This is a genomic window from Shewanella sp. MF05960 (genome assembly GCF_050849305.1).
Classification (GTDB): domain Bacteria; phylum Pseudomonadota; class Gammaproteobacteria; order Enterobacterales; family Shewanellaceae; genus Shewanella.
Map to the genome: position 1 here is coordinate 1 of NZ_JBOZPS010000023.1, position 57,671 is coordinate 57,671.

General features: G+C 41.1%; 51 protein-coding genes (1 of these 51 running past the window's edge). 24 read left to right on the forward strand and 27 right to left on the reverse strand.

What is annotated here, in order from left to right; translation table 11 throughout:
* Positions 1–317: 317 nt before the first annotated feature.
* The gene (locus ACROAE_RS18195) at positions 318–1,604 is read right to left on the reverse strand and encodes a citrate synthase (protein WP_432404740.1); all 1,287 of its coding nucleotides are present in this window, start codon (positions 1,602–1,604) and stop codon (positions 318–320) included.
* Between the two features lie 409 nt (positions 1,605–2,013).
* On the opposite strand from ACROAE_RS18195, the gene sdhC reads away from it, so the two are divergent.
* The 9 genes from sdhC (at position 2,014) to ACROAE_RS18240 (ending at position 12,599) form a co-directional block, all read left to right on the forward strand.
* Positions 2,014–2,409, forward strand: coding sequence for a succinate dehydrogenase cytochrome b556 subunit (gene sdhC, locus ACROAE_RS18200; protein ID WP_432404743.1), 396 nt, complete (start codon positions 2,014–2,016; stop codon positions 2,407–2,409).
* On the forward strand, positions 2,403–2,750 hold the full coding sequence (gene sdhD / locus ACROAE_RS18205; protein ID WP_432404746.1) for a succinate dehydrogenase, hydrophobic membrane anchor protein: 348 nt from the start codon (positions 2,403–2,405) through the stop codon (positions 2,748–2,750). The genes sdhC and sdhD overlap by 7 nt, the downstream gene beginning before the upstream one ends.
* Positions 2,751–4,517 carry a succinate dehydrogenase flavoprotein subunit gene (sdhA, locus tag ACROAE_RS18210; RefSeq protein WP_432404749.1) on the forward strand — a complete coding sequence of 589 codons (1,767 nt, stop codon included), beginning with the start codon at positions 2,751–2,753 and terminating at the stop codon, positions 4,515–4,517.
* A 16-nt stretch (positions 4,518–4,533) separates the two neighbouring features.
* A complete protein-coding gene (locus ACROAE_RS18215; RefSeq protein ID WP_011637799.1) occupies positions 4,534–5,241 on the forward strand; it encodes a succinate dehydrogenase iron-sulfur subunit in 708 nt (235 codons plus the stop codon).
* Between the two features lie 211 nt (positions 5,242–5,452).
* Entirely contained in the window at positions 5,453–8,275 is a 2,823-nt protein-coding gene (gene sucA / locus ACROAE_RS18220; RefSeq protein ID WP_432404752.1) for a 2-oxoglutarate dehydrogenase E1 component, read from the forward strand.
* Between the two features lie 29 nt (positions 8,276–8,304).
* Entirely contained in the window at positions 8,305–9,492 is a 1,188-nt protein-coding gene (gene odhB / locus ACROAE_RS18225; protein WP_432404755.1) for a 2-oxoglutarate dehydrogenase complex dihydrolipoyllysine-residue succinyltransferase, read from the forward strand.
* A 75-nt stretch (positions 9,493–9,567) separates the two neighbouring features.
* A complete protein-coding gene (gene sucC, locus ACROAE_RS18230) occupies positions 9,568–10,734 on the forward strand; it encodes an ADP-forming succinate--CoA ligase subunit beta (protein ID WP_011637796.1) in 1,167 nt (388 codons plus the stop codon).
* Entirely contained in the window at positions 10,734–11,606 is an 873-nt protein-coding gene (sucD, locus tag ACROAE_RS18235; protein WP_432404758.1) for a succinate--CoA ligase subunit alpha, read from the forward strand. The genes sucC and sucD overlap by 1 nt, the downstream gene beginning before the upstream one ends.
* Positions 11,607–11,672: 66 nt before the next feature.
* Positions 11,673–12,599, forward strand: a complete 927-nt coding sequence (locus ACROAE_RS18240) for an AEC family transporter (protein WP_432404761.1) — start codon at positions 11,673–11,675, stop codon at positions 12,597–12,599.
* Positions 12,600–12,676: 77 nt separating this feature from the next.
* On the opposite strand, the gene fur is transcribed toward ACROAE_RS18240, so the two are convergent.
* Positions 12,677–13,108 (reverse strand): ferric iron uptake transcriptional regulator, encoded by a 432-nt coding sequence (gene fur / locus ACROAE_RS18245; protein ID WP_432404764.1) that lies wholly within the window; start codon positions 13,106–13,108, stop codon positions 12,677–12,679.
* Positions 13,109–13,475: 367 nt separating this feature from the next.
* Between fur and cobB the strand changes: the two genes are divergently transcribed.
* Both cobB and ACROAE_RS18255 read left to right on the forward strand, forming a co-directional pair.
* Positions 13,476–14,210 carry a Sir2 family NAD+-dependent deacetylase gene (gene cobB, locus ACROAE_RS18250; RefSeq protein WP_432404767.1) on the forward strand — a complete coding sequence of 245 codons (735 nt, stop codon included), beginning with the start codon at positions 13,476–13,478 and terminating at the stop codon, positions 14,208–14,210.
* Positions 14,211–14,223: 13 nt separating this feature from the next.
* Entirely contained in the window at positions 14,224–14,676 is a 453-nt protein-coding gene (locus ACROAE_RS18255) for an ATP-binding protein (RefSeq protein ID WP_432404776.1), read from the forward strand.
* A 59-nt stretch (positions 14,677–14,735) separates the two neighbouring features.
* Here the strand turns inward: ACROAE_RS18255 and ACROAE_RS18260 are convergent, their stop codons facing one another.
* The 6 genes from ACROAE_RS18260 to ggt all read right to left on the reverse strand — a co-directional run bounded on the left by ACROAE_RS18260 (position 14,736) and on the right by ggt (position 25,081).
* Positions 14,736–16,832 (reverse strand): bifunctional 2',3'-cyclic-nucleotide 2'-phosphodiesterase/3'-nucleotidase, encoded by a 2,097-nt coding sequence (locus ACROAE_RS18260; protein ID WP_432385692.1) that lies wholly within the window; start codon positions 16,830–16,832, stop codon positions 14,736–14,738.
* A 410-nt stretch (positions 16,833–17,242) separates the two neighbouring features.
* The gene (locus ACROAE_RS18265) at positions 17,243–19,414 is read right to left on the reverse strand and encodes a M3 family metallopeptidase (protein WP_432385691.1); all 2,172 of its coding nucleotides are present in this window, start codon (positions 19,412–19,414) and stop codon (positions 17,243–17,245) included.
* Positions 19,415–19,634: 220 nt separating this feature from the next.
* Positions 19,635–20,030 (reverse strand): phosphate ABC transporter substrate-binding protein, encoded by a 396-nt coding sequence (locus tag ACROAE_RS18270; protein WP_432385690.1) that lies wholly within the window; start codon positions 20,028–20,030, stop codon positions 19,635–19,637.
* An 11-nt stretch (positions 20,031–20,041) separates the two neighbouring features.
* Positions 20,042–21,223, reverse strand: a complete 1,182-nt coding sequence (locus ACROAE_RS18275) for a hypothetical protein (RefSeq protein WP_099458570.1) — start codon at positions 21,221–21,223, stop codon at positions 20,042–20,044.
* Positions 21,224–21,299: 76 nt separating this feature from the next.
* On the reverse strand, positions 21,300–22,916 hold the full coding sequence (locus ACROAE_RS18280) for a methyl-accepting chemotaxis protein (protein ID WP_099458571.1): 1,617 nt from the start codon (positions 22,914–22,916) through the stop codon (positions 21,300–21,302).
* A 470-nt stretch (positions 22,917–23,386) separates the two neighbouring features.
* Positions 23,387–25,081 carry a gamma-glutamyltransferase gene (ggt, locus tag ACROAE_RS18285; protein ID WP_432385699.1) on the reverse strand — a complete coding sequence of 565 codons (1,695 nt, stop codon included), beginning with the start codon at positions 25,079–25,081 and terminating at the stop codon, positions 23,387–23,389.
* Between the two features lie 170 nt (positions 25,082–25,251).
* Between ggt and ACROAE_RS18290 the strand changes: the two genes are divergently transcribed.
* Positions 25,252–26,427, forward strand: a complete 1,176-nt coding sequence (locus tag ACROAE_RS18290) for a GNAT family N-acetyltransferase (protein WP_432385689.1) — start codon at positions 25,252–25,254, stop codon at positions 26,425–26,427.
* Positions 26,428–26,446: 19 nt separating this feature from the next.
* On the opposite strand, the gene ACROAE_RS18295 is transcribed toward ACROAE_RS18290, so the two are convergent.
* The 3 genes from ACROAE_RS18295 to ACROAE_RS18305 form a co-directional block, all read right to left on the reverse strand.
* Positions 26,447–27,064, reverse strand: a complete 618-nt coding sequence (locus ACROAE_RS18295; RefSeq protein ID WP_188952352.1) for a LysE family translocator — start codon at positions 27,062–27,064, stop codon at positions 26,447–26,449.
* A gap of 103 nt (positions 27,065–27,167) precedes the next feature.
* Positions 27,168–28,208 carry a 4-hydroxyphenylpyruvate dioxygenase gene (gene hppD, locus ACROAE_RS18300; protein ID WP_432404787.1) on the reverse strand — a complete coding sequence of 347 codons (1,041 nt, stop codon included), beginning with the start codon at positions 28,206–28,208 and terminating at the stop codon, positions 27,168–27,170.
* Positions 28,209–28,277: 69 nt separating this feature from the next.
* Positions 28,278–29,438: a homogentisate 1,2-dioxygenase gene (locus tag ACROAE_RS18305; RefSeq protein ID WP_432404790.1), complete on the reverse strand. Its 1,161-nt coding sequence runs from the start codon at positions 29,436–29,438 to the stop codon at positions 28,278–28,280.
* A gap of 218 nt (positions 29,439–29,656) precedes the next feature.
* Here ACROAE_RS18305 and ACROAE_RS18310 point away from each other — a divergent pair, with 218 nt between their 5' ends.
* Entirely contained in the window at positions 29,657–30,583 is a 927-nt protein-coding gene (locus ACROAE_RS18310) for a LysR family transcriptional regulator (protein ID WP_188952356.1), read from the forward strand.
* A gap of 125 nt (positions 30,584–30,708) precedes the next feature.
* On the forward strand, positions 30,709–31,497 hold the full coding sequence (locus ACROAE_RS18315) for a TIGR00266 family protein (RefSeq protein ID WP_188952358.1): 789 nt from the start codon (positions 30,709–30,711) through the stop codon (positions 31,495–31,497).
* A gap of 82 nt (positions 31,498–31,579) precedes the next feature.
* Here ACROAE_RS18315 and ACROAE_RS18320 read toward each other — a convergent pair whose 3' ends face one another.
* Together ACROAE_RS18320 and ACROAE_RS18325 are read right to left on the reverse strand one after the other, a co-directional pair.
* Positions 31,580–32,050, reverse strand: a complete 471-nt coding sequence (locus ACROAE_RS18320) for an EVE domain-containing protein (protein ID WP_432404795.1) — start codon at positions 32,048–32,050, stop codon at positions 31,580–31,582.
* A gap of 98 nt (positions 32,051–32,148) precedes the next feature.
* Positions 32,149–32,559: a YccF domain-containing protein gene (locus tag ACROAE_RS18325; protein WP_432404798.1), complete on the reverse strand. Its 411-nt coding sequence runs from the start codon at positions 32,557–32,559 to the stop codon at positions 32,149–32,151.
* Between the two features lie 213 nt (positions 32,560–32,772).
* Here ACROAE_RS18325 and ACROAE_RS18330 point away from each other — a divergent pair, with 213 nt between their 5' ends.
* On the forward strand, positions 32,773–33,729 hold the full coding sequence (locus ACROAE_RS18330; RefSeq protein ID WP_432404801.1) for a 1-aminocyclopropane-1-carboxylate deaminase/D-cysteine desulfhydrase: 957 nt from the start codon (positions 32,773–32,775) through the stop codon (positions 33,727–33,729).
* Positions 33,730–34,648: 919 nt separating this feature from the next.
* Here ACROAE_RS18330 and ACROAE_RS18335 read toward each other — a convergent pair.
* From ACROAE_RS18335 to ACROAE_RS18350, 4 genes are all read right to left on the reverse strand, one after another.
* Positions 34,649–35,359, reverse strand: coding sequence for a ChrR family anti-sigma-E factor (locus ACROAE_RS18335; RefSeq protein ID WP_432404805.1), 711 nt, complete (start codon positions 35,357–35,359; stop codon positions 34,649–34,651).
* Positions 35,352–36,014, reverse strand: coding sequence for a sigma-70 family RNA polymerase sigma factor (locus tag ACROAE_RS18340; protein WP_432404888.1), 663 nt, complete (start codon positions 36,012–36,014; stop codon positions 35,352–35,354). Before ACROAE_RS18340 ends, ACROAE_RS18335 begins: the two co-directional genes overlap by 8 nt.
* Before the next feature lie 144 nt (positions 36,015–36,158).
* A complete protein-coding gene (locus ACROAE_RS18345) occupies positions 36,159–36,749 on the reverse strand; it encodes an LON peptidase substrate-binding domain-containing protein (protein WP_432404808.1) in 591 nt (196 codons plus the stop codon).
* Between the two features lie 55 nt (positions 36,750–36,804).
* Entirely contained in the window at positions 36,805–37,359 is a 555-nt protein-coding gene (locus ACROAE_RS18350) for a lipocalin family protein (RefSeq protein WP_432404811.1), read from the reverse strand.
* A gap of 183 nt (positions 37,360–37,542) precedes the next feature.
* Between ACROAE_RS18350 and ACROAE_RS18355 the strand changes: the two genes are divergently transcribed.
* Positions 37,543–38,487, forward strand: a complete 945-nt coding sequence (locus ACROAE_RS18355; RefSeq protein ID WP_432404814.1) for a chemotaxis protein CheV — start codon at positions 37,543–37,545, stop codon at positions 38,485–38,487.
* 72 nt (positions 38,488–38,559) lie between these two features.
* Here the strand turns inward: ACROAE_RS18355 and ACROAE_RS18360 are convergent, their stop codons facing one another.
* Together ACROAE_RS18360 and ACROAE_RS18365 are read right to left on the reverse strand one after the other, a co-directional pair.
* Positions 38,560–39,204, reverse strand: a complete 645-nt coding sequence (locus ACROAE_RS18360) for a hypothetical protein (RefSeq protein WP_432404817.1) — start codon at positions 39,202–39,204, stop codon at positions 38,560–38,562.
* Between the two features lie 89 nt (positions 39,205–39,293).
* Complete coding sequence (locus ACROAE_RS18365; RefSeq protein ID WP_160052944.1) at positions 39,294–39,653, reverse strand: DUF2750 domain-containing protein; 360 nt, start codon at positions 39,651–39,653, stop codon at positions 39,294–39,296.
* Positions 39,654–39,880: 227 nt separating this feature from the next.
* On the opposite strand from ACROAE_RS18365, the gene ACROAE_RS18370 reads away from it, so the two are divergent.
* The 5 genes from ACROAE_RS18370 to ushA all read left to right on the forward strand — a co-directional run bounded on the left by ACROAE_RS18370 (position 39,881) and on the right by ushA (position 44,905).
* A complete protein-coding gene (locus ACROAE_RS18370) occupies positions 39,881–41,128 on the forward strand; it encodes a lytic murein transglycosylase (RefSeq protein WP_432404822.1) in 1,248 nt (415 codons plus the stop codon).
* 73 nt (positions 41,129–41,201) lie between these two features.
* A complete protein-coding gene (locus ACROAE_RS18375) occupies positions 41,202–41,684 on the forward strand; it encodes an FKBP-type peptidyl-prolyl cis-trans isomerase (protein ID WP_432404826.1) in 483 nt (160 codons plus the stop codon).
* Positions 41,685–41,791: 107 nt separating this feature from the next.
* Positions 41,792–42,019 (forward strand): DUF3389 family protein, encoded by a 228-nt coding sequence (locus tag ACROAE_RS18380; RefSeq protein ID WP_160052941.1) that lies wholly within the window; start codon positions 41,792–41,794, stop codon positions 42,017–42,019.
* Between the two features lie 184 nt (positions 42,020–42,203).
* Entirely contained in the window at positions 42,204–42,869 is a 666-nt protein-coding gene (locus tag ACROAE_RS18385; protein ID WP_432404830.1) for an alpha/beta hydrolase, read from the forward strand.
* Between the two features lie 308 nt (positions 42,870–43,177).
* A complete protein-coding gene (gene ushA, locus ACROAE_RS18390; protein ID WP_432404833.1) occupies positions 43,178–44,905 on the forward strand; it encodes a bifunctional UDP-sugar hydrolase/5'-nucleotidase UshA in 1,728 nt (575 codons plus the stop codon).
* Between the two features lie 147 nt (positions 44,906–45,052).
* Here ushA and ACROAE_RS18395 read toward each other — a convergent pair whose 3' ends face one another.
* The 6 genes from ACROAE_RS18395 to ACROAE_RS18420 form a co-directional block, all read right to left on the reverse strand.
* Positions 45,053–45,898, reverse strand: coding sequence for a D-hexose-6-phosphate mutarotase (locus ACROAE_RS18395; RefSeq protein WP_432404836.1), 846 nt, complete (start codon positions 45,896–45,898; stop codon positions 45,053–45,055).
* A 176-nt stretch (positions 45,899–46,074) separates the two neighbouring features.
* Positions 46,075–46,692 carry a DUF938 domain-containing protein gene (locus ACROAE_RS18400; protein WP_432404839.1) on the reverse strand — a complete coding sequence of 206 codons (618 nt, stop codon included), beginning with the start codon at positions 46,690–46,692 and terminating at the stop codon, positions 46,075–46,077.
* Complete coding sequence (locus ACROAE_RS18405) at positions 46,692–47,354, reverse strand: response regulator transcription factor (RefSeq protein WP_432404842.1); 663 nt, start codon at positions 47,352–47,354, stop codon at positions 46,692–46,694. Before ACROAE_RS18405 ends, ACROAE_RS18400 begins: the two co-directional genes overlap by 1 nt.
* Positions 47,355–47,813: 459 nt before the next feature.
* Positions 47,814–48,251 (reverse strand): acyl-CoA thioesterase, encoded by a 438-nt coding sequence (locus ACROAE_RS18410; protein WP_432404845.1) that lies wholly within the window; start codon positions 48,249–48,251, stop codon positions 47,814–47,816.
* 105 nt (positions 48,252–48,356) lie between these two features.
* Entirely contained in the window at positions 48,357–48,620 is a 264-nt protein-coding gene (locus ACROAE_RS18415; RefSeq protein ID WP_432404848.1) for a Rho-binding antiterminator, read from the reverse strand.
* A 180-nt stretch (positions 48,621–48,800) separates the two neighbouring features.
* Positions 48,801–49,334, reverse strand: a complete 534-nt coding sequence (locus ACROAE_RS18420) for a SixA phosphatase family protein (protein WP_432404851.1) — start codon at positions 49,332–49,334, stop codon at positions 48,801–48,803.
* 331 nt (positions 49,335–49,665) lie between these two features.
* Here ACROAE_RS18420 and ACROAE_RS18425 point away from each other — a divergent pair, with 331 nt between their 5' ends.
* On the forward strand, positions 49,666–50,904 hold the full coding sequence (locus ACROAE_RS18425) for an HD-GYP domain-containing protein (protein WP_432404854.1): 1,239 nt from the start codon (positions 49,666–49,668) through the stop codon (positions 50,902–50,904).
* Positions 50,905–51,081: 177 nt separating this feature from the next.
* Here the strand turns inward: ACROAE_RS18425 and ACROAE_RS18430 are convergent, their stop codons facing one another.
* Positions 51,082–52,146 (reverse strand): 3-deoxy-7-phosphoheptulonate synthase, encoded by a 1,065-nt coding sequence (locus ACROAE_RS18430; RefSeq protein WP_432404858.1) that lies wholly within the window; start codon positions 52,144–52,146, stop codon positions 51,082–51,084.
* Positions 52,147–52,352: 206 nt separating this feature from the next.
* On the reverse strand, positions 52,353–53,165 hold the full coding sequence (gene ppsR, locus ACROAE_RS18435; RefSeq protein WP_188952407.1) for a posphoenolpyruvate synthetase regulatory kinase/phosphorylase PpsR: 813 nt from the start codon (positions 53,163–53,165) through the stop codon (positions 52,353–52,355).
* 127 nt (positions 53,166–53,292) lie between these two features.
* Between ppsR and ppsA the strand changes: the two genes are divergently transcribed.
* Positions 53,293–55,662, forward strand: a complete 2,370-nt coding sequence (gene ppsA / locus ACROAE_RS18440; RefSeq protein WP_432404863.1) for a phosphoenolpyruvate synthase — start codon at positions 53,293–53,295, stop codon at positions 55,660–55,662.
* Positions 55,663–55,790: 128 nt separating this feature from the next.
* On the forward strand, positions 55,791–57,671 hold the 5' portion of the coding sequence (gene ydiJ, locus ACROAE_RS18445) for a D-2-hydroxyglutarate dehydrogenase YdiJ (protein WP_432404868.1). 1,167 nt of this gene lie beyond the right edge of the window; only the first 1,881 of its 3,048 coding nucleotides appear in the window; it begins with the start codon at positions 55,791–55,793; its stop codon lies off the right edge, out of view.

The window sequence follows — 57,671 nt, forward strand, 5'->3', positions numbered from 1 at the left end:
GTTAATGGACTCATCCCATTTGATTACATCATGGCTTGCCTTAATGACCTGTGCCAACCAGCACCGGATATCGATAGCTTGTTACCCTGGAATTTTAAAAAATAGGTGTGGTTCGCTAGACGCTTACTCTTTATCAAGTGATACTGTTGTTTTAGATTAACTGAGAGCAATTTAGAGGGGAGTTATTCTGAATTAGGTTAGCAATCATTAGAGGTATTTAACGTTGATTTATTCACTACGATAATAATCAGTCACATCCAAACTTAGATAACAAAAAAGCGCCTTTCGGCGCTTTTTTAGTTTGGTTAATCAGGTGATTAACGCTTATCAACGCTCACAAAATCACGCGCAGACTCGCCAGTGTATAACTGACGTGGACGGCTGATTTTATGGCCTGGTTGATCTAACATTTCTTTCCAATGTGAAATCCAACCAACAGTACGTGACAGTGCAAATAACACTGTGAACATATCGTTAGGGATACCAATGGCTTTCATGATGATACCAGAGTAGAAATCAACGTTCGGGTATAGCTTCTTAGAGATGAAGTATTCATCTTCAAGGGCAATACGCTCAAGTTCCATTGCTACGTCTAATAATGGGTCAACCACTTTAAGTTCTTTAAGGACTTCATGACAGGTTTCACGCATCACTTTAGCGCGAGGGTCGAAGTTCTTATAAACACGGTGGCCAAAGCCCATTAGACGGAATGGATCGTTTTTGTCTTTCGCTTTCGCGATAAACTCAGGAATGCGATCAACACTGCCGATTTCTTCTAACATTTCTAAGCAAGCTTCGTTAGCACCACCATGAGCGGGCCCCCACAACGAAGCAATACCAGCTGCGATACATGCAAATGGATTCGCACCAGAAGAACCAGCTAAGCGGACTGTAGATGTAGAGGCATTTTGCTCATGATCAGCATGCAATACAAAAATACGTTCCATTGCTTTTTCAACGACTGGATTAACTTTGTACTCTTCACATGGAGTAGCAAACATCATCGACAGGAAGTTACCCGCATAACTTAAATCGTTACGTGGATAAACAAAAGGTTGTCCCATTGAGTACTTGTAGCACATCGCTGCGATTGTCGGCATTTTCGACACTAGGCGGTAAGCTGCAATTTCACGATGCTTTGGATTGTTCACATCAAGAGAGTCTTGATAGAAAGCAGATAATGCACCGGTTACACCACATAGCATAGCCATTGGGTGTGCGTCACGACGGAAGCCTCTGAAGAAGAATGCAATTTGCTCATGTACCATAGTGTGTTCTTTCACTGTGGCAACAAATTGTTCGTAATCAACTTTCGACGGTAATTCACCGTAAAGGAGCAGGTAGCATAAATCTAAATAGGTCGATTCGGTTGCTAGCTGTTCAATTGGGTATCCACGATGCAACAAAATACCTTTATCACCATCGATATAGGTAATTGCTGACTCACAAGATGCAGTAGCTAAAAAGCCTGGATCGAAGGTGAAATAACCTTTCTTCCCAAGTGTGCTAATATCGATTACATCAAAACCTTCAGTACCTTTTTTAATCGGTAGGTCGATTGAATCGTTTCCTGGTAACTCTAATTTGGCTATATTATCAGCCATACCCCGTTCTCCTTACGTCATTCTTATCTATGAGTGCGGCATGTTAAGCGGACATTACTGTACAGTGAATGTGGATCACAGATCAATTTAAATAAGCGTTTAAATTTGTTAGACCATGGTATATATCAGCTGAAAACCGCTCTGCGCTTGCATTAGAATAAAAAATCAATAAAAAAACTTATTTTGCATAATGTGAGGTTTGTATTTGACAATTCCCACGAGTATACTTGCCTGCGTCCCTAAGGGAGACCAACGTCACAGTTTAGGAATGATGAATTTACGAACTAAATAGTGATTTCTCAACTGATTAAGATGTGTGAGTAGTCTGTTTTTTGTTTAATACTGTTATGCCGAATGTCGACATTGTCCATTAAGCAAAAAAATAGACACATAACAAAAACAATGCTCAATGGAGCTGAGTGAGCAGAACGTGAAAAAGCAAAGACCTGTCCATCTAGACCTGCAGACGATAAGCTTTCCTGCGACAGCTATCGCGTCAATCCTACACCGCATTTCCGGTGTCATCATGCTATTTGCTATTGGTATCCTTCTTTGGTTGTTAAATTCAACTTTAACATCAGCAGAAGGTTTCGCTAGCGTACAATCCTTGTTCGATGGTTTCGTGATGAAGTTCATCCTCTGGGGAATTCTTACCGCGTTGGGTTATCACTTATTAGGTGGCATTCGCCATTTAGTGATGGATACCGGTCGTTGGGAAGAGTTAACTTCGGGTGTCGCATCAGCTAAAGCTACTTTTGCTTTAGCAGCGGTTTTATCAGTAATAGCGGGGATTTGGGTATGGTAACAAACGCAGCAAGTTTTGGACGCAGTGGTGTTCATGACTATATTCTATTACGCGCAAGCGCAGTGATTCTCGCTTGTTATACTGTCTTCTTAGTTGGCTTTATCGCGTGTAGTGCCCCGTTAACATTCGAGATTTGGAATGGCTTATTTAGTTCACTTCCAATGAAAGTATTTACCCTTATAACGTTAGTTGCTTTGCTTATCCATGCGTGGATTGGTGTATGGCAAGTATTGACAGATTATGTCAAAAATACAGCGTTACGTGGTGTATTACAGTTTACCTTTGTATTGATTGCTTTTAGTTATTTAGCGTCAGGCATAGTAATAGTGTGGGGTGTTTAAGTGAGTATTCCAGTACGCGAATTTGATGTAATCGTAATCGGTGCCGGCGGCGCGGGTATGCGTGCGGCATTACAGATTTCTAAAGAAGGTAAGAGCTGTGCGCTTTTATCTAAAGTGTTCCCGACTCGTTCTCATACCGTTTCTGCTCAAGGTGGTATCACCGTAGCATTAGGTAATGCACACGAAGACCATTGGGAACAACACATGTACGACACGGTTAAAGGTTCTGATTTTATCGGTGACCAAGAAGCCATTGAGTTTATGTGTCAAACCGGTCCAGAAGCAATTATCGAACTTGAGCAAATGGGTCTACCGTTTTCTCGTTTCGAAAATGGCACAATTTATCAGCGTCCTTTCGGCGGCCAGTCGCGTAACTTCGGTGGTGAGCAAGCAGCTCGTACTGCTGCAGCAGCAGACCGTACTGGTCATGCGTTGCTTCATTGCCTTTATCAACAAAACGTCAAGCATAAAACAGATGTGTATTCTGAATGGTATGCATTAGATCTCGTTAAAAACGAAGATGGCGTTATTGTGGGTTGTACTGCGATTGAAATTGAAACGGGCGAGATTGTTTATTTCAAAGCCAAAGCAACTATTTTAGCCACTGGCGGTGCAGGGCGTATTTACGCTTCAACCACTAATGCGCACATTAACACTGGCGACGGTGTTGGTATGGCTGCTCGTGCAGGCGTTCAGTTACAAGACATGGAAATGTGGCAGTTCCACCCTACGGGTATTGCTGGTGCAGGTGTTTTGGTTACTGAAGGTTGTCGTGGTGAAGGTGGATATCTTCTAAACAAAGATGGCGAGCGTTTCATGGAACGTTATGCGCCAAACGCGAAAGATTTAGCATCACGTGACGTGGTTGCACGTTCAATGATGACTGAAATTCGTGAAGGCCGTGGTTTAGACGGTCCTTTAGGTCCACATTGTTTACTAAAGCTTGATCATTTAGGTAAAGAAACCCTTGAAGCTCGTCTTCCTGGTGTATGTGAATTGTCTCGTACCTTTGCTCATATTGATCCAGCCGATGGTCCAATTCCAGTGTTGCCAACTTGTCACTATATGATGGGCGGTTTACCGACTAAAGTGAGTGGTCAAGTTATTCGTATGAATGATGATGGCACTGAACAAGATGTATTAGGTTTATTTGCTGTGGGTGAGATTGCTTGTGTATCTGTACACGGTGCAAACCGCTTAGGTGGTAACTCACTGCTGGATTTAGTGGTATTTGGTCGTGCTGCTGGTCAGCATTTAGGTAAAGCATTAGATGCGACACCTGATCCAAAACCGGCTTCAGACGTAGAAATTAATGCATCACTTGCTCGTCTTAATCGTTGGGAAAGCAACAAAGACGGTGAAGAGCCTGCGGTTATCCGTAAAGACCTTCAATTGTGTATGCAGTTAAATTTCTCTGTTTTCCGCAGTGGAGATGCCATGGCTGAAGGTTTAGAACAGCTACAAGCAATTCAAAAGCGTCTTGAAAATGCTAAGTTATCTGATAATTCGACAGAATTTAATACTCAACGTATTGAATGTTTAGAGTTAGATAATTTAATGGCTACAGCGCTAGCAACGGCTTATGCAGCTAACTTCCGTACTGAAAGCCGTGGTGCGCATTCTCGTGAAGATTACTTAGATCGTGATGATGATAATTGGTTATGTCATAGTTTGTATAACCCAGTCACTCAAGGTATGAGCAAACGTGATGTCAACATGACACCTAAATTACGTGAAGCGTTTCCACCCGTAAAACGTACCTATTAGGCAGGAGTTGCAAAAGATGAAATTAACATTTGCATTGTATCGTTATAATCCTGATGTAGATACCAAGCCTTATATGAAGGATTACACCCTTGAAGTGCCTGATGGCACTGACATGATGGTGTTAGATGCGTTAATTAAACTGAAAGAACAAGACTCAACGCTTGCGTTCCGTCGCTCATGCCGTGAAGGTGTGTGTGGTTCTGACGGTGTAAACATGAATGGTAAAAACGGATTAGCGTGTATCACGCCATTATCGACCTTTAAAGGGAAGAAAATTGAAATCCGTCCTTTACCAGGCATGCCAGTAGTTCGTGATTTGGTTGTTGACCTTACTCAGTTCTACAAGCAATACGAAAAAATTAAGCCTTATCTGATTAATGACGAACAGGCTCCAGCTCGTGAACATTTACAATCACCTGAAGAGCGTGCTCATTTAGATGGTTTATATGAATGTATCATGTGTGCATGTTGTTCAACTGCTTGTCCATCTTTCTGGTGGAATCCTGATAAGTTTATCGGACCAAGCGGTTTATTACATGCTTATCGTTTCTTAATTGACAGTCGTGATACGGCCACAGAAGAGCGTTTATCTGAACTAGATGATGCTTACAGTGTGTTCCGTTGTCATGGCATCATGAACTGTGTTGATGTTTGTCCAAAAGGATTAAACCCAACTAAAGCGATTGGTCACATTAAGTCAATGCTGCTTAAGCGAGCTGTTTAATGCACGAAGTTGAGCAAAATAATGTAGATTATTAAGCTCTAATAAGAGTCATCTTCAATCTTGGGGATGGCTCTTTTGTGCGTTATAAGTAAGACCTTCTGCTATTATCTTTTAGCTTATTGAAGATAATGTCAGTCTACGTGTGAAGTAACTTCGTTACTCACTGTTATGTTTATGGCTAGCACGTGTATCAAGTTTGAAAGGAATAACAATGCACCAAGGCATCATGAAAGCCTGGCTCGAGTCGTCACATTTAAATGGTTCGAACTCGTCCTACGTAGAAGAGATGTATGAATCCTATCAAGAAGATCCGCAATCAGTTTCGTCTGATTGGCAGCTTGTTTTTGATAATCTTCCTCCCGTTGAAGGTGCCTCTGTCGAAGTACCGGAAACTGCCCACTCTAAAGTTCGTGACTATTTCCGCAGTTTAGCACTAGAAAGTCGCTCTAAAGGCGCTGCTCGCGTCAGCGACCCTGAGCTGGATGCGAAGCAAGTTAAAGTTCTGCAGTTAATTAACGCTCACCGTTTTCGTGGCCATCAAAATGCCAATCTAGACCCATTAGGGTTATGGAAGCGTGAAGCTGTTCAAGAATTAGATCCTGCTTATCACGGGTTAAATGCTGAAGATATGCAACGTGAGTTTAATACGGGTTCATTCGCTTTAGGCGGTGAAACCATGAAACTTGCTGATATCATTCATGCCCTTAAAAGTACTTATTGTGCTTCTATCGGTGCTGAATACATGCATATTACTGACACCGATGAAAAGCGTTGGATACAACAACGTCTTGAACCGACATTAGGTAAAGCCAAATACGATAATGCAGTTAAAAAACGTATTCTTGAAGGCTTGAATGCGGCTGAAGGTATTGAAAAATATCTTGGTGCTAAGTTCCCTGGTGCTAAACGTTTCTCGTTAGAAGGTGGTGATGCGCTCGTTCCGATGATGCGTGAAATCATTTATCGCGCAGGTGAAGCTGGCACGAAAGAAATCGTAGTGGGTATGGCTCACCGCGGTCGCTTGAATTTGCTTATTAACGTGCTAGGTAAGCGTCCTGCTGAATTGTTTGACGAGTTTGCCGGTAAGCATGCTGATACTCATGGCTCAGGTGACGTTAAATATCACCAAGGTTTCTCATCAGATTTTGAAACGCCAGGTGGCAATGTCCATTTAGCGTTAGCCTTTAACCCATCTCACTTAGAGATCGTTAATCCAGTGGTTATTGGTTCTGTTCGTGCTCGTCAAGATCGTCGTGGTTGTAAAGACGGCCTGCAAGTGATGCCTATTACCATTCATGGTGACTCAGCCATTACCGGTCAAGGCATTGTGCAAGAGACATTTAACATGTCTCAAACACGTGGCTTTACGGTTGGCGGTAGTATTCGTATCGTCGTCAACAACCAGGTGGGCTTTACCACATCTAACCATGCTGACGTGCGCTCTACAGAATACTGTACCGATATCGCGAAGATGGTTCAGGCGCCCATTTTCCATGTGAATTCAGATGATCCAGAAGCTGTAGCGTTTATTTCTCAGTTGGCTGTAGATTATCGTAATGAGTTTAAACGGGATGTGGTGATTGATTTAGTTTGTTATCGCCGCCATGGCCATAACGAAGCGGATGAGCCTAGTGCAACGCAGCCGCTAATGTATGCCAAAATCAAAAAACACCCAACACCACGTAAAATATACGCTGACAAATTAATTGCTGAAAACAGCATTCCTGCTGATGAAGTGACCGGGCTGATTAACCATTACCGTGATGCGTTAGATGCGGGTGATTGTGTGGTTAAAGAATGGCGTCCTATGACGTTGCATACTGTTGACTGGACACCGTATTTAAATCGCGAATGGGATGAAGATTACGCCGGTTCAATGTCGATGGAACGCTTGCAGAATTTAGCCAACAAGTTGGTTGATATTCCACAAAGCCATACATTACAGTCTCGCGTTGCTAAAATTTGTGCCGATCGTGCTTCAATGGCCTCAGGTGAGAAATTATTAGACTGGGGTTTCGCTGAAACCTTAGCTTATGCTTCTATCCTTGAAGACAAAAAGCGCGTTCGCATTACCGGTCAAGACTCTGGTCGCGGCACGTTCTTCCATCGTCATGCGGTTTTGCATAACCAAAACGACGGAACGACCTATTTACCTTTGCGTAATGTGGCTGACGAACAAGGGCCAATTGATATTACAGACTCAGTGTTGTCTGAAGCATCAGTACTTGCATTTGAATACGGTTACGCAACAGCAGAACCTGGTGGATTAACCATTTGGGAAGCGCAGTTTGGCGACTTTGTTAACTGTGCCCAAGTGGTTATTGACCAATTCTTATCATCTGGTGAGCAAAAGTGGGGCCGTTTATGCGGTCTAACAATGTTACTGCCTCATGGTTATGAAGGTCAGGGTCCAGAGCATTCAAGTGCGCGTTTAGAGCGTTTCTTACAACTTTGTGCTAACCACAATATGCAGGTATGTGTGCCATCAACACCGGCACAGGTTTACCACATGTTGCGTCGCCAAGTTGTACGTCCTATGCGTCGTCCATTGGTTGTGATGTCACCTAAATCTTTATTGCGTCACCCGTTAGCGGTATCAAGTTTAGAAGAACTTGCTGAAGGCACTTTCCAAAATATTATTGGCGAGATTGATACTTTAGACGCAAGCAAGGTTGATCGCGTTGTATTTTGTAGTGGTAAAGTGTATTTCGAGCTTCTTGAAAAACGTCGTAAAGAAAACATCACTAACGTTGCCATTATTCGTGTTGAGCAGCTATACCCATTCCCTGATGTGGAAATGCGTGCAGCATTAGAAACATATCAACATGTTAAAGATTTTGTATGGTGTCAGGAAGAGCCGCAAAACCAAGGTGCATGGTACTGTAGCCAGCATCACTTCTGGGCTAACATTCCTGCAGGTGCTCAACTAACTTATGCCGGTCGTGAAGCGTCAGCTGCACCAGCATGTGGTTATCCATCACTGCATGTACACCAGCAAGAATCATTAGTTAATAGCGCATTAAAACTGTCGTAATAGATAATTTATATAAAGGGAAGCTTTCCATGAGTATCGAAATTAAGGTACCCGTATTACCAGAATCAGTTGCTGATGCAACAATTGCTACTTGGCATGTAAAACCTGGTGAGGCGGTCACTCGCGATCAAAACTTAGTTGATATCGAGACTGATAAAGTTGTGTTAGAAGTGGTAGCACCAGAAGACGGTTCGATTTCTGAGTTGTTATTCCAAGAAGGCGACACAGTTTTAGGCGAGCAAGTGATTGCTAAGTTTGTTGCTGGTGTTGTGTCTGGTCAAGAAGTGACTAAAGCTGAAGCTCAAGCTCCTGCTAGTGACGCGGCAAGTGATGAGTCTAGCGACGCATTAAGCCCATCTGTACGTCGTTTAATTGCGGAGCATAATCTTGATGCTGCAAAGATTAAAGGCACTGGTGTTGGTGGGCGTATCACTAAAGAAGACGTTGAAGCATTTGCTAAATCAGCACCTGCTAGCAAACCTGCTGCTGTAGCGGCACCGGTTGCACCGTTAGAAGGTCGTAGCGAGAAACGTGTTCCAATGTCACGTCTTCGTAAAACGATTGCAAAACGTCTTTTAGAAGCGAAAAATTCAACGGCTATGCTAACTACGTTTAACGAAGTTAACATGAAGCCAATCATGGATATTCGTAAGCAGTACCAAGACATTTTCGAAAAACGCCATGGTATTCGTTTAGGCTTTATGTCTTTCTATATCAAAGCTGTGACAGAAGCGCTAAAACGTTTCCCAGAAGTGAATGCCTCTATTGATGGTGATGACATTGTTTATCACAACTATTTTGACATCAGCATTGCCGTATCAACACCTCGCGGATTGGTAACACCAGTTCTGCGTGATACCGATACCATGAACTTAGCTGAAATCGAAAAAGCGGTACGTGAATTAGCCATTAAAGGCCGTGACGGAAAACTTTCTGTTGCAGACATGACTGGCGGTAACTTCACTGTGACTAACGGTGGTGTTTTCGGCTCACTAATGTCTACACCAATTTTGAACCTGCCACAAAGCGCAATCTTAGGCATGCATGCCATTAAAGATCGCCCAATGGCAGTCAATGGTCAGGTTGAAATCCTGCCTATGATGTACCTAGCACTCTCTTACGACCACCGTATTGTTGATGGTCGTGAGTCAGTTGGCTTCTTAGTCGCAATTAAAGACTTCTTAGAAGATCCAACTCGTCTGCTACTTGATCTATAAGTTAGTAGATAAACCCTCGTCGCTGGCTCATGGTGAGCCAGTTGGATTTGATTAGAAGTATATGGATAGATCATCATGAATTTGCATGAGTATCAGGCAAAATCTTTATTTGCCGAATATGGTTTACCAGTCTCTGAAGGCTTTGCATGTGATACTGCTCAAGAAGCAGTAGAAGCGGCTGGCCACATTGGCGGAAACTTATGGGTTGTTAAGTGTCAAGTACACGCAGGCGGCCGTGGTAAAGCGGGTGGCGTTAAAGTGACCGGCAATAAAGACGAAATCAGAGCATTCGCTGAAAACTGGTTAGGTAAGAACTTAGTAACGTACCAGACTGACGCTAAAGGTCAGCCAGTTGCTAAAATTCTAGTTGAAAGCTGTACTGACATCGCTAACGAATTGTACCTAGGTGCAGTGGTTGACCGTAGCACACGTCGCGTTGTGTTTATGGCATCAACAGAAGGTGGTGTTGATATTGAAACTGTGGCTGAACATACGCCAGAGCTTATCCACACAGCTATCATTGATCCGTTAACTGGTCCTCAAGCTTTCCAAGCTCGTGATCTTGGCTTTAAGTTAGGTTTAAACCCAACTCAAATGAAGCAGTTCACTAAGATCTTTATGGGTCTTGCGAACATGTTTAACGACCATGATTTTGCGTTATTAGAAATCAACCCACTTGTTATCACAACTGAAGGCAATCTTCACTGTTTAGATGGCAAAATTGGTATTGATGGCAACGCATTATTCCGTCAGCCAAAAATCAAAGCGATGCACGATCCATCACAAGATGACGCTCGTGAAGCGCACGCTGCTAAATTTGAATTAAACTATGTTGCTTTAGACGGTAACGTAGGTTGTATGGTTAACGGTGCTGGCCTAGCAATGGGCACAATGGACATCGTAAACCTACACGGCGGCAAGCCTGCTAACTTCTTAGACGTTGGCGGTGGAGCAACGAAAGAACGTGTAGCTGAAGCCTTTAAGATCATTCTTTCTGACAGCAATGTTAAAGCGGTATTGGTTAACATCTTCGGTGGTATCGTACGTTGCGATATGATCGCTGAAGGTATTATCGGTGCGGTTAAAGAAGTTGGCGTTAAAGTGCCAGTCGTTGTACGTCTTGAAGGTACTAACGCCGAATTAGGTCGTGAAGTATTGGCAAAATCTGGTCTTGATATCATCGCGGCTACAAGTCTAACTGACGCGGCTGAGCAAGTTGTTAAAGCTGCGGAGGGCAAATAATGTCTGTTTTAATTAACAAAGATACCAAGGTAATCTGTCAAGGTTTCACTGGTGGTCAGGGTACTTTCCACTCTGAACAGGCGATTGCTTACGGCACGCAAATGGTTGGTGGTGTTTCTCCTGGTAAAGGTGGTCAAACTCACCTAGGTCTTCCAGTGTTTAACACTGTTAAAGACGCTGTAGCAGCAACAGGTGCAACTGCAACTGTTATCTACGTACCAGCACCATTTTGTAAAGACGCTATCCTTGAAGCAATCGATGCTGGCCTAGAGCTAATCGTTTGTATCACTGAAGGCATCCCTACACTTGATATGCTACAAGTGAAAGTGAAGCTAGAAGAAACTGGCGTTCGCATGATCGGTCCAAACTGCCCAGGTGTTATCACTCCTGGTGAATGTAAGATTGGTATTATGCCTGGTCACATTCACTTACCTGGAAAAGTCGGTATTGTTTCTCGTTCTGGTACATTAACGTACGAAGCGGTTAAGCAAACGACTGATGAAGGTTTCGGCCAATCTACTTGTGTAGGTATCGGTGGCGACCCAATTCCTGGTACTAACTTCATCGACGTATTGGAAATGTTCCAAAACGATCCACAGACTGAAGCGATTGTTATGATCGGTGAAATCGGTGGTAATGCTGAAGAAGAAGCGGCTGCTTATATCAAAGCACACGTAACTAAGCCTGTTGTATCTTACATTGCTGGTGTTACAGCACCAGAAGGTAAGCGCATGGGCCATGCTGGCGCAATTATCGCTGGCGGTAAAGGTACTGCTGAAGACAAGTTTGCTGCTCTTGAAGCTGCAGGCGTGACCACTGTTCGCTCTTTAGCTGACATTGGTAAAGCTTTACGTACTCGTACTGGTTGGTAATTTATTCTCCAGTTTAAAAAGGCGCCTCGGCGCCTTTTTTATTGCCTTTGAGATAGGTTTTTATCGATGCCCATCATCAGTATTATTTTTCCGATTATGTTTATGGTTGCACTAGGTTATGGACTCACTCGAGCCGGCTTTTTTAGCAAAGAACATATTGCAGGGATCAGTAAATTTACTTTTTATGTCAGCATACCCGCTTTTCTATTTATTAATATGTTTGCCGCACCATTAGCACAAAGTATTGATCCATTTTCTTTATTCGCTTTTTATATCCCCGTGTTGGCAGTGTTTGCCATTGGTTACCTTATTAATCGATATTTGGCGGCTAAAACACTGCAACGCAGCGATGCCAGTGCCGTTTTTGCTTTAGGCTGCAGTTATTCTAATACTGTGATTGTCGGTTTGCCGGTGATTACCGCGGCATTAGGTAAAGCAATGATTGGGTCAATATTTATGATCATTACTTTCCACAGTGCATTTCTATTTGCGTTAACATTTGCTTTGGCCGCTCGTGCTCAGCAGCAAGGTTTTTCGTGGCGCCATTTTATACGCTCCATGGTATTAAATCCGGTTGTGCTAAGTATTAGTCTTGGTATTGTAGCCAATGGCTTGAGCCTTAATTTAGGCGAACAACTTAATGATGGGCTCGTATTATTAGCCAAGCCTGCATTGGCCTGCGCATTATTTGTTTTAGGCGCTAATCTGAGTTTTTATCGGATAGGCGACAACTGGCGTTTTGCCTTGATAGCGAGTGGGTTAAAAGTACTATTATTACCCGCTTTAGTTTATGTGATGGCGGCTATCGTGTTTGAGTTACCTGCGCAAAACACCATGATGTTAGTCTTATTAAGTGCTTCACCGTTAGGCGTCAATGCCTACCTTATTGCGACTGAGATTAAGCAACATCAAGCAACATTAGGCAGCACGGTAGTGTTATCGACTTTGTTATCAGTATTAAGCTTTAGCTTATGGTTAACGTGGTTGGTTTAGCAGAAGTAATACCAATACATGAATTTCAGATAATAAAAAACCAGCAACAATGCTGGTTCTTTTACAACACAAACCGACTATTCGTCAGCGTGATCACATGTGTCGTTAGTGCAGTGACCATAAAGATACAAACTATGGTGCGTCAGCTTAATATTATGTCTCATTGCGATTTCATCTTGACGGCGTTCAATGACATCGTCAGAAAACTCAATCACTTTATCACAGGTTAAACAAACCAAATGGTCGTGATGTTGCTGTGTCGACATTTCAAACACGGCTTTACCATTTTCAAAATGATGACGATTTAAAATACCGGCATCATCAAACTGGTTTAAGACTCGGTATACTGTAGCTAGGCCAATTTCTTCGCCAATTTCGAGGAGTTTTTTATATAAATCTTCAGCACTGATATGTTGGTTACCTGGGTCTTGCATCAGTTCTAGAATTTTAACTCGCGGCAGGGTTATTTTTAATCCGGCTTTTTTGAGCGCTTGATTTCCATCTGTCATTGCTAATCTCTTGATTGCAGAACCCATCGGTTCATCGGTGGATAATCTGACCATTATATGTCTTGAAGATAAAAACATAAACCTCTTAACACGGTTAATCAACTTATATGCAGATTATTTAGTAAAACAGCCACAAATGTTGATAATATTTGCGTTAAATCACTAAAAACTATTTAATAAACTTACTTATACTAAGGGATTATTGCACTCTATAAGCGATAAGATAAGCTATAAGATAAGATGGCGTTAACAGATAAAAACATCACTTAAGTGGAATTATTGTTAGCTGTTTATCATGATAAGATGCCATAAAGTGTTACTGTTACATTAGCAATAATAGTGTCATAACAATAATAAGGGACTTAACATGTACCGGCAAATTGTGGTACTGACCGGCGCGGGGATTTCAGCTGAGTCAGGGATTAAAACCTTTAGAGATCAACATGGCTTGTGGGAGGAACACCATATTGAAGATGTTGCCACTCCAGAGGGTTATGCTCGTGACATTGATTTAGTCGAGCGTTTTTATAATACTCGCTGGCAGCAACTGCATGGTGGAGATGTTGAGCCCAATGCTGCCCATGCTGCGCTGGCAAAACTTGAAGATGAATTTGATGGTGAGCTCCTAGTTATCACCCAAAATGTCGACGATCTGCATGAACGTGCCGGTTCACGCCGCTTGTTACACATGCATGGTGAGCTATCAAAAGGACGATGCCCGCAATCTTTACAAACGTTTATATTGCGTGAGCCTTTTGGTGTCGATAATTGCTGTACTTGTTGTATTCCTGCGCGGCGATTACGTCCACATATTGTGTGGTTTGGTGAAATGCCATTTGGCATGGATAGAATTCACGATGCCTTAGACCGTTGCGATTTGTTTATTGCCATCGGGACTTCGGGAACCGTTTATCCGGCAGCGGGTTTTGTTGATTCAGCCAACCATCATGGTGCTCAAACGGTTGAAGTAAACCTTATTGCTGCAGACAGACATAGCCAATTTCAATATCATTTAACGGGTAATGCAGGCGAAATTGTACCGCAATTAGTTGAACAGATTTTAGCGGGTAAGGTGATTGGTAGTGACACCGCCGATGAATAAGGTGACAGCCGTTATGAATCATCCTAACGTAGCCATTATTATGCGAGGATTGCCAGGCAGCGGTAAATCTTATTGGGTGGAGCAATACATTAGCGCGTTAGGCATTGAACAGTCTTTTCACATTAGGCAATATGGCTATTTTTCAACCGATGATTATTTTATGCATAATGGCGAATACACGTTCAATCCGCACAAATTGGCGCAATATCATCAAGCTAATTTAACGGCATTTATAAATGCGATGTACCATGGTGAACCTGTGGTTATCTGCGATAATACTAATGTCGCTAAATGGGAGTTTATGGCTTACGAAGCAGCGGCAAGGGCATTAGGGTATCAGGTGAGGGTCGTCTTAGTCGGTCAACCCAAAGATGCACAGCATCAACAATTATGTGCCGAGCGAAATCGTCATCAGGTGCCGTTAGCTCATATTCAGAAAATGGGGCACTTATTTGAAATAGAATAAGGTTTCTGAGGCAATAAAAAAGGCGCTGTTAGCGCCTTTTTTGGGTTTTAGCGTCAGGATTACTGAGCGACAGGGGTTGTTAAGTCAATGCTATAGATAGCAAAGCCTGCAACAACATCAGTTGTTAATGGCAATTTAACCATTTTACGTTGTTGTTTTTCAGCAACAAACTTATCAGCAACTTCACTGTCTTGGGTTTCAAAACGAATATCTAATGCAACAGTGGCATTGTCGATTGTTTTAAAGTCCCAGTTATAATCTGCAGATGGGTCAACCATTGCATCATAACCGCCAGTGGCATTAGGTTGTGATTGTTCAGTGATATAAGCAGATAATGCATCACGGTTAGTATCAGGCAGTTCAAGCACGACATGATCTGAGCCTGTACCTGCAAATGATCCCCCAAATGCACGATAGTTATTTGATGCGACAACAAATGACATTGCTGCTAATTCATCACCTGTAATAACTGTGCCGTCTGGTGCTGTATATGCTAAGTCAACAATACGATTTGCTTCAGCATTCACGACTGCACAGCTACGGTCAAACTTACTTGGTTGTGTCACGTCAATTTTATACGTCAAGCCATCGATCACATCGAAGTTATACGTAGGGTGACCGGCACGGTTAATTAAGTTTTGTGGCGTGCTTATCGTTGGATCAATTTGGTTAAATTGATTAGCAGAACATTCAAGCCAATCTTTTAACTCTGCCCCAGTCGCTTTAACAGCAACCATAGTATTTGGGTATAAATACAAGTCGGCAGCGTTTTTGTAAGATAGGTCGCCAGCATCAACTTGAACATATTGGCTTGCATCGCCTTCAGCATAACGTCCACCGGCTTTAAACGGTGCAGATGCAGATAAGATAGGTAAGTCTTTTAAATCATCTGTAATTAATGCTTTAACACGGGCAATTTGTGCATTTGATACAATTTGAACAGTTGGATCATCTTGTACTAAAGTTAAGAAGCTATACATGTCAGAAGCTGCAACGCCGATAGGTTGGCTTACATATTCGATAGTACCGTTATGTTCAACTTCAATAGCATCTCGTAAGTTTGCTTCACCAGTAACTAATTCAACTTTATTGGTATTGTCGTAGATAGGACGAGCTTTGGCTGTTGATTCATCATGGATTACTGTCCATTTTCCTTCTACTTGACGAACGACTAAATCAACCACACCGAGGTTATCTCCCCAACGGCCAGGCATAACAGCAGGTACGCCATTTAATAAACCTTTGTCTACGTCAGTGTTAGGTAAATCACTATAAGTTGCAGACGGGAATACAGAGTGGCTGTGACCAAAGAAAATAGCATCGATACCATCTACGTTAGTCAATGCATATGTTGCGTTTTCTGCCCATGGGTCACCAGGATTTTCGCTTGAGCCTATGCCAGAATGCGGAATAGCTAAAATAATATCCGCGCCTTCTGCTTTCATTTGTGGCACAAATTTATTCGCCGCTTGAACAATACCTAAGACTTCAACTTTACCGTCTAAATTTGCTTTGTCCCATTGTAAAATCTGTGGTGGAACAAAACCAATATAACCAATTTTAATTGTGTGTTCATTACCCTCTACGTCCGTAACGACTTTATCTTTGATAATATATGGCGTGAACATGTTTTCATTAAATAATACATCATCCCAACACCCATCTTTGTCAGCACAAATAACGTTAGCATTAATGTAAGGGAAGTTTGCACCGTCTAACGATTGCTCTAGGAATGATAAGCCATAGTTAAATTCATGGTTACCAATATTACCAACTTCATAGTCAAGCGTATTCATCGCTTTGTAAACTGGGTGAGTATCGGTAAGCATGTTGCTTTCAGTTTTGAATTTATTGGCAATATAGTCTCCCATAGGGCTACCTTGTAATAAATCACCGTTATCAACCAATACTGAGTTTGTTACTTCTGCACGAGCCGCATTAATTAAGCTAGCAGTACGCACTAGACCAATGGTTTTGTCTTCTCTACCAGAATAATAGTTATAATCCATCATATTGGTATGTAAATCAGTGGTTTCCATTACACGCAGTTTAATGTCTGCTGCCACTGTCTCTTTATTATCGTCATTATCTGAACCGCAACCGCCTAGTCCCAGTGCGCCAGCGATAACAACAGCAAGTATTTTTTTATTTAACATAATTATCTCTCTGTTTATTTGACCCCGGGGCATATTGTTTGCCCCTAACGTAGCGTTAACATTATTTACCTATTTTGATAATAAAATGAAAACACGGTCGTGATTATAAGCATAATAAGTGAATGAATTGTGATGAAACACTAAGTTTATTTGTTCAATAAGTGAGTTTGCGCAATAATTAAGCGTATTTACCGCTAAATAATACTTATAACTGAGTTTGTGCTACGAAGTGAAATATTAGTAAGGTGAAAGGTATGTTTAATATTCATAGTTTTATATGAATGTGGTTTGTTATTCTTGCATTAACCAGTATTTTAAAAGGTTGAATATATATTCAGTTTATTTGTTATTATATTCGCAATGATATTATCTCCATTGCGAATATAATTATGGCTTTTTTGATGATCCTATTATTTTAAAAAACCTCTACTACGTAACAAGGGTTCTATTTCTGGCTCTTTGCCTCTAAATTGTCGATATAATGTCATAGGGTCGTTACTTCCTCCTTTTGAGAGTATATTGTCGCGAAAACTTTGAGCTGTCTTTGGATCGAAAATGCCGTTTTCTTTAAAGGCTTCAAAAGCATCAACCCCTAAAATATCAGCCCAAAGATAGCTGTAATATCCAGCCGAATATCTACCTGCAAAAATATGAGAGAAATATGAGCTGCGATATCGTGGGGCGATTTCATTAATTAAATCCATTTTATTCAATGACGCCGCTTCAAATTCAGCGGCATCGCGAATAGTACTGTCTTCAAGTGAGTGCCAGTCAAGATCTAGGTAGGTTGCCGCCATGTATTCAACGGTATAAAAGCCTTGGTTGAACTTACTTGCATCTTGAATTTTTTCAATTAACGAGTGTGGGATCACTTCACCTGTTTGATAATGCCGTGCAAACTGAGCGAGCACTTCTGGTTGTGTCATCCAGTTTTCCATTACTTGTGAGGGAAACTCGACATAGTCACGAGGTACAGCCGTACCCGACTGTGAACGATAAGTCACATCCGACAACATACCATGTAAAGCGTGGCCAAACTCATGGAATAGGGTTTTCGCTTGTTCAAAAGTGAGTAGTGCGGGTTCGTTACCAGCTGGGCGTGGATAATTGAGGACATTAACAACAATGGGCATCGATTTTACGCCATTCATATTATATTGTTGTCGATATACATTCATCCAAGCTCCGCTACGTTTACTTTGACGGACAAAATAATCTCCCATAAACACGGCCAATAAACTGCCGTCTTTATCGTAGACTTCCCAGGTGCGAACATCAGGATGGTATTTGGGTAGATCATCTCGTTCTTTTAATGAGATGCCGTAAAGACGATTAGCAGTATAAAATACGCCTTTTAAGGTACTTTCTAAGGAGAAATATGGTTTAGTTTGTTCTTCATTGAAACTATATTTAGTGACGCGGATCTTGTCTGAGTAATACCACCAATCCCATGGTTGTATAGTGATATCAGCTCCTTGAGCATCGACTAGTGCTTGCATATCGCTCACTTCACTTTTAGCTTTACTCAATGCAGCAGGCCAGATTTTATTAAGTAATTTATACACATTTTCTGGGGTTTGCGCTGTCCGTTCTTCTAGAACAAAATGCGCATAACTTTGGTAACCCATTAGTTTAGCCAGGTCTGCACGTAATGCGGCAATCTCAGCTAAAATGACTTTGTTATCATACTTATTATCATGATTTGCTTTTGAAATATAAGCGTTGAAAATCGTTTCACGTAACTGCCGGTTATCTGCATAGGTTAAAAATGGTGTAATAGAAGGACGATTAGTTGTGAAAACCCATTTGCCAGGATAGCCAAGACGAGTAGCTTTTCGTGCTGCAGTGTCGATAACATCTTGAGGGAGTCCAGATAATTGCTCTGGTTTATTAAGAATGAGTTCAAAATCATTCGTTTCTGCAAGTAAGTTATTACCAAATGTAAGATTCAATTTACTAATTTTTTCATTCAACTCGCGTAACTTGTTTTTATCTTCGGTAGATAAATTAGCTCCACCTCGAGTGAAAGCTAGGTAAGTATCCTGCAACAGTTTAGTTTCAGCTGTATTAAGCAATAATGTATCTTTTTGGTCATATACCGTTTTTACTCTTTGGACTAATGTGTCATTAAGATAAATGTCATCTTTTGAACCAGACAATTTAGGTGCGATTTTCTTTGATATTGTTTGCAGTGTATTACTGGTATCAGCACTGGTTAAGTTAAAAAAGACATGGGTGACTTTTGACAGTAAATCGCCAGAAAATTCTATCGCTTCAATGGTATTAGCAAATGTAGGGGCTTGCTTGTTATTGGCAATTAACGAGATTTGTTGCTGTAATTCGGCAATTCCTGCTTCAAATGCGGGGAGGTAATCTTCTGAGGTAATATTTGCAAAATCAGGGATTTGATAGACGGTGTTATAGGGAGCAAAAAAAGGATTATCTGGGTTTTGTTGTATGATTTGTTCTGCTGTTAGCGGTGTTTCTACTATTACTGTTTTAGGTCGATTTATTGAACATGCATTGAGGGTCAATACAATTATAATGCTACTTAAAAGTGGTTTAAGGGGTAAACCCGGCATATGATTTCCTTTTCTTTTTAGTTATATACTCAAATAAGTAATAAAGTGCTGTTAATTTAATCGTTTGAATTGTTCTCGACATCATATTCTACCTGTCTGGGTGTAAAGGTTATTAATGAGACTGTAAAGATTGTCATTAGTTTGTAACAAAAAAGCCGAGTAACCATTTGGTTCCTCGGCTTTACATAACGTAATTAAAAAGTAAATTATTAACTCGTTATTATGGTTTTAGAATCACTTTTACCGTTGCATCTACGTCAGCTTCATCAATATAACCAATCGCATTTGGGTTACTGGCTACCGCTGACTTCATTGCTGCTGCGTTTGGTACTGTTGCAGGTGGGTTACCTTTGCCGGTAAAGACCTGCTTAGACCAAAACGCTTTTAGTTGGGCGTCTGATTTACCCGTTACAGTTTGGTGGAACTCACTGCGAACAGGACTACCTTCTTCTAATTCGTAAACGGCGATTGAAGAATCACCTTTGCCTAAAAAGGTTTTTTTAACATCATTAATTGCCATGTCAGCAGCTGAAGGGTTACCAATAACAACAACAGCAGCATTAGCCGACATGATACTCATTAGACTAAGTGCTAATACGGTTAATATTTTATTCATTTCCTATCCCCTTAAAATACAGCGTCGAATTTAACGGTGTAGACTAGGGTATCATCGTAGGCAAATTGACCTGATGACATGTCATAGCTGTTACCATTTAAGCCACCAGAAGTGTCGCCAAAATCATCAACGTAGGTGAGGTCAAATTTAATCGCGACATTGTCGATGGCATCCCAACGTAAACCTAAGCTATATGCCGTGTGTTCAGAATTGAAGGCAATCATTTGTATTGCCGCTTCGGTCGATAATGGTAAACGCTCATCATTGTCTTGCGTTTTTGTATAGGCAACAGTGGCATAAGGTGTAAGTGAATTAATGCGATAACCTAAGGTTAAATAACCTGAATCACTATCAGGAAAAGCATTGTCGATTTCAACACGCGTCCATTCAGTGATGGCAATAAATTTGCCGTCATCATAACTGGCGCCAACACCCATAAATACACCTGCTTCGTCATCGAGTTCTAGTATGGTGTAGTCTCCATTAACAATAGAACCGTCTAAGTTTGCTTGAGCATATATGCCACGTAGAGTCCAAGTTTCATCTGTCCAGCTTATGTTGGTGCCCATTAAATTGTTGAGAGAAAAAATAGAACCACTATCATTATTCTCACCACCAAATGCTTGCACTGTTAATGTAGAGTCATCAAACTCAAAATTATATGAAAGATCCCCCCCCGTGAATGATGATGGAAAAGGAGCATAGACTTCAACAGGCGGGTTAGCAAAAAGTTGTGCATAACCTACATCTAAATAGTCAGAATACATATATATAGGCAAGCGAAGTTTACCGCCACGAACTTGTAAGTTATTTTCGAAACGATGAGATAAATAGGCCCACTCAGCTTCCACTTCCCAATCATTATCTCCACGCATCATTAGTTGCAAAACGGCCTGAGTACGGTCGGAAATGTTAAAGGTACCTTGAAAACCAAATTTACTTTGTTCACTGAAATTAGCACTTGAATCGGCTCCATTGTAGCCTGCATCATTATCAGAACTAATATATGCACCACTGATAAATCCATTAAAGTTGAATTTATCGGCTAAATTGGCTGTTTGTTGCGACTGCAATGTTTGAACTTGTTGCTCTAGCTTAGCTATTTTGGCATCAGCATCTTCATCTGCTATCACGAGGCTAGGGACCATAGCCATCGATACAGCAACAGATAATACTCTTAAATTAAATTGCATAGTGTTACTCCGTCTTCATCACTTATTAACATGCCCTTAGGGCTTATATTGTTTGGTGCAGCATTTTCAATCGGTCTTATACTTTAAATTGATCTGTAATGGACTGAAGTTTTTCAGTTACATTTTGAATATCGACACTTATTCCGCCCATTTCAGCAGTCGTCCCTTTAACTTTTTGTGCAGATGTTTCCATGTCTGTGACATATTGCTCAATCAACGATGAGGTGCTGTGTTGCTCTTCTGTTGCGTTAGCAATTTGGATACTCACCTCAGATATTGCACTTACTTTATCCATAATTCTTTTTAACGCTTCACCGGCTAAAGAGGTTGATTGCACACCTTTTGCTGCGGTATTAATACTACGGTCCATTGCGTCAACGGCTTGTTTAGAGGTCGAACGTAGTTCTTGTAGAACTTGTTGGATCTCTTGAGTCGAAGTTTGTGTTCTAGAGGCCAATGTTCTAACTTCATCGGCAACTACCGCAAAGCCTCGCCCATGTTCACCTGCTCGCGCCGCTTCAATCGCGGCATTAAGGGCCAGCAAGTTTGTTTGATCAGCAATACTGCGTATGGTGTCTAATATGTCATTAACATTATGGGTAAATGCGTCTAATTGGTTGACAACAACTGCAGTTTGCTGCACTTCTTCAGCTAAGGTGTTAATAGTGATAACCGCATCATTAACAATTCCCCCGCCTTGATGGGCTTCTGTGTTGGCATTTCCAGCTTCTAATGCCGCGCTTGATGCATACTCTGCAATATGAGTGACACTGACAAACATCTCTTTCATTGCTTGGGATATTTGTTCAATGGCTTCATTTTGTTGTTGAACATTAAGTTCGCTGAACTGACTACCATTAAGTAACTTAGCGGCAACTTCGGTTAAATTCTCAGTAGTATTTTTTGTGTCGGCAATAGAGGATTGAAGTTTAGATACAAATTGATTAAACCAGTAAACAAGCTGGGCGATTTCATCTTTACCATGGTATTGAATACGTGAACGTAGATCGCCTTCGCCTTGCGAGATATTACGTAATGACTGAGTTACATTGTCAATGGTACTGATAATCGATCGATTGACTAAGAAACCCACTGCAATCATCACAATCGTAGCCACAATGCCAATCAGCATCACACTATTTTCAGTTTGTTCGGTGCTGGAGATAGTGGTTTGTATTTGTTGTTCAAACTGCGTAGCGAAATCTTGCTTCTTTTGTGCAAATTGTTTTGCTAACGTTTGGTAGCGTTTAGCATTCTCTGTGGCTTGGGTTTTTATTTTACTAAAATCGACATCATCTTTAATAAATTCAGCGGCTAGGCTACTGGCATTATCAAAATAAAGTGCAAGATCGTTTGTCCATTGTTGGGTATTATTGGCTTCGTTTGGTAGTAATATCGCTAACTCTTTTAAGTTATCTGTAATTTCTTTAACCATCGTTTTCGCAATGTCTAAGCTGTCTTCTTCCCCTGTGGTTATTGCCGATTGAATCGTTTGATCTAATTGCAGTAATAACCCTTGGTTTATGGTCGCGAAGTTAAGAGCCGGATAAAGTTGGTTTTGGAGTCCATTTAATCGTTGTGCATTCTCTTCACCTGTTTGCTTATTTATCATTAATGAAATAACAAACGACACAATGGCGACAAATGTCAATAGAGCAATTCTATGCTTGATTTTAAAATGAATTAACTGCATGAGTTTACTTTTACCAATATATTAAATATAAAAATAATATATCATATCGACGATACCTCAGCCTGACTTAATTTGTGATCTATGTATTATTTCTAATAAAGAGTAAGTTAATGAACATAGGAGCTGCAATAAATACTATTTATTGAGTTAATGAAAATAAATTTAAATTGATTGTTTTTTAAACAGGAAATTTGTCATTAATGTTAATATGGATATATTTTAACATATTGATTAATAATGTTTTTTGTTCTTCGTTGGTTTTTTAATAAATTATTAAATAAATTTTAGCGTTTATATGATGTACTTAGTCAAAGGGTTTTTCGAAATGATGTTATACATAAATTTCATATTAGAGATTTATGTAAAGTTATAAAAGAGTGAAAATTAATTTGTATAAACATCAACAAATCATGATAACGGCATTAGATGAATAATAGCCGTTATCATTCTATGGTTGCTAGTTTACAACGTTAATAGCCGATAGCGGCAGAGCCTGCACGGCGAGGATCTGATGCGCCGAAAATACCTTGTTCAGTCACCATAATCGATTGAGTGCTGCCAATAGATTCTTGGGTTTTGACTTGATGACCTTTGCCTTCAAGTAACGTTATTGTATCGCGGTTTAGCGTATGTTCGGCCCAAATAAAGTCAGGTTGCCATTGATGATGAATACGCGCTGCAGCGGTTGCTTCAGCGATATTCAATTTATGGTCAATAACATTCATGATAATTTGCAAGGTAATATTAATAATACGCGAACCGCCTGGGCTACCAGTTACCAGGAATGGTTTACCCTCTTTCATCACAATCGTTGGGCTCATTGAACTTAATGGGCGTTTATTACCTTGAACCGCATTAGCATCACCACCGATTAAGCCGTAACCGTTAGGCATACCAGGTTTAACTGAAAAGTCATCCATTTCATTGTTAAGTAAAATACCGGTACCTTTTGCGACTAAGCCAGAACCGTAACTAAAGTTAAGTGTATAGGTATTAGCTACCGCGTTACCCCATTGGTCTACAACAGAGTAATGAGTGGTTTGGTCACTCTCATAACCTGCGAGTTTACCTGGTTTTATTTCACTGCTTGGTGTGGTTTTATTAATTGCGATTTTATCTGAAATCGTTTTAGCATATTCTCGGCTAATTAATTGTTTAACTGGCACAGTAATAAAATCTGGGTCACCTAAAAATTCACTGCGGTCAGCATAGGCATACTTCATGGTTTCAGCCATAAGATGTAGTGTATTTGCCGTATTATGTCCTAACTCATCAATTGGGAATTTCTCGAGGACGTTTAGCATTTCAATAATATGAATACCACCAGATGACGGTGGCGGCATAGAAACGATTTCGTATCCACGATAATTGCCACGCACAGGTTCACGTTCAACAACTTTATAATTTGCTAAGTCTTGTAAGCTCATTACTCCGCCTGCATTTTGTACCGCAGTGACAATCTTTTTAGCTGTCTCACCTTGGTAAAATCCTTTACTGCCTTTAGCTGCAATAAGTGACAACGAATGAGCTAATTCTGGTTGTTTGAGAATGTCATTCACCTGATAGTTGCTGCCATCGGCGCGATAGAAGATTTTGGCAGAACTTGGCCATTGAGCAATGCGTGATTTAAGTCCGCTCAATGAATTTGATAAGTCAGAGGTTACGACAATGCCGTCTTTCGCTAATTTGATTGCAGGGGCAATCACTTGTTTTAAGTCCATGGTGCCGTATTTTGCTAACGCAAGCTCCATGCCCATGACTGTGCCTGGTACACCTACCGCTAACCCGTGCTCGCGGCTAAGTTTATCGACGGCATTACCTTGCTCGTCTAAAAATATATCTTTATGGGCTTTACTCGGCGCAGTTTCACGGTAATCGATAGCAATAGTTTTATTTTGCTCTGCTAAATGAACTAACATAAACCCGCCGCCACCGATGTTACCCGCTCTTGGCAATGTAACGGCGAGGGCATAACCCACAGCAACAGCAGCATCAATGGCATTACCGCCTTGCTTTAAAATATCGACACCAATTTTGCTTGCAATCGCTTCTTGGCTTGAGACCATGCCATGTTTGGCATAAATTGGCTGAGCAGTCGCCATTTCGCTGAAAATAGAGATATCATTGGCATAAGAAGGTGCGCTGTGTAGGGCCGGATAGCACATTGAAACTGATAATGCTGCGCTAAGTAATAATGGTTTCAGTTTAGGGAGTCGTTTCACGATCATTCCTTGGTGTTTATTTATTTGATTATGTTGTTGAAGATGCCACATGATAGCGACAATTGGTATGAGATTTTAAATAGAACGATTAAGCATTTACAGGTGGGCATTTAGTGGAACAAACCAAGGCGCTAGTTTATCAATTCAGATTTGTTAATACTATTAGTGAGATAAAAAAATCCGATTGGAATGCTTACTTTGGAATCACTCATCCATTTACGCGTCATGAATATTTATCCGCATTAGAATTAAGCCAATGTGTGAGCGTAAAAAGTGGTTGGCAGCCACAGCATTTAGTCATTAGTCAGGGTGATACGATAATTGCGTTGATGCCGATGTATATTAAAACCCACTCTTGGGGAGAGTATGTATTTGACTGGGCTTGGGCAGAGGCTTATGAGCGAAACCAATTACATTATTATCCTAAATTAGTCAGCAGTATCCCATTTACACCAACGACAGGACAACGTATTGGCTTTGCGCCTTTGCTAAGCGAAGATGAAAAGCAATCTATCATTACCCAGGCTAGTCAGTTTATTGACCAGCAGCTTGTCGAACGTAATTGGTCATCATGGCATGGGTTATTTAGCCTGCACTCACAACATACATTATGGGAGAATACCTTAGTCACTCAACGCCTTGGTTGCCAATTCCATTGGCGTAATAATGGCTATAACGACTTTAATGACTTTCTAGCAAGCATGAGTTCAAGAAAACGTAAAAACATCATTAAAGAACGAGCTCAAATTCAACAAGCACAATTGCACTTTACCTTTGTAGAGGGCAATAAAGCCACCGCCGAGCAATGGCTGGGATTTGTACAATGTTATCAACGTACATATTTAAAACGCTCTGGGCATCAAGGGTATTTGTCGGCTGATTTCTTTTCGTTAATCGCAGCAACTATGGGGGAGGCTATTCGGTTATTACTGATTGAAAATAGCGACAATCAACTTGTGGCATCCGCGCTGTACTTTGTTTCAGACAATCATTTGTATGGTCGTTATTGGGGAGCGTTAAGCGAGTTTGATGGTTTACATTTTGAAGCTTGTTATTATCAAGGTATCGAATACGCTATTGCGAATCAGCTCAGTGTATTTGATGCTGGAGCGCAAGGTGAACATAAAGTGGCCAGAGGTTTTTATCCTGTTGCCACTTATTCAAGCCATATCATCAAGCATCAAGCCTTTAACGATGCCATTGCTGATTTTTGTGAGCAAGAGCAGCAGCACATCAAGCTTTATATCCAGCAGATGACAGAGCAATTACCCTACAAGGCAATCCAATAAGAGGCTCGTTTGAGTTGTATTAATCCAGCGCGAGCCATACACCTACAAGCATCATCAAGCTGCCGGCGATACGGTTCATCCAACGAATATTATCGCCGCGGCTTAAAAACAGGCGTAAGCTTTTACCGCCACTTGCATAGGCCAACATCGACACACTTTCGGTTATCATAATAATACCCAGCAACACACCAAGCTGTGGGCCAACAGGACTGTCGACATTGATAAACGGCGGAAGTAACGAAATCATAAACGCCCACCCTTTAGGGTTGGCTATCGCTGTTATAAACCCTTGGCTAATTAAGCTTGCACGGCGTGTATTCATTTGTGCATTGTCGATAACTGCCATTTTACCTTTGGCTCGCCACATATTAATGCCAATATACACTAGATAGGCGCCGCCAACCCATTTTAGTAAATCAAATATCTGTGGATAATTGAGCATAATGCTGGCTACGCCTAACACAGCTGCAATAGCAACTAGAGCTACGCCAACAAGTTCACCTAACATCATCCATAATGTTTTACGTACCCCAATGCTCATGCCCAGTGTCATTGCTAAAGTCATACACATTCCGGGAGTAATAGAGACAAAAAAGAACGTGGGTATAAACACGGCTAGTACGGCGTAGTCAGGCATGAGTCGAGTCTTAGATAAACAATTTAATGGCCTGAGTGTAATGGCCTAAAATGATAAAAACCAGCAATTTGCTGGTTTTTATGTTTCAGATTATATCTGTTGATTACAACACGCCGCGTTTCATTTGGTCGCGTTCAATTGATTCAAATAACGCAGTAAAGTTACCTTCGCCAAAGCCAAGGTTATTTTTACGTTGGATTATTTCAATGAAGATGGGGCCAAACAGGTTTTTGGTAAAAATCTGTAATAGATAACCATCATCATCACCATCAACTAGGATTTGGTGATGCTTAATACGATCACGATCTTCAGTAACTTGTGGCAGCTTGTCAAAAATGGTGTCGTAATATTCAGGAATAATATCTAAGGTTTTAATCGACGTGCCTTCCATCGCATCTAATGATGCCACAATATCACGGCTCCTAAAGGCTAAATGTTGTACGCCAGGGCCGTTGTACTCACCTAAGTATTCATCAATCTGATTTTTATCGTTACCTTTACCTTCGTTAATTGGGATGCAAAAACTGCCATCTGGAGAACGTAAGGCGTAAGAGACTAGTGCTGTTTGAGCACCACTAATGTCAAAGTAACGTACTTCAGTAAAGCCAAAGATATCTTTATAAAAATTTGCCCACTTTTCCATGGTGCCTTTATAGACATTGTTGGTTAAATGATCGACTTCCATAAAGCCTTTTTCTGGCGTTAAGATCGGTTGTTCTAAATCAACAAAGTCTGTTTGATAGATATTGTGTTGCTCGCCAAAGGTGTCGATAAAATAAATTAAGCTATCGCCAATACCGTAGATGGCCGGGTAGGGCATGTCTTTGTTTGCATCATTAGCAGGTTTTGCACCGCGATTAACCGCCTCTGTATATGCAAATTCAGCATTTTCAACACGCCAACCCATTGAGCAAATTGCTGGGCCGTGTGATTTAGCAAACTCAGCAGAAAAACCTGTACGGCCCTTATTTAGTAAAAAATTAATGTCGTTTTGTTGGTAATAAACGATGTCTTTGTTTTTCGCTTTTTTTAACATCGAAAATCCAAAATCTATAAAGACCTGGTGCATATATTCGCTATCTGGGCTGGCAAATTCAGTAAATTCGATGCCTAAAAGTCCCAGTGGGTTTTGTTCGCTAGCCATTGTTGTGTCCTCTATTTTATGTCAACTCGCCATCTCTCTTTGGAGACTTGGGTTAGGAATAAATCAATCTTAGTTTTCTAACCAAGAACGGTTGTAATCAGCACTCATGCAATGTTTTACATGTGTGGTTAAATTGAGTGGGGCGAAAGTATCGACCATCACTGCGTATTCGTAAGTTTCTGTTTTACCTATCGATGCTTCGGTACGGCCCGGTTGTGGACCATGCGGCACCCCTTTTTGATGTAATGTCATGTAACCTGCCTCAATCCCGGTACGACTCATAAAGTCACCGTCGACGTAATACAACACTTCGTCGCTGTCGATGTTGTTGTGGTAATAAGGCGCAGGAATCGACTTTGGATGGAAATCGTAAGGGCGAGGCACAAAATTACAAATCACAAAATTGTGGGCACTAAAGACTAAATGCTCAGACGGGGGTAAATGAATTTTACCGACTTTGGGTGCGTACTCACTAATGTTAAACGCCCATGGATATACACAGCCGTCCCAACCGACCAAATCAAATGGATGCCATTGCAGTATCATTTGTTGGTAACGCTCACCGAACTTACACACTAAGGCAAACTCGCCTTTTTCGACTACAGCATCGTTTAATGTTGGGGTGCGAATATCTCGTTCGCAATAAGGCGCAGATTCGAGCATTTGGCCATATTCGTTTCTAAAGTGTTTTGGCACTTCCACCATTGACGATGATTCAATCACAAACAAGCGTACGTTTTGATAATCATTAAAGGTTAATTGGTATGTAGTACCGCGTGGAATAATCAAGTAATCCCATTTATTGGTATTGATTACACCATATTCACTTAATAGCTGGCCTTCGCCCTCGTGGATAAAAACCACTTCGTCAGCATAAGCATTACGGTAAAATTCAGTTGTGGGCTCAGTGACTTTGGCGGTATACATCGCCACATCGTTATTGAAAAAAATTCTATTACGAGCACTAAAAAAGTTGCCCTGGCAATCGGCTTGGCGTGAATCTAGTTTATAGTTTTGAATTAAAGGATCTTGCCATTGCTCACCGTGATCAAGGGCATAAGGCTTAACATCAATCGCCTTTGTTGGCATGTTATGGTGATATTTATTGGAATAAATATTTGAAAAGCCGTGTGTTGAAAACAGTTCTTCGCGATATAGTTCCCCGCTCTCTTTTTCAAAAGCGATGTGCCGTTTAGTCGGAATGTGTCCTTGTTTAACATAGAATGGCATTTGATATTCCTATGGTTAATCGACTGCGTGTGATGCGGCTCAATGTTGATTATTGTTATGACCTAATCGCACTGGGCAAGCCAATATGTGATCTTATTAACAATTTAGTGGTAAAGATCAACAAAAAAAAGAATAATAAACAGCTTATCTCAATCAAATTTTTAGATGGTTACGTTGGCTTTACATAAGTGTATTGATAACAAGACACAGGAGCGGTTATGCGGATTGACATTGATGCGTTTAATGTACTGCAAGTCCTTGTTGAAGAAGGAAGTTTTTCAAAAGCGTCGGAACGATTACATAAAGCTCAGTCTGCAGTGAGCTACCAAGTTAAAAAATTAGAACAGCATTTAGGCGTAACTTTATTTAATCGTGATCACTACCGCGCAGAGTTAACACCAGAGGGAAAGGTGATTTTGGCTGAAGGACAGCGTTTATTGCAGCACTTGGCTAACATAGAGCACCTTGCCAGCAGATTCAGTCAAGGATGGGAACCCAAACTTGAATTGGTGATTGATGGTGCTCTGCCAATGGAGCCAATTATGAGCGCGTTAAAGCTGATGTCTGAACATAACATACCGACAAAAATCCAGTTAAATATGGAGTTTTTAGGCGGTGTACAACATCGTTTTGAGCGAGATCAAGCTGACTTAATGTTAGTAAAAGACTATCGAACAGGACCGTCTTATCACCCTAAACCTTTACCGACTATCACAAGTGTGCTGGTGGCTTCTCCCATGCACCCTTTGAGTCAGTTGCACAACATCAGCTTGCCTGAGCTGCAACAGCATGTAGAGCTCACCATTGAAGATTCATCTCCAGGCAAACGTGCGCGTGATGAAATGCAATTTGGGGGTGATAAAGTGTTTTACCTTTCAGGCTTTATTATGAAAAAGAATGCGTTATTGAAAGGCTTAGGTTTTGGTTGGATGCCTGATTTTCTCATCACCGAAGAACTCGCCAACGGCCAATTAGCCCAGGTGGATTTTATTGGCGGTAATCGTTTTAGTTTTACACCACAATTGGTGTCTACGCTAGAACGTCCGTTAGGTCGAGCAGGGCAATTATTTACCGAACTTATCTTGCAAGAGTTTGCTTTATATCAACAGCAACAAACAGGCTTTAGTGGTACCGGTTTAGGTTAACTTAAATTAAAAACAACTATCAAGACATAATATGTCAAAAGGTTATCATGGAGAATGTAGTTACATCTTGTTAACCTAAACAGAATGCCACTTATTATTTAACATTCATTTTAAAGGAGCGAAAAATGACCAGAAAATGTCACGAAGTCGACTATGAAATTATTGGAACCAGTATGCAATTGGTCGAAATAGAATTAGATCCTCATGAAGCCGTTGTCGCCGAAGCTGGAGCGATGACATACCTAGAAGAAGATATTTCATTTGAAGCTAAAATGGGTGACGGCTCTGAACCGGAGTCGGGCTTTTTTGGTAAGTTATGGGGCGCAGGAAAGCGAGCTATCTCAGGTGAGGGGATTTTTATGACCCATTTTACCAATGAAGGTAATCGTAAACGTAAGGCTGCATTTTCAGCGCCATTTCCTGGCACCATATTAGCTATCGATCTTGCTGAGCATAATGGTGAACTTATTTGCCAAAAAGACAGTTTTTTAGCGGCGGCATTAGGTACCCAAGTCTCGATGAAGTTCAATAAGCGCCTTGGTGTGGGCTTTTTTGGTGGTGAAGGCTTTATTTTACAAAGTCTTAAAGGCGACGGTATGGCGTTTGTGCATGCGGGTGGTACTTTAATTAAAAAAGAACTACGTGGTGAAACATTACGTGTTGATACAGGGTGTTTAGTTGGCTTTACCCCAGGTATTGATTATGACATTCAGCGTGCAGGCTCACTTAAATCGATGGTGTTTGGTGGAGAAGGTTTGTTTTTAGCCACTTTACAAGGGCACGGCACTGTTTGGCTACAGAGTTTACCATTTTCTCGTATGGCCGATCGCATTATTGCTCACGCACCTTCTAGTGGCGGTAAAGATCAAGGCGAGGGTTCGGTTTTAGGTGGTATTGGACGCATGATTAATTAATCGTTGAGTCTATGTGGATTAATTTAAAAAAGGTGACTGAATTCAGTCACCTTTTTTTCATCTCGGCCTATGGTTAATTGTGTTATTCGGCAGTTTGGCTGAGCTTAACAATATGCTCAAATTCAAGAGCAGTAACAGGCTGAACACTTAACCTAGCACCTTTCGTGACCAATACCATGTTTTGTAAAGCTGGGTCGCTTTTGAGTTGCTGCAAGCTGACTATTTGGTTCAGCTTCTTAGTAAATTGGATATCTACTTGCCACCAACGTGGTTTGTTAAGGTCTGACTTAGGGTCAAAATAACGAGATTGAGGATCAAATGCACTCACATCAAGTTGCGGTTGGTTGATGACGCTGGCAATCCCAACAACACCTGGTACTTTACAGCTAGAATGATAAAACAGAACACTGTCACCGGTACTTATTTCATCACGAATAAAATTTCTAGCTTGATAATTACGGATCCCTTGCCATGACATTGTATGGTTTGCACTGTCACGTAAATCATCAATACTGATGTCATCGGGTTCAGACTTCATTAACCAATATTTCATACATTACTCTTTTGTATTTATTATTGGGACGAATATTATCATCCACAAACTAAAAAGCCGACAACATGTTGTTATCGGCTTTGTGGCATAATAACCGCTTATACTGGTTTTGTTATAACGGTTTGTCCTATTGGCGTTAGGCTTAACAGTGCTAACTTAATGTGTTGTATCGCAAATGGAATGCCAATAATGGTCACAAAGCAGGCCAGGGCATGGGCTAAATGACCAATCGCTAACCATATACCAAAGAACAAGAACCAAATGACATTACCGATTAAGCCGAAGCTACCGGTGCCGAGATCTTCATTACCCGTTAAGTGTTTACGATTCACACTTTCTTGGCCGAATGGCCAAAATGCCATTTCGCCAATCACGAAACACGCACGGCCAAATGGAATACCAATAATACTGATAAAGCACAACAGCCCAGCAAGCCACCAGGCCAAGCCCATCACAAAACCGCCTAAAACAAACCAAGCAATATTAAACAGCAAACGTAAAAGAGACATTGTTATTCCTTATTAGAAGCTAATGTACATAACCTGTACCAATTACTCTTAACTAAGCGATTTTCATGCCAAAGTGTTAAGTATATGCTTTTAATGGGTTTTTGTGATTTTTTGGCGTTGTTTTAGATTGGCTATAGTGAAAAAAACAAATCAAACGGTGAGTTTTATCATTTTTTGGTTAAAATACTCATCTTAATGATTTTGAGATTGATCATGTTTACGACAAGCCCTGTACAGCAGATGTTATTTGAACAAAGACGTATTTTTGTGAAACGTGATGACTTATTGCATCCCGATTTTAGCGGTAATAAGGCGCGCAAGTTTTATCATTTTTTATCGCAAGATTATTCTCATGTTACTCATCTGGTAGGATCTGGCTCTGCTCAAGCAAACTCATTATATTCAATGTCTGTATTAGCTAAGCAACGAGGCTGGCAATTTGATTATTACGTGAGTCACGTAAACGACTTTATTATTCATCACCCAAAAGGTAATTATGCAGCGGCAATCGCGAATGGCGCCAATATTATTGATGTCAGCAAACGGAAACAGGCTGACCAATATCAACAGATGCATTTAGATGACGTCGTAAAACAAATACTAGAGTCCAACAATTCGCAGTTTTGTTCACTGTTACACATTCCTGAAGGTGGACGCTGCGAATATGCTGAAGTAGGTTTAGCAATATTAGCCAACGAGATCATCGATTGGGCTCGATTAAATAACATCAGTGAATTAAAAGTTTTTTTACCCTCAGGTACAGGAACAACTGCCGCGTATTTAAATAAGCAACTCATACAACAATTAGCCTGTATTGATGCAACCCAACTCAATATTGAGGTGATAACCTGCAGTACTGTAGGCGGTGATGGCTACTTAACAGAGCAATTTTCACAATTAGTCGACAAGGTGTATTTTCCGACAGTAGTCAATGATGGCCATAAATATCATTTTGGTAAGCTCACTAGGCGCTGTTTTGATATGTGGAAAACTGTGTGTGAGTCTGGCATTGAGTTTGAGTTACTCTATGATCCTGTTGGATTTTTAGTGCTAAAAGATTATTTAGCTAAACACCCGCAGTGGCAAGGCGATATTGTGTATTTACATCAAGGTGGGGTATTGGGGAATCAAACGATGCTACCAAGATATCAACGTAAATTTGCAAAATAGCGATAACTAAACGCAAAAATGTAATGAGTTTTTTAATGAAAAACTTATTGAAATATCGATGGGATTTTGTAAAGGGTAATTCATTTTGCTCTGTTTTAATAAACATCGGTAAGTGAGAGGAGAATACCGAGAAATGAGTTTATTAAATAACAGAGCAAATGATTAACGCGATGCGTTAGGGGTATTACTTACTTGCAGATATTAACCATTTCATGAAGTTTATTGCTTCAATACGCTTTGAAAAGGTTTTTTTGTTTTTACCTAGGCTGTCGGTAAAAGCAATTGAATTTTTGTTTGACGAAATTGAATTAACTGGAAAGCTAACTGAAATTTCATGTCCATTTATGTTGTATGACATATGTCACATTCCTTATTTGTGCTTATCACCCTTGGGTGAAAAAATTGTTCAATATAATATCCTTGGCATTTTTTAGTGGTGCGAAAGATTAACTTGTCGAGATTTAACTTAACCTATTCTGAACTCACTAATCAAGTGTTGTTTTATAAATAGTTGATTAAGATAATAAAACCTAATCACTATTGTTTATACTTTTCACTTAACGGAGTAAGTTGAACATAATTATATGACAGTGTTATGACGGATAAAGTTTGTTGATAATGTTCATACAAACATTGGCCATGTCATGGTCAATAAAAATGAGCAGAAGCTTGTCTTGGGTTTACGAAGGAAGTTGAGCAGACTTACAGGTAGGTACCAAAATTAACAAGATTTTTAAATCTGTATGGATTCTATACTCACTTTTCGTTTATAGCAACAACGTTTTTCATAAAAAAGACAAATAACATGCATTTTTTGCTTGATTACCGCTATAAATATTATATTTTCAATTGGTTTTTATTTTAAGTTGATGATTTAAATCGCGATAATGTTATTATCGCGATTTACAGCAACACCTAATTAATAAAGTAACTCACCAATAGGATTGAGTAACTTACTGATGCCTTTTGTAAAGTACAGTGGCGCATCTACGATTGTGTAACATAAACAACCTTCAGTTGTTTTAGGTGAATGCTCGTGGTCTTGGTCAAGCAACATAAAGTCACCTGGTTTGTAAGTGTTGTAACAATCACTAAACTCACCAGCTAGCAATAACGTTAACTCAGAACCTTTATGGGTGTGATCCGGTATTTCACCGTTTGCCGCAATGTGCAACAAGCTTGCTCTTGCTTGTGGTTCACCGGTGTCTAAACGTAAGCGGCTCACTTTACCTATGCCTTGCCATGAAGCATTAATTTGCTTTTTAAACACACGCGGTAAAGGATAATGCTGACCTTTAATGGTGACACTGTTGTCGATTATCTCAGGCTGTGATGTAGCCTTACTATCAACACTATCAACACTATCATCGGTGTCTAATGCATCGAGTGTTGATGACAAAAATTGGCTGAGTAAATCGTCGAACTCAACGTGTTGTTCCGCTGCGGTTGTATTTTTGACATCACCTTGCTCAAACTGCTGCTCAGACAACGCAATTGTCATTTGATCTAGCTGTTGTTGGCAATGCGGACAAAATTCTGCATGCGCTGCGATGGCAATTGACATTGAAAGAGGCAACTCACCTTTAGCGTGGAGAGACAGCAAATGCTGATCTGGGTGGTAATTAATCATAATGTTTCTCCATAAAGCTTTTTAACTTTTCTAAGCCGAGTCTAAGTCGGGATTTAACTGTTCCGATAGGAATGTTCAGTTTGTCTGCCAACTCTTGTTGTGTCAGCTCTTGCATGTAAATACCTTGAACCACCTGGCGTTGTAATGGTGGTAATTCTTCAACATGTTGCAGTAAGCTTGCTGATAATAAAAAGTCATCATCATTATTTTCTGCATCATCTGATTCAAATAATGGCCAAATGTCATCACCAAATGCATCTTCACGGTTGTGTTGTACTTTGCGAAGCATGTCGAAACATTGATTACGCATAACGGTGAATACCCAAGTGCTAACCGCAGCTTTGTCTGCATTGTACAAATGTGCTTTGGTCCACACGCGAGACATGGTTTCTTGTACCAAATCCATTGCTAAACCTTGCTGGCTTAAACGCTGGACTCCAAAAGAGTTTATTTTGGGCGCGAAATGCGAAAAAAGTTTGGCAAATGATGTTTTGCAGCGGTTGTTTGCAACCTGCATCATAAGTTGAGCAAGCTCGTCTGCTAGCGGATTAGGTTCGTCTGATTTCATAGCACCATTTCGTTGATTAGAGGATCTTTGTGCAAGATTTCCCTTATCATAACGAGTTTGTGCGCTTTGTGATTGAACATTTTCCATTTTTTTCACTCGCATCCAATAAATCACTATTGAGCATATGTGTATATGCCATTTATGCAGCTACTAAAACAGCTGCACAGGGTAGTTGATCAAGTCATTATTGAGTTATACGGCTGATGTAGATTAACGGATCATAAAATGTGATTATTTTATAACGTCGAATAAAAAAGATTTAGCCAATAGGTGGTCGTGACTATGAATGCACTGGTATTTTTCCTTGGCACTCAATGGAATAATCTCTAACCATCGTTGGCATACCCATGAAATGTCGTTAAAGTCGTTTTCACTGTAATGGGCTAAATGTTGTGGGTATTGTTGCAGCAGCTGTTTTAATGTTTTGCTGAGATACTGATCTTTTTTACGCTCATTGAGTTTAATGTGTGGTTGAGCAGGGTGCGTTTCAATGATATTGCTTGGCCACCCATCAATGAGCGTTACCTCAGCACGTTTTAAGCCATCACTTTCTTCTGTAATGTTATTTATGGTGAAGGTTTGCTTACCTTGAACACTTATGCCCAATAAGCCATCTTCTAACGTTTCAAAATCGATAATGTGTGTCAGAGTGCCTATTGGCATGATGGTTTTTTTGTCGTCAGATAACATGCACAGCCCAAAACCCTGGCCACTTTTTAGCGACTCAGACACCAATCGTTTGTATCTGGCTTCAAAAATCCGCAGTTGCGTATACCCTTGTGGGAGTAGGCAAATCGGTAAAGGAAAAATTGGGATAATCATTACAACCTCTGGATTGTGTATTACGGTGCATCGGCTTAACTATACGCTTGCTGAGTTATTGTTGATCACCTTGATTAACCCAAATGAGTTTATCTTCATTTATCGACAATGCGTTAAGCTTAGTGATAAAGCGCTGCTTAATAACCGGGTCAATGGTGGCGGTGCGCGATAGAATCCATGCATAGTCATTATTAGGACCGATCACCAATGAATCGGTATATTGCCCTTGGTCATTTTGTACAATATCGTGTATTTGGTATGCGCCGTAAAATGGGCCAAAGAAGGAGACCTTGAGTAAACCTTGATTGCTGCCGTTAATAAAATAAGCTTTACCTTCAGCTTGATCCCATTGTTGTTTATCTTGTTTGAATCCTTTATTGATGACCACCACTTTGTCGCCGTCAACACTGTATTGCGCAGTGACATTTGACATATTGCGTTCAAATGAATGATCTAAACGGGCGATTTCATACCAGGTGCCTAAATATTGATTTAGCTCAAACGGCTTGACCACATCGACTGGTTTATCAATTATTGTGCAGGCCGATAGCCCAAATACTGACAGTGCAAGTAAAGGCATTTTTATCATCTGACTTAATCGTTTTTTCATTGTCGACTCCGTTTTATAAAACTATATCGATTATTGTTAACTATACGACTTAGAACATTAGATTGATCTTCAATTAACCGGTTTAATCCTTTTTTGTCGGTTCTATCATGCTTACTACGTCCTTTTGTCTGCGTTTTTTAGTATAATTTACTCGATTGTTATTTTCAGTAGGTGGATGGCTTTATGAGAAAAGTGCTCGATACGGTAGATCAACGCACCAAGTTAGTCGGTGAAAACCGTTTAGAACTGTTATTATTTCGCATTAGCTCTACGCAATTATTCGCAATTAATGTGTTTAAAGTAAAAGAAGTGGTGAAGTTACCCACTATTAATGCTTTTCCCGGCAGCAATGCCAATATTTATGGCGTCGCGAATATTAGAGGTGCATCAATCCCGGTGATTAATTTACGTGAAGCGATCGGTTATTCGCCAAGGCCGATTACCGAAGACAGTAATTTGATTATTACAGAGTACAATCGCAGCGTGCAGGCTTTTTTGGTCGGTAAAGTTGAGCATATTATCAATATGACTTGGAGCGACATTATGCCGCCACCAAAAACATCGGGTGGACATAATTACCTCACTGCAATTACGAAAATTGAGCAAGATGGGCTCACTCAATTAGTGTCCATTATTGATGTTGAGAAGGTACTTGCAGAGATTATTGATTACGATGTTAGCTTATCTGACGGGGTGTTAGATGAAGCATTAGCGGGGAAAATGCACGGTCGTAAAGTGTTAATTGTCGATGACTCGTCTACGGCACGTAAGCAAGTTCGTGATACGTTAACACCATTAGGCATCGAGATTGTTGAGGCATCAGATGGCTTACAGGCATTACAGCTGCTGCAAGGCTGGGCTGATAATGGCAAGCATGTGGCAGATGAATTATTGATGATGATTACCGATGCCGAAATGCCCGAAATGGACGGTTATAAGCTCACTGCGGAAGTGCGTGCTGATCCGCGCATGGCATCATTATTTATTACGTTAAATACGTCACTCAGTGGCAGTTTTAATAAAGCCATGGTTGAAAAGGTGGGCTGTAACGAGTTTATCTCTAAGTTTCAGCCAGATTTGTTAGTGGGTGTGGTGCAAGACCGGCTGCGTGCGATTTTGTCGGTATAGATCACTAACTATGATTCCATAAGGGTTACGGCAGAAACTTATCTGCCGTTTGTGCGTCGCACTCGTGCCACGTTATGTCTGGTCATTGTCTTCGATTAGCTCATCAATAATTCTACGTTGATGTTCGCGAGTGATACCAATATTGAGCCTAGCGACTTTAATCGCATGGCAAAATTTAGCTTTACCAAGTAACGTCACCAATTGTTTCAGAAAGTTTGGGTCAAGTGATAATGTATTACTGTAATGCTCAATTGCTTTTGGTAATGATGTGAAGGTGACGTCGTCAAACTCGAACCCACGTTGATAATGACCATTTTCACCATCGAGTAGTACTCCTTCTACACTTAATGGCCAACCTTTAGCGTTAATACGTCCTTGCGCTATTTGGTACATCATCCATGCACTTTTTTTAAAGCCACCAAAGATTTTGCACTCAAATTCAGACTCTTGTAATTCTTGCTCGGTCCAATTAATGCCAATGGCTAAATCTTTACGGTAAAGGTGCATTAGCTGATCTTTAACGGCATCGCGGCAATCCCAAATCGAGGTTAATGGGTTCTTCTTCGCTAAGCCTAAGCACTCTTTACAAGCCGGCACCGCAAGAGAGGGGTGCGGTGTGTGGGTCATTCGATAATAATCAAAAATTTGATCACTCGGTTCTGCGCAAAACCAACATGTGTGGCGCTGTTCAAAAGGAATATCAATTAATGTTGGCATAGGCTTGCACGCTTTAAGTAGTGAGTGGAGAGCTTAAAATAAAAAAGCCGCTCATAAAGAGCAGCTTAAGTGATGTCGATTCAAAAAAGTTATTCTTTTTCGAAGTCGACTAATTCTTTTGCCAAAATGATTGGATCAATTTCTTCGCATTCTTGATCGGCTTCCCAATCAATACCGATAAGTACACCATCGTCATTTAAATCGCCAACCCAGTACTCTAAAAACTCAGTTAGGGTAATGGTAACCGCTTTATAATCTGCCCATTCTTCAGTGCAATGACTGGTCGCGGCTGCTTCGCTTGACCATAAAGGCATCACGTCGGTTTCTTCAAATTCAGATGAGTCACATACTACCCAGCCTTCACCTGTTTCATCTTGTAAGCCCCATAAGACTTGGTGTTGTTTTACGTTTTCGATAAAGCCGATTAGTGCGGGAGTTTGTTCGGTCATGATAAGTCGCTTCAATGAGTGAGAATTAACCTCATTATACGTACTCACAAAATAAGGAAAAGGCTTAATTAATGACAATGTTGTTAATGCTGATTCTTTATACCAATTGGGTGATTAAAATGGTCGGTTTTGAATAAATAAACAGGGATTAATGCTAACAGGTCTTGTTTCCTGAGAAGCGATGCGTCACGATATTCGTCATTCATTTGTGATAAGTAAGTGTTTTCATGACCCATAAAAGCCGTTTTTCAGTGTTTGTTGCTTCCATGTTTGTTTCAAGCACCTTATTAAGTGCTTGCGCGGTATCCGCCTCCCCAGAACCTGTTGTGATTGTTCCGCCTGAGCCTGTACAAGCAGATTTTGCCACTTGTGTAATTAATTTGCAGCAAAAGGCCAAAGCGGCTGGGATATCACAACATATCATCGACACGACTGTTGCTCATTTAAAGTATGTGCCTCGAGTGATAGAACTCGATAATCAACAACCCGAGTTTACGACCTCGTTTGGCGATTACTTTGAGAAACGGGTCACGACTTGGCGCGTTGATCAAGGTCGAAAAATGATGGCAAAGCATCAAGCATTATTGGCTAACTTAACCAAAGAATATGGTGTCCCTGGGCAGTACATAGTCGCTTTTTGGGGCTTAGAAACAAACTTTGGCAGTTATAAAGGCAGTATGCCTGTTCTTGATTCGCTCGCGACATTAGGTTGCGATCCTCGTCGCAGTGATTATTTTACCGGCGAGTTAATACAAGCATTAAAGTTAAAACAGCAATATAATTTCGCTGATAATAAAATGGTTGGGTCGTGGGCCGGAGCCATGGGGCATACTCAATTTATGCCGACTAATTACCGTAAGTATGCTGTTGATGGCGACGGTGATGGTGTTGCAGACCTATGGAACAGTGAAGCTGATGCGCTCACATCGGCCGCTAATTTTTTACAACACTTAGGGTGGAAAGCGGATCAACGTTGGGGCCGTGAAGTTCTTATTCCTCAAGATTATGCCTTTGAGTATTTAGGCAGTAAATCAGTATTACCGTTAACACAGTGGCGTGCCTTAAATATAAAGCAGACCAATGGCCAGCCAATAGCCACTGCAGATATGCAAGCTGCATTGTATTTACCAGCAGGACACACTGGGCCAGCGTTTTTAGGTTATGACAACTTTAATGTGATTATGCGTTGGAATCGATCTGAATTTTATGCCATTTCAGTGGGGCATTTGGCTGATCGTATCAATGGTTCACCAGAATTAACTCGTGCCGTTCCCAAACAACCAAGATTAAGCCGCGAAATCGTAAAACAACTCCAGCAAAAGTTGAATGATGCCGGTTTTGATGTGGGTAAACCGGATGGTATTTTTGGACGTAACTCTGCATTAGGTTTGCAAGGATATCAAAAGCAACATGGCTTGATTGCTGACGGATTTCCAGATGTCGATACCTTTAAACGTCTTGGTATTACGCTATAACATTGACTTTTTTGTGGCTGCTTTGGCGGCCTTTTGATAAGCTTCGGCAAAATTTTAGCGTTAAGGAATAAAAATGAGCATTAAAGACGATATGGTTGTGCAGTTTAATTACTCACTGCGTGACGAGAAAGGCGAAGTGATTGAGTCAAATGAAGGCCGCGAGCCGATTGCCTACTTACATGGCCATGACAACATGATGCCTGGTATCGAAGATGCCATAAACGGTAAAGAAATTGGTGAGAAGTTTACCATTACACCAGCAGCAGCAGACACTTATGGTGAACGCCAACAAGATGCTGAGCAGCGTGTATCTGTAAAACATTTAGTGGGCGCTAAAGTATGGAAACCCGGCATGGCAGCAGTGGTCAACACTGAACAAGGTCAACGTCAGGTTACCATCATCAAAGTCGGTAAGTTTATGGCGACTGTGGATGTTAACCATCCTTTAGCGGGTCGTGAATTAACATTCGACATTGAAATTGTTGGTGCTCGTGATGCTTCAGACGAAGAAATCGCACATGGTCATGCCCATGGCGCTGGTGGTCATCACCACTAAGTAATATTGTTATTTACTCTGAAATCCCAAGTGAATCACTTGGGATTTTTATTTGGGTAACAGTATGATGACTTAAGTATTTTTTAACGCTATTAAAAGGGAAGGTCATGGTCATTGATTTTTCAATCGGCAAGCTCATTGTTACCATCAATGAAATCCAGTGTCGTTTTCATGACAATCATATTGTATTAACCGCTTCTGTTGACGACATCAGTTGTTTTCATCAAGGTCTGGTTATTGCCGCTGATGGTGGCACTGTGCGTTGGAGCATTAAGCTCGACAATGCGACACAATTAGAGCAAGTGCTCAATTGCACCGGTATTCAAGCTCAGTAAGCTTAAGCTAATAACCTCAAATCTGTTTGCAAATGGATTGGAATGATATGCTTAGTGCACATCTTGAATTAATCTGTTTAAGTATAGTGACTGTTGATCTTTCAGGCATAGAGTCAAAATCAACAGGCTCTCGCGAGCGGTTAGTTCTTTGAATCAAGTTTTTGATATAAATAAGGTCAATTTGATGTCTTCATTAGAAAAAATTGTAATCGAACCACAAACAACGGCTACAGCATGTGTTATTTGGCTTCATGGCTTAGGCGATTCTGGCGCAGGTTTTGCGCCTGTAGTTCCGGTGTTAGGCTTACCTGAAAATCACAGTATTCGTTTTATTTTTCCTCATGCACCCGAGCAAGCTGTGACGATTAATGGTGGCTATGTGATGCGTTCTTGGTACGACATCAAAAGCATGGATTTACATGACAGAGCAGATATTCAAGGGGTATTGAGCTCTGAGCAAGCCGTGCAACAATTGATTAATGAGCAAATAGAGAATGGTATCAGTGCGGGTAAGATTATCTTGGCAGGATTTAGCCAAGGCGGAGTAATGAGTTTATTCACGGGCTTACGTTTTACTCAAAAACTGGCGGGTATTATGGCACTCTCTTGTTATTTACCTGGTGGAGAACATTTACCTGAACAACTTGCAGATGAAAACCGGACAACACCTATTTTGCAACATCACGGTGAACAAGATGATGTTGTGCCATTGTTTGCAGGGAAAATGGCAAATGATGCGTTAATAGCCGCTAATTATCAGACAAGTTGGCGCACTTATCCTATGGCTCACAGTGTTTTACCTAACCAACTTACTGATATCGGTCAATGGATACAACACGTGTTGAAATAAAAGCTTCACGCTATTGTTTTTTATTCAGAACAATGGTGTCGATGGTGAGGTTTCAAAAAAGTAAGTGATTTTAGTGGCTTAGCAGTTTATCTGTTAGAGCCATTTTTTTTACTTGTTTTTAACATGTTTATTAACAAGTTGACTGTTTTCAAGAGAGAATTGTTGTCTATTTAAGTTATTGTTATTAGTGTATTAAAAATCACATTTTGTCATAAAAATGAAATCAAAAACCGTCAATCTTTGTTATCATTCAGCCTGTGAATTGGATTTTCACAGATTTAAAAATAAATAATAACTCGGGGTAAATCATGACAAACATGTTAATTAAAGGATTAGTTGCAACGGCTGTATTAACAGCATTAACCGGTTGTAACAGTGACGATAAAACACACTTAGTAGAAACGCCTGTCGCAACAACATGTGCCGAAGCAGGTGCAGATTGTAAAATATTTACAGTATTACACACCAACGACAACCATGGCCGTTTCTGGTCTAACAGTGATGGCGAATATGGTATGGCAGCGCGTAAAACGTTGATCGACCAAATTCGTGCTGAAGTCAGTGCAAACGGTGGCGAAACGTTATTGCTATCTGGCGGTGACATCAACACAGGTGTTCCAGAGTCTGATTTACAAGATGCTGTGCCTGATTTTATTGGTATGAACGAAATCGGTTACGATGCTATGGCAGTGGGTAACCATGAGTTTGATAACCCATTAGCAGTATTAGATTCACAACGCTCAATTGCTAATTTCCCAATGCTTGCTGCAAACATTTATAAGAAAGATGGCACACGTTATTTTGATGCCTACAAAGTATTCGATGTTAATGGCGTTAAAATTGCTGTTATCGGCCTAACCACCGAAGATACCGCTAAAATTGGTAACCCAGAATTTATCGGTGATTTAGATTTTAAAGATCCAAAAGATGAAATTGTCAAAGTAATAGCAGAAATTAAAGAAGCAAAATCTGCAGATTTGATCTTCGCAACGACTCACATGGGTCACTATGCTGATGCTGCAAATGGTAGCAATGCCCCTGGTGATGTTGCCATGGCTCGTGCGTTAGCTAAAGGTGATTTACAAGTTGTTATCGGTGGTCACTCACAAAACGCAGTTTGTATGGAGCCAGGTACTAACGCATATAGCGAAACATTTGAACCAGGCAGCGAATGTACACCTGATATGCAGAATGGCACTTACATTATGCAGGCTCACGAATGGGGTAAGTACGTAGGCCGTGCAGATTTTGAATATTTCAACGGTGAAATGCATTTAGTAAGCTACAAGCTAATACCTGTTAATTTGAAAAAATCAGTAACCGATGCTGCAGGTGTTAAAACTAAGGTATTGATTGCTGACGCAATTGAAGAAGATGCAGCATTAAAAGAATTGCTAAAATACTATCAAGATCAAGGTAGCGCTAAGTTAGGCGAAGTGATTGCAACCACTGATGGATTGTTAGATGGTGAGCGTGCAAACGTACGTAGCATGCAAACCAACTTAGGTCGTTTACTTGCTGATGCACAGCGTACTAAAGTTAAAGCTGACATTGGTGTGATGAACTCTGGAGGTGTACGTGCATCTATCGAAGCGGGTAATATCTCTTACCGTGACGTGCTGACCGTTCAGCCATTTGGTAACATGGTGACATTAAGCACTATGACTGGTGCAGAAGTCACAGAATACTTAAACACAGTAGCATCTTTCCAACGTGGTTCTGGAGCTTATGCTCAAATCACAGGTGTGAAAATGACGGTAGATTGTACTGCGCAAACAGTCGCTATCAGTGAAATCAATGGTAAAGATTACAGTGCCACTGATTCTTATAGCTTTACAGTACCAAGCTTTAACGCTGCTGGCGGTGACGGTTATCCAAAACTTAACCCAGTAGCAACAGGTTATGTGGATGCTGAAGTGTTATACACTTTCTTCAAAGACAAAGGTACTATTGTTGCAGCAGATTATGCGCCAATGGGTGACATTGTTTATGAAAACTCAAACAGCCCACTAGGTTGTGAAGTAGCGGCTAAGTAAGATGCATTAAATGGTTTGCCTTGTATTTGGCTAGCCAAGATGCTCTGAGTAAAGTTGATAAATGTGTTAACAAAAAAGGTAGTTTAGGCTACCTTTTTTATTTTCTCAACTTTTTATTTACTCAACTTAGCCTATGCGATGTTGAGTTTACTTCCAGCGAATATGAGTTGTTAGCGTATGGCTCTCACCGGGGGCGAGTACGACTTTATCTTCTAATACATTGGCCGCTTCTAGGCACACCATTGAAAGATAATCATCGCTATTAAATCGAGACAGTCTTATTGATTTGTCTATCCACGGATTCCATAACACCGCAGACTGACTATTCTCACGGCTTACCACAATAGTCCCTTGTGGCGTATGCAACTCTTGGCAACTGGCTAAATCGGTATAAACGCGATCAGTTTCCCGGTCAAAGGTGACGTTATCTTGTGGTTGTTGAATCGGTCCTTGACCAAATTCAATGTATTTTGATTGGCTAAAGCCACTGGCGGTTAGTTGATGAATATCATCAATCGGGAAATAGCTGTGCAACGCTTGAGTTAAGCTAACACTCGTATCGTCATTGTTGGTATTCACAATACTGACTGACAATGATTCGCCTAAGGTAAATAGCACTTTGACTTCGGTGTTATGTGGCCAATATTGACGTTCAAATTCTGTTGCTGGCAAGCTAAACACTAAATCAACAATTTGGTTACGCATCTTGACTGACTCAAGTTTCCACAGCTTATTACGAGCAAAACCGTGTTGAGGGAAATCAGGGTTTTCATTCATGCCAAACCACGGCCAGCACACAGGGATGCCACCACGAATACCATTACCCGGTTGATAATCATCAGCAGATGAAACCCACAAAAGAGGGGGTTTACCCACAGGGATAAATTGGTCTATCTGAGCGCCTTGCATAAAAATTCGTGCCTGACAAAGCTCAGTGTCTACCTTGACATACTCAAGACCATTTGGGTGTTTTAGGGTGGTAACAGAACCCATAGTGTGTGTCCTTGTGTTAAAAGCTGTTTAAAATAATTGTTGTCGTCTTAACAGACGATAAGCCGCTAGCTTAGCGTATTTCTTCCCGTACGATAATACTCTTGTCGTGTGCAGCCTATTGTCTGTATCGTGTTGAATTAGTGATGAAGAGTCTGTGATAAATGGCGGGAGAGGGATTATGTGCGAGTAAAATACAACAGCCTATTATTTGCAGGCATCGCGACATCTTCTGTAAGAATAAGCCCTTGTTGTTTAGCTAAAGTGGTTATCCATTCAATATCCCGTATACCGCTTAATGGATGTTGCTGCTTTAGCCAAACGTCAAACTGTGCATTACTGTCGCTGGTAAATTCACCTGAATAATTAAACGGCCCATAAATAGCAACACATCCTTTAGGCGCGAGTGTTTTACCACAACCCACAAAAAAGGCTTCTACTAATTCACAGCTCATGATGTGTAGTGTATTTGCTGTATAAATCGCATCGATAGCGGCCACTAATTTTGGCCACGACTGACTGACATCAAGTTCGATGCCATCAGCTAGGTTGTTAAGCGGGTAGTGTTGTAATCGTGCCTGTAAATTATCGAGGTAATGTGGCTGGTCACTAGGCTGCCAGCGAAGGTGCGTTAAATGCTCTGCAAAAAATACACAATGCTGCCCTGTACCGCTGCCGATTTCTAGCACCTGAGTTGTGTGGCTTAACCACTGTACCAGATGAGTTAATATTACATGCTTATTGTTTTCGCATGCCTGTGAAAAAGGCAATTGTGCGAGTGGGATAGTATTTTGCATTACGATAGATCGACTTTTTCCATTTCTAGTTGCTGTAAGGCTATGACAGCTTGGGTACGATTGCGCACGCCAAGTTTTCGAAATATCGCTGTTGCATGAGCTTTAATGGTCGCTTCCGACACACCAAAATCATAGGCTATTTGCTTGTTGAGCAGCCCCTCGGCAAACATTTGCAATACTCGATATTGCTGTGGAGTTAAATCTGATAGACGGCTGGCCATTTTATCGGTTGGATCGTCAGACACTGGCACCAATTGAGTACCGCTAGGTAACCAAATATCACCGTATAATACCGCGGTGAGCGCATCAGTTAATGACTCCATAGAGGCAGATTTAGGAATAAACCCACTGCTTCCATAATGGACCGCACGGCTAATAGTATTAATGTCTTCGTGGGCCGAAATTACCACCACAGGAATATCTGGATAGTGAGTTCTAAGATGGATCAAGGTCGAATAACCATGAGATCCAGGCATTTGTAAATCCAGCAGTATGAGATCAAATTGACATTGTTTGTTATTCAGCACATTTTCCAGCGCTTCAGCACTGTCGGCTTCAACCCATTGAGTTTGATTGAATGCACTGCTCAATGCCTGTCGTAAGGCATTACGAAATAACGGATGATCATCTGCAATGACGATATTTAAATTTTCGAGCTTCATGGCGTTTTTTATTCTATGTTGCACGTGAAGATTAATTCAATGTAACAGAAAAGCAATCGAGTGTTCTATTGCTTTATGCATCAAAATGATGCTTTTTTGTGAATAATACCATTGTGCGTTAATAAGAGATGACTCAACGAGAGTTTAAAAGGGCTTAAACAAGGGGCATGACTGAATGAATAGTGGTCCTTTTTCGAAGCTATACAACGCAGTGTAAGCCCTTTAAACACTCGCCAGAAAGGAATGTCCCAGAGGATTTACTCAGCGTACTCGCTATGTGAAAAGGAACGACCATTAGTGTATCGCGACGCTTTAATCAAAAACTGCTGGACGGATTCTGAGTGGTTACTTATTTAATGCGGATTGGTGTAAACAGCAAAGTATGACTTTAGTTTAGGTTTACATCACAGTTTGTTCGATAGCAGCGCAGCACAATGGCTGCGCTGACAAAGACCGCCATTAAGCGTGAGGCCACACTTGTGTAGGTTGTCGATTTTCATCAATTGCAACAAAGGTAAATACACCGCGAATAGCATGTTCGCGATGATCTTTGTACATGTCTTCTACATAAATATTCACCTCAACTTTTAGTGAGGTGTTACCCACATGGATCACTTTAGCAATCAATTCCGCTAAGCTGCCCGCTGGAATGGATTTTTTAAAATCAATACGGTCAGAGCTTACAGTAACTAACGATTTACGACAAAAACGTGTCGCGGCAATAAAGGCCGTTTCATCCATCCACGCTAATGCGTCTCCACCAAACAAGGTGTTGTGATGGTTAGTGTTAGAGGGGAAAATGGCTTTAAATACTCGCGCTTCAGAATGGATAATGCGTGCAGCGATATCTTCAGGAAAATCAGTTTCAGTTTGATCTGGATTTTGAGCAAGGGACATACAACGACCTAAAATTAAACAATAGACAGGATTAAACGCGGCGCATTGTACTGTATGAGCTTAAGCGGTGTCGAATATTACCCAGTGTGGTTTGTTTTCTCTGCGCTAGCCGAGCAGTAAATGCTCAAATACAGGGTTAGCGCTGAGTACATCAATACGTCTAATGTCAGTTAATATAATGTCTATTGGTTGCTGTTGTTGAGTGACGCCGCGAATCGCTTCGTGTTTTGTGCCACCTTGTTGCACGATTGTCGTTTGAGTAAAGTGGCCCACAATTTCAACACCAGAATGCAAGCTTAACTTCACTTGATACTGATGTAAGCACATGATTTCGATAAAATCATAATGAGCACAATTAATTGGGGGCATTTACTCTTTTTATCCTTTAAGTATTCAGCATTCAGCATTCAATGTACAGATGCAAAGTCTCAACTCATTTACGTGGGTGAGTTAATCGCACATCTATTGACGTAATAAATAGTCGTGCAATTAATCAGGTAGTTAATCACTTCGCTAGCTACATCACTAACAGCATCACTAGCTACATCGTTAATATCGTAATAGTACCGTCGATACTTCATGGTTATTACCATCGACAGTGACTATATAGAGTCTGTCGAACTCGCTTGCATCATTAATGGCAGGCTGTTTTTCTGCGCCAAGCAGTTCTGCCAGTGCGGTTGTGGTATTGCTGTGGCCGATCACCAAAATATGCCCTTGCTGACTTAACAATACTTCTGCTGCTTTTTGAAGATCTGTAGGATCATATAAACTGGGTGCCAGATGCTGCTCTTCAGCTACCGCCAATGCGGTTTCACGCGTGCGCTTATAGTCTGTGGTATACACTTTGGCTAACGGGGTGCTTGATAATACTTGAGCTAAACGGATGGCCCGCAGTTTCCCCTGTGCAGATAAGCTCGGATCTTTTCCCTCAAGCTTTTCTGCATGTCTTACCAAGTAAAACACTTTTGCTTTAGCATTTATCATTTGCATAGGTATATCGGTATTTGATGTCTGTGCCATTAATGAACTGCTGAATAGCATAAGAAAGAAGGTGAGTGCATATCGAATGTCATTAGTCATGTATTAATCCATTAATTTGATGGTCATTGTGTTACCGAAAAAGCGCTTTATTTTATCTATCAACACGTTCGGCGTTTATCCTAGCAATAAACTTTCGTTTATGCAGGTTTTCTTTCTTTCGTTTAATCGTTGCACCAACATATAGGTTTATGATGTGGACATTGCCGTTCAGTGCTTTATGTATTAGAAATTATAGATGATTTTAGCTGTGATATGAATGAGATGGACTATTGTTAATTCATACCTTATTTTCTTTTAAAGCAGCAAGACTTGCTTTAGCAAGACATTTATTACCATGCTCACCGGATTGGTTAACCATTAAGGAAAGGATATGCCTGAATCGTTAGAGGCTCAAATTATTCAATTAGAACCAGATGATGCACTACCTTTATGGCGCCACACCATTTTTATGCGCATATTTACTGTGCTAGCGGTACTGAGTATCCCTTTGTATATCACAAGCGTATATGTATGTATTGACCAAGGAATTTGGTACATGGCGGCCTTTGATACGCTCTGGTATGGCTTGTTGCTATTCATTCTCTTTTGGCCTTCGTTAGCAGATAACACCCGATATTTATGGGGCTGTTTGTTGGCTTTTTTTGTCGGTGCAGGATTTTTGCTCGCGGTGGGCCCTTCAGGTGCGGGTTTGTTTTGGTTGTTTACCTTTCCACCGTTAACCAGTGTGCTGCTTGGCGCAAAGCCTGCGGTAATCGCTCAGGTTGTTAATGCTGTCTTGTTAATACTCACAGGAATTGCATTTCATTACGATTGGTTACATTGGCCTGTGATGGAACACTTTTCAACGACAATTTGGTATGTTGTCGTGATTAACTTTTTGGCTACCTGTGCCATAGTGACCCAATCTATTTCCTTTTTGCTGGGTAAATTGACCCATTCATTGCAATCGACATTAGCATCAAGACAGGCGACCGTGATTGGGTTAGCAAAATTAGCGGAGTATCGAGACAATGATACTGGTGCCCATCTTATTAGAATGCAGCAATACGCTAATATGCTCGCAAAACAAAGACTAGATGATGAACACGTGCCGGCAGAGTTAACAGAAGCTTTTATCAAAGAAATCAGCTTGTCATCGATTTTGCACGACATTGGCAAGGTGGGAATTGCAGACCATATTTTACTTAAACCCGGTAGATTAACCCCTGAGGAGTTTGAACACATCAAAGCCCATCCTGTTATGGGGGCTAAAGTGATCGATAGCTTGCTGAAATATGCGCCTCAATGTGAATTTCTGTTGATGGGGCGAGACATTGCTGGTGGTCATCATGAGAAGTGGGATGGCAGCGGTTATCCAAAAGGCCTTAAAGGTGAATTAATCCCATTGTCAGCAAGGATTGTGGCATTGGTTGATGTGTATGATGCGTTAACCTCTCCGCGTTGCTATAAGCGTCCATTTACACATGAAGAAGCCAAAGAGATAATAACGGCAGGTCGGGGTAATCACTTTGACCCAGCACTAGTTGACAGCTTTATGACAATTGAACAACGCTTTGCTGATTTATCGCAGGCCTCTTTGGCACACCATTCAGTAAGTTATGAGCCATAGATAATCAACTTTTACGATTGATTAAGTGTGCCGTAGGCAATGTTGTTAACAACATGCCCGCACTCATTTTATCGTTGCCCATAAAAATGCCAGTCTGTGTAAACTGGCATTTTTTATGGGCATTTAACTTTGTTTATTTGCAAGCATGCTGATGCTTGCAAATAAATTGAACTGGGATTACTTAGCCAACAGATTTTTGCGGTCACGAGAAGCTTGCGCTAATTCACGCAATAACGTTTCAGAATCAGCCCAATGCAAACACGCATCCGTAATACTTTGACCATACATTAAAGGCTCGCCTTTAATCACTTTCTGATTACCTTCAATCATAAAGCTCTCAGCCATAATACCGGCAATGGCGGTACTACCATTGCGCATTTGTGCCATGATACTGTCTGCAACGTTTAATTGATTTTTATGCTGCTTTTCGCTGTTTCCGTGGCTAAAGTCGACAACCATACGTTGGGTTACGCCGACGGTTTCAAGCTGTGCGCGTGCAACTTCAATATCTTCAGCTGAATAGTTAGGGGTTTTACCACCACGTAAAATAATGTGACCAAACGGATTACCGTGTGTGCGGTAAACGGCCATGGCACCGTCTTTATCTGGAGAGTAAAAAATATGCGGTGCTTGCGCGGCACGAACAGCATCTACAGCAATATTAATATTACCGTCAGTGCCATTTTTAAAGCCAACAGGACAAGACAAAGCAGAAGCCATTTCACGGTGGATTTGGCTTTCCGTCGTACGTGCGCCAATGGCACCCCAGGTGATTAGATCAGCAATATATTGTCCGTTCACCATGTCTAAAAACTCAGTTGCAATCGGCAATTTAAGTTCAGTAATTTGCTGTAATAACTGACGTGCCATACGTAAGCCTTTATTTGGGCTAAAGCTGCCGTCTAAATCGGGATCTGAAATTAAGCCTTTCCAGCCCACAATCGTACGTGGCTTTTCAAAATACACACGCATCAAGATGCATAAGTCGTCTTTAAGCTCATGGTGAAGGTCTGATAAGCGCTGCGCGTATTCTAGTGCCGCTTTAGTGTCGTGAATGGAGCAAGGACCAATAATCACGAGCAAACGTTGATCTTCGCCCGCTATGATGGCTTCAACTTCGCGACGCTGAGCAACAAGGTAATCAGCTGCATCTTGAGTTAAAGGATATTCTGAAGCCAACTGAGCAGGAGAAATAACTTTGCTTAATAAGGTTGTTCTGAGTTCATCTGTTTTAATAGTCATGCATATTACCGAGAAATCGTGAGATGCATCTGCATCATATTGCTCGAGATTATATACCCAAAGAAGTTAAAGATGCGAGGCTTAGCCTAGGATTGTAGGCACTAAAAAACAGATTGCCTTAAAAGCCAAAGGCGAATCAACCTAAGTCAACATCGCCATTTGATGATTTTTTATGCTATTTAAAGCCCAAATCGATTGTTTATTTATCAGAACATGTGGCGTTTAAGACCGGTAATATCGAGAATTTTAGTGGCAATTTCTTCAACCGAATGATTGGTGGTATTCACGAATGGGATGCGCTCTTTTTTGTACATCATCTCAACTTCTTTGACTTCAAGGCGGCATTGTCTTAGTGAAGAATAACGACTGTTTTCCATGCGACTTTGACGTATTTCATGCAAACGATGAGGATCAATGGTTAACCCAAAAAGCTTCGACTTATTGCGTTTGAGTGCTTCAGGTAACTTGAGGTTATCCATGTCATCTTCAGTAAAGGGGTAGTTTGCAGCCTTTATACCAAACTGCATCGATAGATATAAGCTTGACGGTGTTTTACCACAGCGCGATACACCTAATAGAATAATATCGGCTTTATCCATGTGTTTCATGGTTTGGCCGTCATCGTTTTCCATCGTGTAGTTAATGGCATCGATACGGGTTTCATAGCCATGATTACTTTTACCATGAGTACGGTGCAATAAAGGCTTAGCTTGCACGCCTAAGTGTTGTTCGAGTGGCGCAACAAAGGTGTTCAAAAAGTCATAATCGACACATTCACTCGAAAAAATCACGTTACGAATTTCAGGATTAATGATTGAGTGGAACACTAACGGTCTTTCACCTGTTGTAATAAAACAATCATTTATTTGCTGCTTAACTTTTTGAGCTTTTTGAATAGTTTCCACAAACGGAATCGTAAGTGCTTCAAATTCTATAGGAAATTGTGAAAGTACGGCATGACCAAAAACCTCTGCTGTGATCGCGGTCCCATCTGAAATATAGAATACTTTTGGTGTCATTCTGACCTCTTGTAGTAATAAAATTACAAATAAAATTATAGATTTACGCGTCTTGTATGGGAGTGTAAGATGCTATTGCCCTCGTGTGAAGTGGCCACTGAAATAAAAAACTTGCGGAGATAAAACTGTGCAGCAATACGTACTCTGGTATCAAGAATTAGGCATGGGTGATGTAAACAAGGTTGGCGGAAAAAACGCATCCCTTGGAGAGATGATCAGCAATCTGGCTAATGCAGGGGTTCAAGTTCCTGGCGGTTTTGCAACGACCTCTCATGCGTTCAATGAGTTCCTTGAACAAAGTGGAGTTAACCAGAAGATTTTTGACATTCTGGCTACATTGGATGTGGATGATGTCAATGAACTGGCAAAAGTAGGTGCACAGATCAGACAGTGGGTTATCGAAACCCCATTCCAACCTGCGCTTGAAGAAGCGATTCGTGAAGCTTATGAGCAATTGTCGAGTGAAACACAAGACGCTTCATTTGCGGTACGTTCATCAGCAACTGCTGAAGACATGCCAGACGCATCGTTTGCAGGCCAACAAGAAACATTTTTAAACGTTAAAGGCTTTGATGCCGTCATGCTAGCAATTAAGCATGTATACGCTTCACTCTTTAACGACCGTGCAATCTCTTATCGTGTTCATCAAGGTTACGAGCATCAAGGTGTTGCTTTATCTGCTGGCGTACAACGTATGGTGCGTTCAGACAAAGCGGCTTCTGGTGTTATGTTTACCATGGACACTGAGTCGGGCAACAACGACGTTGTATTTATCACTTCATCATTTGGTTTGGGTGAAATGGTAGTGCAGGGCGCGGTTAACCCTGATGAATTCTATGTGCACAAGCCAATTTTATCCCAAGGCCATGATGCAGTAGTGCGTCGTAACATTGGCAGTAAGTTGATTCAGATGGTTTACTCTGATGATGCTTCTCATGGCAAGCAAGTTAAAATCGAAGACGTTGCTGCAGATCAGCGCCGTATATTCTCTATCAATGATGCAGAAGTGATGGAGCTTGCAAAGCAAGCAGTGATCATTGAGCAACATTATGGCCGTGCGATGGACATCGAATGGGCAAAAGATGGTAATGACGGCAAACTGTATATTGTACAGGCGCGTCCAGAAACCGTTCGCAGCCGTGAAGATGTGCAACTAATTGAACGTTACCATTTAAAAACCAAAGGCGATGTGATCTGCGAAGGTCGTGCTATTGGTCATAAAATTGGTACTGGTATTGCCAAGGTATTAACCTCAATTGACCAAATGGATCAAATTGAGCCAGGTGATGTGTTAGTGACTGACATGACTGACCCAGATTGGGAACCTATCATGAAACGCGCTAGCGCGATTGTTACCAACCGTGGTGGCCGTACTTGTCATGCTGCGATTATCGCTCGTGAATTAGGTGTGCCAGCTGTTGTAGGTTGTGGTGACGTGACCGACCGCATCAAAACCGGCGATATTGTTACCGTTTCATGCGCCGAAGGTGATACAGGCCTTATTTACTCTGGTAAACAAGAATTTGAAATCATCACAAACCGTGTTGATACATTGCCGCCATTACCAATGAAAATCATGATGAACGTCGGTAACCCTGATCGTGCATTCGACTTTGCTCGTTTACCTAACGAAGGTGTCGGTTTAGCGCGTTTAGAGTTCATCATTAACCGCATGATTGGTATTCACCCTAAAGCGCTATTAGACTTCAACGACCAAACTGCTGAATTACAATCAGAAATCAATGACATGATTGCCGGTTACGATTCGCCTGTTGAATTTTATATTGCACGCTTAGTGGAAGGTATTGCGACTATCGCCTCTGCGTTTTACCCGAAAAAAGTTATCGTACGTATGTCTGACTTTAAGTCTAACGAATACGCAAACTTAGTCGGCGGTGACCGTTATGAGCCTGAAGAAGAAAACCCAATGTTGGGCTTCCGTGGTGCTAGCCGTTATATTTCTGAATCATTCCGCGATTGTTTCGCACTTGAATGTGAAGCGATTAAACGTGTTCGCAACCAAATGGGCTTAACCAACGTTGAGGTGATGATCCCATTTGTTCGTACCGTAAGCGAAGCTTCTCAAGTTATCGAATTACTTAAAGAGCAAGGGCTAGAACGTGGTAAAGATGGTTTACGCGTTATTATGATGTGTGAATTACCGTCTAACGCCTTGTTAGCTGACCAATTCCTAGAGCATTTCGATGGTTTCTCTATCGGCTCTAACGATTTAACTCAGCTAACACTAGGTTTAGACCGCGACTCAGGAATCATCAGTCACTTGTTCGATGAGCGTGATGAAGCCGTTAAAGTATTATTGGCTATGGCCATTAAAGCGGCTAAAGCGAAAGGTGCTTACGTTGGTATTTGTGGTCAAGGCCCATCAGACCACTCTGACTTTGCAGCTTGGTTAGTTGAACAAGGTATCGACACCGTGTCATTAAATCCAGACACCGTTATTGATACTTGGCTATATCTTGCCGAAGCGCATGGTTAATTTAGCCTAAATAGCGTTAAAAATTGCAGCTCAACCTGCAATTTTATCAAGTTGTCATAAAAGCCGCTTTTTAGCGGCTTTTTTTTGTTTATAATGAACTCAATATACTCATAATAAATAAGTCCTCTATGTTACCTTTGCTATCACATAAACAAACATTAGAACCTATCTATCTAGAATATCTCGACGCGCTTGAACAAAGTGAGTTTGAAGGTGAAATAGACAAGCGTTACAGTGCGCGGCTTATTCAAGCAACCGATAACTCGGTATATCAATTTTTGCCTCAAGCAGTCATTTACCCATTGCATCAGCAAGATGTTGAACTCGTTTTGGCATTAGCCTCTCAACCTCAATATAAGCAAGTGACATTTAGTGCTCGCGGTGGCGGCACAGGAACCAATGGCCAATCACTGACCCACGGACTTATTTTAGATGTGTCTCGCCATCTAAACCAAGTGCTCGAGATTAATGTAGAAGAAGGTTGGGCGAGGGTACAAGCAGGTGTGGTAAAAGATGCATTAAATGATGCATTGCGGCCACATGGTTTCTTTTTTAGTCCAGATTTATCAACGTCAAACCGTGCCACCATTGGCGGTATGGTCAATACAGATGCCTCAGGTGCAGGCTCATTGGTTTACGGTAAAACATCCGATCATGTATTGGGCGTGACGAGCGTGCTTATCGATGGCAGCGTACTTTGTACAACGCCTGTGGCCAACCCACAGCTTGACCAACAACCCTATGGCGACAATCAATTAGCCAACACCATCGCTAAGCAAATCGCAGATGTATGCCGCGAAAAGCGTAGCACTATTATTGAGCGTTTCCCAAAGCTAAATCGCTTCCTAACAGGGTACGATTTAAAGCATGTGTGGAATGATGATCTAACACAGTTTGATCTGTCACGTATTTTAGCAGGCTCAGAAGGTACGCTTGCGGTCATAACCGAAACCAAGCTTAACCTCACGCCGTTACCCAAAACACGCATGATGGTGAACATAAAATATGACTCATTTGAATCAGCACTGCGTCATGCTCCATCATTAGTTAAAGCCAACGCGACCGTGGTTGAAACCGTCGACTCAAAAGTGCTCAACCTTGCTCGAGAAGATATTATTTGGCACTCGGTGGCAGACCAAATCAAAGCGGTGCCTAACAAGATCATTGAAGGTCTTAACATGGTTGAGTTTGCTGGTGAAGATGATGATGTGATCCAAAAAATTGCCCTGCTTGAACAAATGCTGTCAGAACAACTGAGCCATGAGCAATATGGTTTAGTGGGTTTTCAAATCATTAAAGACCGCAGTGACATAGACAGTATTTACGCCATGCGCAAAAAGGCCGTCGGGCTACTTGGCGCCACAAAAGGCACTCGCAAACCGCTAGCGTTTGCTGAAGACACCGCCGTACCACCCGAAAACCTAGCCGACTATATTATGGCGTTTCGTGCACTACTCGATAGCCATAATTTGCAATACGGCATGTTTGGCCATGTAGATGCAGGTGTATTGCATGTGCGCCCCGCATTAGATATGTGCGATCAAGCCGATGAGAAACTCTTAAAAGTCATCTCCGATCAAGTGGCTGCGTTAACCCTTAAATATGGTGGCTTAATGTGGGGCGAACACGGTAAAGGAGTACGCGGCGAATATGGCCCTGCGGTATTTGGCGATGAGCTTTATGCTGTGCTTGAGCAAATTAAAGGCTGGTTTGACCCAGACAATCGCTTAAATCCGGGTAAATTAGTCGCACCGCCAAAGTCTGGCCCGTTAATGTTCAATGTCGACAGTGCCAAACGTGGCAGTTTCGACAGACAAATCCCGGTGCAAACGCGTAACGCATTCCCAGATGTTATGAACTGTAATGGTAATGGATTGTGCTTTAACTACAGCAGCTATTCGCCCATGTGTCCGTCATTTAAAGCCACCGGCGACAGAGTACAGTCACCTAAAGGCCGTGCCGGTCTTATGCGTGAATGGCTTCGTTTACTTGAAGCAGAAGGTGTCGAT

Bases quoted from the DNA above. Each gene is read 5' to 3' on its own strand.
- fur (WP_432404764.1), bottom strand. From the start codon at position 13,108: ATGACAGATGGAAATCAAGCGCTCAAAAAAGCCGGATTAAAAATAACC.
- ushA (WP_432404833.1), top strand. From the start codon at position 43,178: ATGACAAACATGTTAATTAAAGGATTAGTTGCAACGGCTGTATTAACA.
- odhB (WP_432404755.1), top strand. From the start codon at position 8,305: ATGAGTATCGAAATTAAGGTACCCGTATTACCAGAATCAGTTGCTGAT.
- ACROAE_RS18260 (WP_432385692.1), bottom strand. From the start codon at position 16,832: ATGTTAAATAAAAAAATACTTGCTGTTGTTATCGCTGGCGCACTGGGA.
- ACROAE_RS18350 (WP_432404811.1), bottom strand. From the start codon at position 37,359: ATGAAAAAACGATTAAGTCAGATGATAAAAATGCCTTTACTTGCACTG.
- ppsR (WP_188952407.1), bottom strand. From the start codon at position 53,165: ATGACACCAAAAGTATTCTATATTTCAGATGGGACCGCGATCACAGCA.
- cobB (WP_432404767.1), top strand. From the start codon at position 13,476: ATGTACCGGCAAATTGTGGTACTGACCGGCGCGGGGATTTCAGCTGAG.
- ACROAE_RS18330 (WP_432404801.1), top strand. From the start codon at position 32,773: ATGTTTACGACAAGCCCTGTACAGCAGATGTTATTTGAACAAAGACGT.
- ACROAE_RS18255 (WP_432404776.1), top strand. From the start codon at position 14,224: ATGAATCATCCTAACGTAGCCATTATTATGCGAGGATTGCCAGGCAGC.
- ACROAE_RS18395 (WP_432404836.1), bottom strand. From the start codon at position 45,898: ATGGGTTCTGTTACCACCCTAAAACACCCAAATGGTCTTGAGTATGTC.
- ACROAE_RS18340 (WP_432404888.1), bottom strand. From the start codon at position 36,014: ATGGAAAATGTTCAATCACAAAGCGCACAAACTCGTTATGATAAGGGA.
- ACROAE_RS18310 (WP_188952356.1), top strand. From the start codon at position 29,657: ATGCGGATTGACATTGATGCGTTTAATGTACTGCAAGTCCTTGTTGAA.
- ACROAE_RS18380 (WP_160052941.1), top strand. From the start codon at position 41,792: ATGGTCATTGATTTTTCAATCGGCAAGCTCATTGTTACCATCAATGAA.
- sdhC (WP_432404743.1), top strand. From the start codon at position 2,014: ATGGAGCTGAGTGAGCAGAACGTGAAAAAGCAAAGACCTGTCCATCTA.
- ACROAE_RS18420 (WP_432404851.1), bottom strand. From the start codon at position 49,334: ATGACTAATGACATTCGATATGCACTCACCTTCTTTCTTATGCTATTC.
- ACROAE_RS18385 (WP_432404830.1), top strand. From the start codon at position 42,204: ATGTCTTCATTAGAAAAAATTGTAATCGAACCACAAACAACGGCTACA.
- ACROAE_RS18355 (WP_432404814.1), top strand. From the start codon at position 37,543: ATGAGAAAAGTGCTCGATACGGTAGATCAACGCACCAAGTTAGTCGGT.
- ACROAE_RS18415 (WP_432404848.1), bottom strand. From the start codon at position 48,620: ATGCCCCCAATTAATTGTGCTCATTATGATTTTATCGAAATCATGTGC.
- sdhD (WP_432404746.1), top strand. From the start codon at position 2,403: ATGGTAACAAACGCAGCAAGTTTTGGACGCAGTGGTGTTCATGACTAT.
- ACROAE_RS18320 (WP_432404795.1), bottom strand. From the start codon at position 32,050: ATGAAATATTGGTTAATGAAGTCTGAACCCGATGACATCAGTATTGAT.
- sucA (WP_432404752.1), top strand. From the start codon at position 5,453: ATGCACCAAGGCATCATGAAAGCCTGGCTCGAGTCGTCACATTTAAAT.
- ACROAE_RS18270 (WP_432385690.1), bottom strand. From the start codon at position 20,030: ATGAATAAAATATTAACCGTATTAGCACTTAGTCTAATGAGTATCATG.
- ACROAE_RS18425 (WP_432404854.1), top strand. From the start codon at position 49,666: ATGCCTGAATCGTTAGAGGCTCAAATTATTCAATTAGAACCAGATGAT.
- ACROAE_RS18325 (WP_432404798.1), bottom strand. From the start codon at position 32,559: ATGTCTCTTTTACGTTTGCTGTTTAATATTGCTTGGTTTGTTTTAGGC.
- ACROAE_RS18405 (WP_432404842.1), bottom strand. From the start codon at position 47,354: ATGAAGCTCGAAAATTTAAATATCGTCATTGCAGATGATCATCCGTTA.
- ACROAE_RS18215 (WP_011637799.1), top strand. From the start codon at position 4,534: ATGAAATTAACATTTGCATTGTATCGTTATAATCCTGATGTAGATACC.
- ACROAE_RS18295 (WP_188952352.1), bottom strand. From the start codon at position 27,064: ATGCCTGACTACGCCGTACTAGCCGTGTTTATACCCACGTTCTTTTTT.
- ACROAE_RS18360 (WP_432404817.1), bottom strand. From the start codon at position 39,204: ATGCCAACATTAATTGATATTCCTTTTGAACAGCGCCACACATGTTGG.
- ACROAE_RS18315 (WP_188952358.1), top strand. From the start codon at position 30,709: ATGACCAGAAAATGTCACGAAGTCGACTATGAAATTATTGGAACCAGT.
- ACROAE_RS18305 (WP_432404790.1), bottom strand. From the start codon at position 29,438: ATGCCATTCTATGTTAAACAAGGACACATTCCGACTAAACGGCACATC.
- ACROAE_RS18370 (WP_432404822.1), top strand. From the start codon at position 39,881: ATGACCCATAAAAGCCGTTTTTCAGTGTTTGTTGCTTCCATGTTTGTT.
- ACROAE_RS18335 (WP_432404805.1), bottom strand. From the start codon at position 35,359: ATGATTAATTACCACCCAGATCAGCATTTGCTGTCTCTCCACGCTAAA.
- ACROAE_RS18365 (WP_160052944.1), bottom strand. From the start codon at position 39,653: ATGACCGAACAAACTCCCGCACTAATCGGCTTTATCGAAAACGTAAAA.
- ACROAE_RS18195 (WP_432404740.1), bottom strand. From the start codon at position 1,604: ATGGCTGATAATATAGCCAAATTAGAGTTACCAGGAAACGATTCAATC.
- sucC (WP_011637796.1), top strand. From the start codon at position 9,568: ATGAATTTGCATGAGTATCAGGCAAAATCTTTATTTGCCGAATATGGT.
- ACROAE_RS18275 (WP_099458570.1), bottom strand. From the start codon at position 21,223: ATGCAATTTAATTTAAGAGTATTATCTGTTGCTGTATCGATGGCTATG.
- hppD (WP_432404787.1), bottom strand. From the start codon at position 28,208: ATGGCTAGCGAACAAAACCCACTGGGACTTTTAGGCATCGAATTTACT.
- ACROAE_RS18430 (WP_432404858.1), bottom strand. From the start codon at position 52,146: ATGACTATTAAAACAGATGAACTCAGAACAACCTTATTAAGCAAAGTT.
- ACROAE_RS18410 (WP_432404845.1), bottom strand. From the start codon at position 48,251: ATGTCCCTTGCTCAAAATCCAGATCAAACTGAAACTGATTTTCCTGAA.
- ACROAE_RS18345 (WP_432404808.1), bottom strand. From the start codon at position 36,749: ATGATTATCCCAATTTTTCCTTTACCGATTTGCCTACTCCCACAAGGG.
- ACROAE_RS18375 (WP_432404826.1), top strand. From the start codon at position 41,202: ATGAGCATTAAAGACGATATGGTTGTGCAGTTTAATTACTCACTGCGT.
- sucD (WP_432404758.1), top strand. From the start codon at position 10,734: ATGTCTGTTTTAATTAACAAAGATACCAAGGTAATCTGTCAAGGTTTC.
- ACROAE_RS18280 (WP_099458571.1), bottom strand. From the start codon at position 22,916: ATGCAGTTAATTCATTTTAAAATCAAGCATAGAATTGCTCTATTGACA.
- ACROAE_RS18400 (WP_432404839.1), bottom strand. From the start codon at position 46,692: ATGCAAAATACTATCCCACTCGCACAATTGCCTTTTTCACAGGCATGC.
- ggt (WP_432385699.1), bottom strand. From the start codon at position 25,081: ATGTGCTATCCGGCCCTACACAGCGCACCTTCTTATGCCAATGATATC.
- ACROAE_RS18240 (WP_432404761.1), top strand. From the start codon at position 11,673: ATGCCCATCATCAGTATTATTTTTCCGATTATGTTTATGGTTGCACTA.
- ACROAE_RS18265 (WP_432385691.1), bottom strand. From the start codon at position 19,414: ATGCCGGGTTTACCCCTTAAACCACTTTTAAGTAGCATTATAATTGTA.